We start from the raw sequence: 57,671 nt of genomic DNA, 5'->3' as shown, positions 1-57,671 counted from the left end.
TCATGATGCACACTCCCTAAAAGATAAGAGAGCTGTTTTGCAACGAACTTTAACGAGGGTACGACAAAAATTCAATCTTTCTGCAGCAGAAACTGGGCATCAAGATGTCTGGCAGTTGTCAAACATCTCCCTAGTGACTGTCTCTAATTCACATCAATCTGCTGAGCGTGAATTAGAGCGTGCAATAAAATTTCTAGACACCTTTCCTGAGTGGGAAAGAGTAAAAACGGAATATGAATGGCTATAACTGGGTGAAACCAGAAAAACAGGCCAAACAAACTGATAAGGCTCGCTTTTCACTTCTTGGCAAAAGGCAGCCGGCACGGTTGTTTTTAGCTTTTATGAGTATGTTAGTATAAGCGAGGTGTTAAAAATGAATGTTCGTGCCAATCGAGTTGGAGAACAAATGAAAAAAGAACTCGGCGAGATCATTGGTAGAAAACTTAAAGACCCTCGGGTGGGATTTGTTACTGTAACAGATGTACAGGTAACAGGTGATTTACAGCAAGCTACCATCTTTATTTCTGTTTTAGGAGATGAAGATCAAATGGAGGCTACCCTTAAAGGCCTTTCAAAAGCAAAAGGATTTATAAGGTCTGAAATAGGGAAGCGAATACGCTTGCGTAAAACTCCGGAAATTACATTTGAATTTGATGAATCCATTGGCTATGGAAACAAAATTGAATCCATTCTTAAAGAATTGAAAGATGAATAGCAGCTTTTGCTAATGGCTGTCTCGTGAAATGTAAGACTCTTCTAGAAATTGCTATGGCAATAGAACAGTCTACTTTCATTTTGAGACAGTCTATTTTTATGTAAAATAGTGTGCAAAAAGTAAGATAAAAAGGACCAAGTGGTTAAAGGCACTGATGTCCTGTCAGCGAAAGTTCGAAGCGGACTCTTTACAGGATGTACTGACTTCTACGTTGTCCACAAGACGTGGCGGTTTTAGCGGAAGCTCCTTGTGCCCTGTTACATGAGTACAAGGGTCTTCCCACTTAGGAAAAGTGGTACTCTTTAGATACTAGCCAACGAGCTTGCGCATGTGTAGTGGTTTCGACGTTTGATACAGGCCGCGTCGGTACTTAGTTGAAGATCATTTTCTCACAGTGTCATTTTTACCGGACTTTTTGAACAACCTCTAAAAGGGAGTGAAGAGATTGGACGGAATCATCCCATTATGGAAACCAAAAGGGTTGACATCTCATGATTGTGTTTTTAAAATAAGGAAATTATTAAAAATGAAGAAAGTTGGTCATACAGGGACATTAGATCCGGAGGTAGAGGGCGTTCTGCCTATTTGTTTAGGAAAAGGCACTAAAATTGCTGAATACATAACGAATGCTGGTAAAGTGTATGAAGGTGAAGTGACTATTGGAAGATCTACTACAACGGAAGATGCTGAGGGAGAAACCGTAGAAGAGAAAAAAGTAGAGAGTTCAATTACAATTCAGCAAATTAACCATGTACTTCAAGAGTTAACAGGTACCATTGAACAAATCCCTCCCATGTATTCAGCGGTTAAAGTAAATGGAAAGAAATTATATGAATATGCTAGGGCTGGTATTCCTGTTGAAAGGCCAAAAAGGAAGATACATATTTACGATTTATGTCTGTTGGATGATGAAATAAAATGGAAAGAAGGCGAAGTGAGCTTTTCCTTCCGAGTTCATTGTAGCAAAGGAACATATATCCGAACACTTGCTGTTATGATAGGAGAGAAGTTAGGATACCCTGCATATATGTCAGCTTTAACAAGAACAGCTTCCGCTTCCTTTACACGTAATGAATGTATACCTTTAGAGGAACTTGAGAAGTTGGTAAAAGAGAATCGTTCTATTGATGCTTTTCTTTTTCCTTTAGAAAAAGCCCTCTCTCATTTACCGATGATTGAGATGGATGAATTATTGCTTGAGCGTGTGCTTAATGGGGCTGTGCTTCCCATCCTAGAAAATTGGTCTCAAAGCCCAGCAGTAATGAGCTATCAGCATTTAGCTTATGCCATTTATGATCGTCATCCCAATAAGCCTAATCTAATTAAGCCGGTTAAAGTCATTCGTAACGTTAAACTTTGAAATAGAAAGAAGGAAAAATCTTGAAAGTAATACAGCTTGATCATCCACATTCTTATACTAATAGCGACTTTCCTCCATTGGTCATGGCCTTAGGCTTTTTTGATGGCGTTCATTTAGGTCATCAAAGAGTAATCCATCAAGCAAATGAGATCGCTTCTCTTCATAATCAACAGTCTGCAGTCATGACATTTGACCCACATCCATCTGTTGTGCTTGGGAAAGGCCAAGAGGCGGTTCAATACATCACGCCTGTGGAAGATAAGATTAAATTAATGGAAGATTTAAATGTCGACTATTTATTTATTGTCCATTTTACAAAGGAATTTTCTCAGTTATTACCAGAGGAATTTGTTGAAAATTATTTGGTCCAATTAAATGTAAAACATGCTGTTGCTGGCTTTGATTTTACATATGGAAAATTCGGGAAAGGCAATATGGAGACTTTGCCTGTTCATTCAAAAGGCAGTTTTGACGTTACCATTGTCCCTAAGCTAGAAATAAATAATCAAAAAATTAGTTCTACCTCTATTCGACAGTCGATTCAGAATGGAGAAATAGTTAAAGCTAATCAATTACTTGGTCGTTATTTTACAATTAAAGGTACTGTTATTCATGGGAAAAAACGGGGAAGGACGATTGGTTTTCCGACTGCGAATATAAGTACGGATCGCGAATATTTCCTACCTCAAATAGGCATATATATTGTCAAGGTATTCGTGGATGGTAATTGGAAACAGGGAGTATGTAGTGTAGGATATAATCCGACATTTCATAATCCAGAAGGGAAACAATTATCACTAGAAGTTTATATACTCGATTTTAACCAGGAAATTTACGGTGAGACCGTTACAATAGAATGGCACAAAAAAATTAGAGATGAACAAAAATTTGCTGGAACTGAGCAGCTGATTGCACAGATAAAAAAAGATACAGATGTAACAAGAGAATATTTTTCTTCCTCCAAATAAAGAAACTTGATTTTTTGTTGATAAAGTTGTATTCTAGTACAGTATCAAGAACCTTTGCTTGGCAACTCGACTCACCAACGATTGCTCGGTAATAGGGGATTTGCAAAAATTAGGAGGTGAATCCATTGGCGATTTCTCAAGAACGTAAAAATGAAATCATTAATGATTTTAAAATTCATGATACTGATACTGGTTCTCCAGAAGTTCAAATTGCTGTTTTAACAGAAGACATTAACAAATTGAACGATCATCTTCGCGTGCACAAAAAAGATCATCATTCAAGACGCGGATTGATGAAAATGGTTGGCCGTCGCCGCAATCTTTTGACTTATCTTCGTAATAAAGATGTGCAGCGCTATCGTGAACTAATTAACAGACTTGGATTGCGTAGATAATAAAGAGAGAAAAAAGCGGGAGATTTCCCGCTTTTTTGTTAGGTAATGATGGAAAATTCTGTGATATGCTTCTGAGGCAATTTATAGAAGGACTGTCATGCAGAGCATGGCAGAACTGAACATTGGACATGAATATGAAGTTAAGGTGGTTTTAAGTGGGGTCAAAAAGAAAAAGCCGAACTCTATGGTGCATATACCCCGCTTCTGTAATGTATTGATCATCTTTGGGGGCTTAGCATTTTAGTTATGCCACAGCCTCTTTCAACCTTTTCATATTTATGTCTAATGTTCAGTGGTTCAGCTAGCTATCCAGATTCCAACAAGTTACATTCACTTATTTACTACAGTTGTCCAAAATAATAACAGGCGACTAAATTGCAAACTGAAAGAGAGGAAATTATTGCATGGAACAGAAGAAAGAAATTTTTAGTATGGACTGGGCTGGCCGAACTCTAACTGTCGAAATAGGACAATTAGCTAAACAGGCAAGCGGCTCTGCATTCATTCGCTACGGCGATACGGCCGTTTTAAGTACGGCGACTGCATCAAAGGAAGCAAAAGCCGTCGATTTTTTCCCTTTAACTGTAAATTATGAAGAAAGACTGTATGCAGTGGGGAAAATTCCTGGTGGGTTCCCTAAGCGTGAAGGTAGACCAAGTGAAAAGGCCATACTTGCAAGTCGATTGATTGACCGACCGATTCGTCCACTTTTTGCGAACGGTTTTCGCAATGAAGTACAAGTTATTAATTTAGTTATGAGTGTGGATCAAGATTGTTCATCAGAAATGGCAGCGATGTTCGGATCATCACTTGCCCTTAGTATTTCCGATATTCCGTTCGAAGGACCAATTGCTGGAGTAGTGGTTGGTAGAGTTGACGGGCAGTTTATTGTGAATCCTACTGTGGAACAAATGGAAAAAAGCGATATTAATTTAAGTGTGGCTGGTACGAAAGATGCTATCAATATGGTGGAAGCGGGTGCTTTAGAAGTCCCTGAAGAAACGATGCTTGAAGCGATTATGTTTGGGCATGAAGAAATTAAAAAATTAATTCAATTTCAGGAAGAAATTGTAAGAAAAATTGGGAAAGAAAAAAGAGAAATTTCTTTGTATGAAGTAGATTCTGAATTGAATACCGAGGTTCGCGGAATGTGTGAAAAATCCCTTATTGAAGCGATTCAGGTTGAGGAGAAACATGCACGTGAAACGGCCATTCAGAAGGTAAAAGACCAGGTTATTTCTCATTATGAAGAAAAAGAAGCCAATGAAGAAACAATTAAACAGGTGAAACGCGTTTTAGATGATCTTGTGAAAGAAGAAGTCCGCCGTTTAATTACCGTTGAGAAAGTTCGGCCTGATGGTCGGAAACCTCATGAAATTCGTCCTTTGGCGTCAGAAATTGATATCCTGCCACGAACTCATGGTTCCGGTTTGTTTACTCGTGGACAAACCCAAGCTTTAAGTATTTGTACCTTGGGTTCACTGGGAGAAGCCCAAATTTTAGACGGGTTAGGAATTGAAGAATCAAAACGGTTTATGCATCATTATAATTTTCCACATTTCAGTGTAGGGGAAACTGGACCTATTCGCGCACCTGGTCGACGAGAAATTGGTCATGGGGCCTTAGGTGAACGAGCTCTAGAACCTGTTATTCCAAACGAAACAGATTTTCCATACACTATTCGACTTGTTTCAGAGGTGCTTGAATCAAATGGCTCTACTTCGCAGGCTAGCATTTGTGCAAGTACATTAGCGATGATGGCTGCTGGTGTTCCGATTAAAGCGCCAGTTGCAGGGATTGCTATGGGGCTTGTGAAGTCTGGAGAGCATTACACGATCTTAACAGATATTCAGGGAATGGAAGACCATCTTGGAGATATGGACTTTAAAGTGGCTGGTACAGACAAGGGTGTTACAGCTCTTCAAATGGATATTAAGATAGATGGACTTTCTAGAGAAATCCTTGAAGAAGCATTACAACAAGCAAAAGAAGGCCGTATGCATATTCTTAATTCGATGCTATCTACGATTTCTACACCGAATGAACAATTATCAACATATGCGCCTAAGATTTTAACAATGGATATTAATCCTGATAAAATTAGGGATGTTATTGGACCTAGCGGTAAGCAAATTAACAAAATTATTGAAGAAACCGGTGTGAAAATTGATATAGAGCAAGATGGTAAAGTATTTATCTCTTCTGCTGATCAAGCAATGAACGCAAAAGCCAAGAAAATCATTGAAGATCTTGTCCGAGAAGTTGAAGCAGGACAAATGTATTTGGGAAAAGTAAAACGAATTGAAAAATTTGGTGCGTTTGTTGAACTGTTCCCTGGGAAAGATGCACTTGTTCATATTTCCCAATTAGATGAGCAAAGAGTTAATAAAGTGGAGGATGTTGTTTCCATTGGAGATGAAATCCTTGTAAAAGTGATTGAAATTGATAATCATGGACGAGCAAATGCATCCAGGAAAGTGGTTTTAAAAGACCAAAAAGAAAATCAGAAAACGGATGAATAAAAACGGGGAGATTCCCCGTTTTTTTTTATGAGTATTTTTACAACAATGTTTGTAGCTTTCTTATGTCTAGCAACTGGTCAAAAGCCTGGCGTTTTTCTTAGCGCCTACCCCGAGAGGCTCACAGAACGCGAGTCCATCGGCGAAGACATGCGGAAGTGGCGTCCTTAGCCGATGTTTCACTAAATATTCCTGAACCTAGGAAGGGAAAAAGCCCCTTCCTAGGTTCAGGAATATTCGCTTGTCGGAGGCCAACAGGATGTTGGTCAGAAAGGCGTTGCGACGTACAGGATGTACTGGTGCAGACGAAGGGATGGGACGTCGCGTTTGAGTCTGCAGCCAGGACGTCGCGAACTTAGCCTCTCTTCCTAGTTCAAGGCGCTTGCGCTTTTGTTCTCGTTTAGGAAATTATAAAATTGTCGCTTGTGGATAAGTGCTTATATTGCGGTTGGTGTCTAGCTCCAGGCGCCATCGGCTCGAGGTCAAATAACCTGAGCCAATGAAAGGCAAAGAACGCCTTTCTTTGTCTCAGAACATTTGCTTGTCGCCAATAGGCGGGCGCCTTGCGCTTTTCTTATTGTTAAGGAAATTATAAAATTGTCGCTTGTGGATAAGTGTTTGCGTTGCGGTTTGACATCCAGCTCCAGCGCCTAGCCCCTCGAGGTCAAATAACCCTGAACCTATGAAGGGAAAAAGCCCCTTCCTAGGTTCAGGAACATTTGCTTGTCGGGGCTGATCAAGGCGCTTGCGCTTTTGTTCTTTAGTTCTAACTTGTCCGTCTTTTTCATATTTTATGATGAAGGAGGTAGAACTGATTGAGTGCAAAAAACTTGATAGCCTTTACACTGATTGCTATTCTATCAATATCTGCCATTTTTAATCCATATACAAAACAGTATTTAGGACAATTGAAAAATGGGTATGTACCAACAAGCAAAGGGCAAGATGAACTATATAACCAAATTATAGAAGCAGCGCAAAATTATCAGGCGGATTCCCAAGATGCGAAAATCGATCGAGTATGGAAAGCCATGCCTGGGTATAATGGCATTCGGGTTGATGAAAAAGCTTCTTATCAAAAAATGAAAAAGAATAAAGTGTTTGATGAACGTAAATTGGTCTTTATTCAAGTTAAGCCAAAAGTTCATTTAACGGATTTATCGCCTGCCCCTATTTATCGAGGGCATCCAGATAAGCCTATGGTAAGTTTTTTGATCAATGTTGCTTGGGGAAATGAGTATATCCCTTCCATTCTTGAAACTTTAAAAGAACATAAGACTTATGCTACATTTTTTTTAGAGGGCCGTTGGGTAAAAGAAAACCCCGAATTAGCAAAGATGATTGCGGACAGTGGTCATGAAATAGGAAATCATTCTTATAGCCATCCGAATATGGCACGTATTAGTGCAGCACAAATGAAACAAGAGCTATCACAGACAAATGAGATTATTGAAGCAACTACTAAGATTACCCCAACATGGTTTGGACCACCAAGTGGAGCCTATCGTGATGAAACAGTGAAAATCGCCGATGCACAAGGGTTGAAAACGATAATGTGGACGGTTGACACGATTGATTGGAGAAAACCCTCTCCTCAGGTCTTAGTTCAAAGAGTCATGTCAAATGTTCATCCTGGCGCCATGATTCTTATGCATCCAACTGACGCTACTGCCAAATCGTTAGATACATTAATTTCGGAAATACATGCTCAAGATTTAAAAATTGGCACCGTTACAAAATTAATGGATGAAGAGAGAATCATTAAACTGGATAAGCAAGATTTAAAGCAGGAGGAAACTCAAGACCAATAATTCGTTTTAACTTGCTACGTTTTTGCACCTAGAATAGGAGGAATTGTAAATGATGAAGAAACATACATGCCAAAATGGAGTAAGAGTTGTACTTGAATCAATTCCTACAGTGCGTTCTGTTACAATTGGTATTTGGATTGGTGTAGGTTCCCGTGATGAAAATGAAAAAAATAATGGAATTTCTCACTTTTTAGAACATATGTTTTTTAAAGGGACAAAAACAAGAACTGCAAGGGAAATAGCGGAAGCCTTTGACTCCATTGGAGGTCAGGTAAATGCCTTTACAGCAAAAGAATATACTTGTATTTATGCGAAAGTATTAGATAACCACGCAACATATGCGTTGGATGTGCTTGCTGATATGTTTTTTCATTCGACTTTTGATGAAGGAGAATTAAAGAAAGAAAAAAATGTTGTGTTAGAAGAAATTAAAATGTATGAAGATACTCCGGATGATATTGTCCATGATATGTTAAGTAAAGCCGCTTATCATCAACATCCACTAGGTTTTCCGATTTTAGGAACAGAGGAAACATTAAATACATTTACAGGTGATATGCTACGTCAATATATTTACGATATGTATAGACCAGAAAACATTGTTATTTCGGTAGCGGGGAATACGGATGAGAATTTTATTTACCAGATTGAAAAACTTTTTGGAGCATTTGAAAGAGGAAGAAATAAGTTTTTAAATGACAAACCAGCGTTTTATGCAGAACAAGTGATAAAACAGAAAGAGACTGAACAAGCGCATCTTTGTCTAGGATATGAAGGGTTGCCGATTGGTTCAGAAAGAATTTATGATCTAATTGTCATGAATATTATTTTTGGTGGTGGAATGTCCTCACGTCTGTTTCAGGAGGTTCGTGAAGAAAGAGGGTTAGCCTATTCAGTCTTCTCCTATCACTCTTCCTATAAAGATACAGGGATGTTGGTGATCTACGGAGGGACCGCTGCGAACCAATTAGATGAACTTCAAGATACAATATTCTCTACTCTGGCTGATTTTAAAAATAATGGTATTTCACAAAAAGAATTACAAAATAGTAAAGAGCAGTTAAAAGGAAACTTAATGCTTAGTTTAGAAAGTACCAATAGTCGAATGGGCAGAATTGGGAAAAACGAATTGTTATTAAAAAAGCATCGCTCGTTAGATGATATTATCAGGGATATAGATCGAGTGACAGTGGATTCTGTCTACCAGCTAACAAGTGAAATTTTTACGGATCATTTCACTTCTGCTCTCATCAGCCCTCATCAACCAAGTTCAAAGTTATCCCGCATTAACGGGTAGTAATACTAATACCCCTAGAGAGTGCGGAGCAGCGTAGGTGGGGACACTACCAAATTTAAGCTTTTGTGCTTGCGTAAGTCAACATCGCCTCATGCTTCGCTGTATTGTCGGCAGGATGCGAGTCCATCGATGTTTCGACAGGACGCCGAACCTTGAACCGATGCTGCAAAATGATCTTGAACCGAAGAAGGGGAAATTCACCCTTCTTCGGTTCAGGGTTATTTGCTTGTCCCTCCTAATCAGCCGTCTTTCACTCTTTATCTCAGGCCTACTGGATAAAGTCCCATTGATTGAAGTTTCACTTTATGTAAGAAGCAAAATTCCTTTATCAGTCGATAAGGGAATTTTGCTTCTAAAATGAATGAATGCGCACTATATATGATATAAGGATGCAAAAAAGGGGAGAAACTGGATGCGACTTAGTGAACTTGGTGGGAAAGAAATTGTTGATTATCGAAAAGCGAAAAGATTAGGAGTTCTTGGACAAACAGACCTAGAAATTGATCCAAGGACAGGTGAAATTAATGGCTTAATTATTCCGACAAGTAAATGGATGGGAAAAAAAACAGGTAATGAAATAAAAGTGCCTTGGCACTATATCCGAACTATTGGTACAGATATGATTATTTTGGAAGTACCAGAAAGTAAATCATAACAATGATGAAAAATGGAATACATGATCAAAAGAAGAGGATCCCCCTCTTCTTTTTTATTTATTGGTAATCAAGCACAGCAAGAGGGCGCATACATACAATAATCTTGCAGTGCTATTTATGATGCGTAAAGAAGGTGAACACCATTGATGTTGACAGAAATGCAAATCGCTGTTTTAGGTGGTGATGCGAGGCAACTAGAAATTGTTAAAAAATTAACAGAACTAGATGCTAAATTATATTTAATTGGATTTGAACAATTGGCGCAGGCCTTTTCTGGAGCAGTAAAAGAAAAAATCAATGATGTTGATTTTTCCAAAATTGATGCCCTCATTTTGCCAGTGCCAGGTACAAATTTAGCAGGTGAAGTAGATACAATATTCTCCAATGAAAAAATTACTTTAACAGAAAAAATACTTCGTGCAACACCATCCCATTGTAAAATTTACTCCGGTATTAGCAATGCATATCTCGATAAAATCACGAATAATGCGAATCGAGAACTTATTCAATTATTTAAACGTGATGATGTGGCCATTTATAATTCGATTCCAACAGTTGAGGGAACGATTATGATGGCGATTCAAAATACTGATATAACGATACATCAATCTTCCGTGACAGTATTAGGGTTTGGGAGAGTTGGAATGAGTGTAGCTCGGACGTTTTCGCTATTAGGAGCAAGAGTAAAAGTTGGCGCTAGAGATCGGGCTCATTTAGCCAGAATCACTGAAATGGGGATGAAGCCATTTCATTTAGATGCTTTGAAAGTTGAGGTAAAGGATTTAGATATTTGTATTAATACCATCCCTCATCCAGTTTTAACAGCTGGAATTATTGCAGGTATGCCAACTAACACATTGATCATTGATCTAGCTTCAAAACCTGGTGGAACAGATTTTCGTTATGCGGAAAAACGTGGAGTAAAAGCTCTGTTAGCTCCAAGTTTGCCAGGAATTGTTGCACCTAAAACAGCTGGACAAATTTTGGCCAATATTCTTGCCCAATTATTATCAGAGGATTTTCAGATTAGAGAGGAGAATGTATAATGGATTTGCAAAATAGACGAATTGGCTTCGGGATCACAGGATCTCATTGTACGTATGATCAAGTTGTTCCCCAAATAGAAAAGTTGGTGGATTTTGGTGCTGAAGTCGTTCCAGTCGTTACCTTTACTGTTCAAAACACGAATACAAAATTCGGGAATGGAGCCGATTGGGTAGCAAAAGTAGAAGAAATTACAGGAAAGAAAGTCATTGACTCGATGGTAGCGGCAGAGCCATTAGGACCAAAAGAGCCACTGGATTGCATGGTTATTTCTCCATTGACAGGAAATTCAATGAGCAAATTTGCAAATGCCTTGACTGATTCTCCAGTTTTAATGGCAGCAAAAGCGACTTTAAGAAATCGCCACCCAGTTGTATTAGGGATATCGACGAACGATGCTTTAGGGCTAAATGGAGTCAACTTAATGCGCCTAATCTCCGCTAAAAATATCTATTTTGTCCCTTTTGGTCAAGATGATCCCATCAACAAACCCACTTCCATGGTATCAAAAATGGAATTGCTTCCCGAAACAATTATGGCCGCATTAGAGGGAAACCAACTACAACCTGTTGTTCAAGAATATCGGTAATGTGAAATTTGTCAACCTCCATATAATGGTGGTTGGCAAATTGTTGGAAAATAATCTTGTCTTGTTCAAAGAATTAATTTGAGTGAAAAGTTGATCGTAAAAGGAAAAATAAAATAAGCCTAGTTTATGATAGCGGAGCCTTTATTCCCACGTATGTCCTACTTGGCCATCGATATTCGACAGCTTTTTATCAAAAAATTATCGTTCACTGCTTTAAATATGATAATATATTAATATTAATGAATATAAAACAACGATATTTATAGTGTGAGTTCAAAAAGGAGGATAAAAGGACCAAGAAGTTCGAGGCGGCGCCGTTTCGAGTAGCGGACTTGTACAGGATGTACTGACTTCCGTGTTACCTACAGGACGTGGGTGGTTTTAACGGAAGATCCTTTTCCTGATACAATGAGCACAAGGAAAGCATCCCTGAATCCGCATCGCACGAAGGAAAAGTGGTTTTCTTTTCCAAGGAGTGTAGAAACAAGCCAACGAGCTTCCACATGATGTGGTGACTTCGACGTTCGACACAGGACGTGTCAGTACTTAGTCGAAGATCCTCCATCCTGAAGTGTCATTTTTACCGGAGGCCTGCAGAAAGCAGGTTACAAAGGCGTTGCGACAGGACGTCGCGAATTAGCCTTTGATCTTTTTGAACATCCTCTTATAGTTTGTTGGAGTGGAAGGGGAATTTAGATGGTAAAGAAACAAGGCTTTCATATTGCTGTAATGGGGGCTACCGGGGCAGTTGGCAAGCAGATTATTCAAACATTAGAAAAAAGAAATTTTCCTATATCTCAATTAACCTTATTGTCTTCAGCTCGTTCAGCTGGTACAAAATTGAAATTTAAAGAAGAGACGATTACTGTTCAAGAGGCCGTTCCAGAGTCTTTTGAAGGTGTTGATATTGCTTTATTTAGTGCTGGTGGCAGTATATCTCAGAAATTTGCTTCAGAAGCTGTACAACGTGGTGCAATTGTAGTGGATAATACAAGCGCCTTTCGTATGGATCCTGAGGTTCCGCTTGTGGTTCCAGAGGTGAACGAAGATAAGCTTCGAGATCATAAAGGAATTATTGCGAACCCAAATTGTTCTACGATTCAGATGGTAGCTGCTTTAGAGCCAATTCAAAAGGCATTTGGACTAAAGAAAGTAATTGTTTCAACTTATCAAGCTGTTTCAGGTGCAGGAGCTGAAGCGATTCAAGAATTAAATGAAGAGACGGATGCGATTCTAAAAAATCAAGAATATCAGCCTTCCGTTTTACCAGTGGCTAGTGGAGAAAAGCATTACCAAATTGCTTTTAATGCTATCCCGCAAATCGATGTATTTACAGATAATGGTTTCACATTTGAAGAAATGAAAATGATCAATGAAACGAAGAAAATTATGGAAATGCCAGAGCTGAAAGTAGCAGCCACTTGTGTGCGCCTGCCAATTGAAACAAGTCATTCTGAATCTGTATATGTTGAATTAGATAGGGAAGATCTTAAGGTAGAGGATTTATGGGAAGTTCTTGCAAAAGCACCTGGCATTACACTCCAGGATCAACCAGAAGAGCAAATTTACCCAATGCCTGCAGCGGCTGTTGGGAAAGATGATGTCTTCGTAGGAAGAATCAGACAAGATCTTGATGAAAAATCTGGTTTTCATATGTGGATTGTCTCAGATAATTTGTTAAAGGGTGCAGCTTTAAATACAATCCAAATTGCAGAAAGTCTAATTAAATTAGGGCTAGTAACGAAGTAGGAATTGTTCAATATAGAGGACTTCATATAGAGGTGTCATCATGAAAATAATCATCCAAAAATTTGGCGGAACTTCTGTTCAAAATAATGAGACAAGACAATATGCTCATAAACATGTTCAGAATGCCATTAAACAAGGCTATAAGGTAGTCGTCGTCGTTTCCGCCATGGGGAGAAGCGGAGCGCCATATGCGACCGATACATTATTATCACTTGTAGGTGGTTCTACAACCTTTTTGAACCAAAGGGAGCAAGATCTATTGCTTTCATGCGGTGAAACAATCTCAAGTGTTGTGTTTACGAATGAATTACTAGAGAAAGGTTTGAAAGCCACAGCTTTGACTGGGGCTCAAGCAGGTTTCATCACAACAAATGATCATACAAACGCAAAAATTAATAAAATGGATTGTAAAAGGCTTTTAAACCATTTAGAGACAATGGATGTAGTTGTTGTTGCTGGTTTCCAAGGAGCAACGAAAGAAGGAGACGTGACAACGATTGGAAGGGGAGGCAGCGATACATCTGCAGCAGCTTTAGGCGCGGCCTTAAACTCTGAATGGATTGACATTTATACAGATGTCGATGGAATGATGACAGCTGATCCTAGATTAGTTAAAAAAGCACGTTCCCTCTCATCTGTTACGTATAATGAAGTATCCAATATGGCCTATGAGGGAGCAAAGGTGATTCACCCTAGGGCTGTAGAAATTGCTATGCACGCGAAAATTCCGATTAGAATCAAGTCAACCTACACAGATACACCTGGAACACTTGTAACATCTTTAAGTGCTCAGGCTCAACAATACGATGTGAAAGAACGACTTGTAACGGGAATTGCCTATGTCCCAAATGTTTCTCAGATAAAGGTGAGAGCAAATGACGGTGAATATAATCTTCAATCTGAGGTGTTTAAAGCAATGGCGAATGAAGGGATCAGTATAGATTTTATTAATATTTCTCCTAATAATGTCATCTATACCGTCCCTTCTACTGTATTACAAAAGGCTGTGGCTGCATTAGAAAAAATCGGATATATCCCTACTGTTGAAGACAATTGTGCGAAGGTATCGGTTGTTGGGGCAGGAATTACAGGTGTTCCTGGCGTAACAGCGAAGATCGTTGCTGCATTATCGGAAGAGGAAATCGGAATTCTGCAATCAGCAGATAGTCATACCACAATTTGGGTGCTCGTAAATGGGAATGATTTAGTTAATGCAGTAAATGCTTTACACGATGCATTTGAACTGCAAAATGAAGAAGTGAAATACGAACAATAAGGATAGAGGTGTTTTTATGGTTCATTTCGGCCGAGTGTCAACAGCGATGGTCACCCCCTTTGACAGCAAAGGGAACATCGACTTTCCAAAAACGTCGATGTTAATTGAACATTTGCTTAACCATGGTAGTGATTCTCTTTTAGTTGCTGGTACTACTGGCGAATCGCCGACACTAACAACAGAGGAAAAATTGGCCTTATTCGAATATATAGTAAAAACGGTTGATGGGAGAGTTCCTGTCATTGCTGGAACAGGTAGTAATAATACGTATGCTTCTATAGAGTTAACAAAAAAGGCAGAAGAAATCGGCGTTGACGCGATTATGCTAGTGGCTCCATATTATAATAAAACCAATCAAAGAGGGCTATATGAGCATTTTTCAGCAATTGCCCAGTCAACTCATTTGCCTATCATGATCTACAATATTCCAGGGCGATCTGTTGTGAATATTGAGCCTGATACAATTATTGAATTAGCAAAAATCGATAATGTTATTGCTGCGAAAGAAGCGAGTGGTAATCTTGAGGCGATGGCTCAGATTATTGCTAAAACAAAAGAAGATTTTCTTTTATATAGCGGAGATGATAGTTTAACCTTACCAGTTATGTCCATTGGCGGCTGTGGAGTCGTCTCGGTTGCCAGTCATGTCATTGGTTCAGAGATGCAACAGATGATTCAATCGTATGAACGAGGAGAAGTTGCCGAGGCAGCTCAGCTTCATAGAGACCTCTTACCAATCATGCGAGGATTATTTGCAGCCCCAAGTCCTGTTCCGGTTAAAACCGCTCTACAATTACTAGGATTTGATGTCGGGTCAGTTCGCCTTCCACTTGTTCCCTTAACAGGTGATGAGCGCGTTACATTAAATGAATTATTACTAACCATTAAATAATCAATAAAAGCGTAAGACGCCCTATCGGCAACAAACAATGACATTATATACTACTTATTTACAAGCTAGAATGTTATAAATTACAACATAGTAATACAAAGGACTGTTTCCATAATAGAATTTAGCCCTTCTTATATGTAGGATAGAGAATTGTCTCTAATCTATAGAGTGTTCTTCAGCAAAGGGCTAAACTCTTGGAGACAGTCCTTTTCTATGATGAAAAGGATTAAATAACATACTATAGTCGAAGATAGAATAAAAAACATTACCAATGTAAATCCGACTTTATTCATACGAATTCCCATACTTACGATCTTAAAAAAATGGACAAGTGTTTGCGATATCCTATTTCAAAAAATCAATAAGGTTGTACAGGCTATGGACATTCAAGTATAATGAAGCTACTGATGAAGATCGGAAATAAATGGTAGGAGGAAAAGATTTTGGTAAAAACAAAAAATGAAGTCATCAAAGTCATACCATTGGGGGGAGTAGGAGAGGTCGGCAAAAATATGTATGCCATCGAAATAGATGCAGACATCTTTATTATTGATGCCGGTCTTATGTTCCCGGAAAATGAAATGTTAGGGATCGATATTGTCATACCTGACATTACATGGCTTGTTGAACAGAAGGAACGGATTGAGGCGATATTTTTAACACATGGTCATGAAGATGCGATCGGAGCATTACCATATATTTTTCAGAAATTAAAAGTTCCCGTTTATGGAGCAAAATTAACGATTGCGCTAGCAAAAGAAAAAATGAAAGAACAAAATGTGAAAACAGAAGGCTATTTTCATACGATCAAATCAAGCTCTCGCTTAAGATTTGATTGTGTGAACGTTACTTTCTTCCATACAACTCACAGTATTCCGGACTCTCTAGGAGTTTGCATCCATACCTCTGAAGGAAAAATCGTCCATACAGGGGATTTTAAATTTGATCAAGCTGCCACTGAATTATATCGTTCGGAAATGGGGAAAATGGCAAATATTGGAGAATCAGGTGTCTTATGTCTATTATCGGATAGTACAGAAGCTGAGCGACCTGGATTTGCTATTTCAGAATCGGTTACAGGTAGAGAAATTTCCGATGCTTTCCATGGAGCTAAAGGAAGAGTGATAGTAGCTTGCTTTGCATCAAATTTTATTAGAATTCAGCAAGCCCTTGACGCGGCATTTGAAAACAATCGTAAAGTCGTAGTAGTTGGGAAAAGTATCGAAAAAAGCTTTGAACTCGCATTAAAAATGGGGTATATTTCGGTGAAAGACCCTGAAAATATTATCCCTATTCAAGATATAGAGAAATTCAAAGATCATGAAGTGGCAATTATTTTTACTGGTGTTATGGGTGAACCTATTGAAGCACTACAAAAAATGGCACGACAAAACCATAAGAAAATTAATGTAAAAAAGGGTGACACAGTGCTCATTACAGCTACTCCATCACCGGCACTTGAGACTAGTATGTTTAAAACAATTGATATGTTAAGTCGGGCAGGAGCAACGGTAGGCTCATCGAATCGAAAGAGCTATGTTTCTGGGCATGGAAGTCAAGAAGACTTAAAGCTGATGTTGAATTTAATGAAGCCGAAATATTTTATTCCTATTCAGGGTGAATATCGAATGCTATATTCCCATGCCAAATTGGCTGAAGAGGTCGCTATACCGAAAGATCACATTTTCATCCCTGGAAAAGGGGATGTAATTGAATATAAAAACGGGAAAATGTCCGCAGGTAAACGCGTTCAATCAGGAAATGTTTTAATTGATGGAATTGGTGTAGGGGATGTCGGGAACATTGTATTGCGGGATCGAAAACTATTGTCTCAGGATGGTATTTTTATCATTGTCGTTACCGTTAATAAGAAAAGTAAGAAAATAGCATCAGGCCCAGAAATTATTTCAAGAGGCTTTGTTTATGTACGTGAATCTGAAAAATTGCTTGACGAAGCTTCAAAAATCGTCCGAGGAATTGCGGAAGAGGCCATTGCAGAAAATACATTTGACTGGGCGAGTTTCAAGCAAGATATTAGAGACCGCTTAAATCATTTTCTCTACGAACACACGAAACGTAGACCAATGATCCTCCCAATTATTATGGAGGTATAGAACAAAAGCGCAAGCGCCTTGATCAGCCCCGACAAGCAAATGTTCCTGAACCTAGGAAGGGGCTTTTTCCCTTCATAGGTTCAGGGTTATTTGACCTCGAGGGGCTAGGCGCTGGAGCTGGATGTCAAACCGCAACGCAAACAGTTATCCACAAGCGACAATTTTATAATTTCCTTAACAAGAACAAAAGCGCAAGCGCCCGTTTAGCGACGTATAAGGTTGAAAGCTACTCCTAAAAAATGGGGTGGCTTTTTTTTATGGCAATTGTTTTTCTTCACTTTTCTCTCTGAATGAAAAAGTCTTCTCCGCTCATACTATAGATATTAATTGTTCGAGTAAGGGAGGATATTATGAGCCAATCCTATAGAGCCAATGCACAATCTGAACAAGAACCAAATCGTCAAAATGAGGAAAAGGAAGAAGGAGTTATTGAGAAGATTCAGCAACTAGGTCAAACAAAAGTCCCTGAACTATCTCAAGACAGTAATATTCATTGTTTAACGATTATTGGTCAAATTGAGGGGCACATGCAGTTGCCACCGCAAAATAAAACGACAAAATATGAACACATCATTCCTCAATTAGTCGCAATTGAACAAAATCCAAAAATCGAAGGGCTGCTTGTTGTTTTAAATACAGTCGGTGGCGATGTAGAGGCAGGACTTGCGATCTCAGAAATGATTGCGACGATTTCGAAACCAACTGTTTCAATTGTATTAGGCGGGGGACATTCAATCGGAGTACCTATTGCTGTTTCATGTGACTATTCGTATATAGCAGAAAGTGCAACAATGACCATTCATCCCATTCGCTTAACCGGACTTGTCATTGGTGTGCCCCAGTCATTTGAATACATGGATAAAATGCAAGAACGCGTCGTTAAATTCGTCACGAAGCATTCCGATATTTCAGAAGAAGTGTTCAAAGATTTAATGTTTGCCAAAGGGAATCTTACAAGAGATATTGGAACAAATGTGATCGGGGAAGATGCTGTGCAAACAGGTTTAATTGATGATGTTGGAGGGATTGGGAATGCTATTCAAAAGCTTCGCCAACTTATAACATCTAAACAAAATACCGTACCTGATGGAGATTTGATCCAATGATTATTCATACAATTGTCCCACTGGAACTTATTTTTCAAGGATCAGAGCAAGAGTTCGCAGGTCAACAAATGATAACAAGAAATGGCATTCCATTGCTCGTAGAGCAGGATGATAAGATGTACAAAGTAGTGCGAATAATGAGTAGTAATCCCGATGATTATTTGAGAAGCGATTTGTACCCTGGTGCCCTCATTTCACTTTATGATAACTGATTGTCATAGGAGCTGTCCAAAGCGGTTGTTTGGAAGCTCCTCTTTTTTCATCCCTTTAAAAATAGGGGAGATTATCCAAATATGGTATAATATACACATTGAAAATGGAGTCACTCATTCTGCATTGAAATGATCAACAGACTATTTTTATTATATTGGGCAAGGTGATGGTATGGCAAAAAATAAACGTAAAAACCGGAAACGCTCGAAAAAAAAGATGCAAGAAATTTTAAAGTTTGAAATTACAGGAATTATATTGCTCGCATTAAGTTTGATTATTATCGTAACAGGTGACAAGCTTTTTCCTATGAATTATCCTTTTTATTTTCTATTTGGAGAATGGCATATTGTGGGGCCGCTAGGAATTATTGGGATTGCAGGTTATATGATTATTAAAAGAGAAAGACCTCCCCTTATTAACTATCGTCTCTTTGGCATGTATATTATCATTGCCTGCTTTTTACTTTTATCGCATATTAAATTCTTTGATTTAAAAATTGAGAGTGGAAAAATTCAAGGAGTTAGTGTGATTGCCAATACATTTCATGACTTTTTTCAGATCGTAAAAGGAAATACTTCAACTAAGGAATTTGGCGGGGGAATGCTTGGAGCTATAGTAACTTCTGTTACATACTTTGTGTTTGGATCTTTAGGAACAAAAATTTTAAGCTTCTTTCTTATGATTATCGGTCTTATGTTAATTACTGGGAAATCAATCGGAGAAGTCGTTGCCAAGATCGGACAAAAATTAGTAGAGTTTACCAAAAAACAGTGGGAACAATTTAAATTAGATGTGAAAGAATGGAGGGAAGAGCAGAGAAAGAAGAAAGAAGAAAAACAAATGGAGGATTTGAATAAGAACGAAGAGAATATTACAGAGGTAGATCAAAAAGAAAGTGTAATGGTCCAAGCACATGATGAACTTGATGGTAATCCAGAACCAATTATCTCAAGTTTTACGGAACGGGCATATCAGGAAATAGATCCGTTAGAGGAAGAGCAGAATGAAGAAGAAATCGAAGGGACAGCAGATGAAGAAGTAGTCCCGCCAATGGCTTTTACAGAGCTTGAAAATATGGATTATCAACTTCCATCTATTCAGCTGTTAAGAAGACCAAAAGCAACGGATCAAACCAATGAATATCAATTAATTCATACGAATGCATCAAAGCTCGAAAAAACGTTTCAAAGCTTCGGGGTAAAAGCAAGAGTAGCACAAGTTCATCTTGGTCCAGCTGTAACGAAATATGAAGTTCATCCTGAGGCCGGTGTAAAAGTAAGCCGAATTGTTAGTCTTAGTGATGATATTGCTCTAGCTTTAGCTGCTAAGGATATTCGGATGGAAGCCCCTATTCCTGGAAAATCAGCAATTGGGATTGAAGTTCCCAACTCAGAAGTTGCAATGGTATCTCTCCGTGAAGTATTGGAATCCAAAGAGAATGAGCGACCAGAAGCGAAACTGCAAATTGGTTTAGGACGAGATATTACAGGACAAGCGGTAGTGGCCGAATTAAATAAAATGCCTCATATGCTTGTTGCTGGTGCTACTGGAAGCGGGAAGAGTGTTTGTATTAATGGCATTATTACAAGTATTTTAATGAGGGCGAAACCTCATGAAGTGAAGATGATGATGATTGACCCGAAAATGGTTGAGTTAAATGTTTATAATGGTGTCCCTCATTTACTTGCTCCTGTGGTAACGGATCCTAAAAAAGCGGCTCAGGCACTTATGAAAGTGGTAAATGAGATGGAAAGAAGGTATGAGCTATTTTCACACACAGGGACGAGAAATATCGGTGGTTATAATGACTATATCATCAAAGCAAATGCGGAAAATGATGAAAAGCAACCATTATTACCTTATATCGTCGTTATTGTCGATGAATTAGCAGATTTAATGATGGTAGCATCGAATGATGTAGAAGATGCCATCACTAGACTTGCGCAAATGGCTAGGGCTGCTGGAATCCATCTTATTATTGCGACTCAAAGACCATCTGTTGATGTCATTACAGGTGTGATAAAAGCTAATATTCCGTCTAGAATTGCGTTTGCAGTATCATCGGCAACAGATTCCCGGACCATTCTAGATTCAGGAGGAGCGGAAAAATTATTAGGACGAGGAGATATGCTGTTCTTACCAGTAGGAGCTAGCAAACCAGTGAGAATTCAAGGAGCTTTTTTGTCAGATCAAGAAGTTGAAGAAGTGGTTGAATATGTGATCGGTCAACAAAAGGCTCAATATCAAGAAGAAATGATCCCAGATGACACCCCTGAAATTGTGGAAGATGTAGCAGATGATCTTTATGAGGAAGCGGTGCAATTAATAGCGGACATGCAAACAGCCTCTGTATCTATGCTTCAACGTCGATTTAGAATTGGTTATACGAGAGCGGCAAGATTAATCGATGAAATGGAGATGCGAGGAATTGTAGGTCCTTATGAGGGTAGTAAACCACGGACAGTGCTAATTCCTAAAGGCAATATGGAAGAGCATTCCTCTTAGAAAAGCGGAAGCGTCTGTTCAGCGACGTACAAATTTAAAGGCTTCTGACGAGATAAAGGAAACACAGCGAAGGATGAGCCGATGTTGACTTATCGTTGGAAGAAGTCGTAAATTTGCTAGTCGCTAGGTGCTGTAGCTGGACAAAGAAAAGTGAAAGACGATGTCGTCTAGATACGACAAGGCTATTTAGTAGTCCATCGGTTGTTGCGACGCTCTGTCACAACAACGATGGACTCGCATTCTACGAGCTTTTTGCTCTGCCGCCTATCGTTAGACAAAAATCATCTGCCGGATTAGCTGCTTATTCGCATATTTCATGTTCAATAACATAAAATAAAGTGCAGCATTCTAGTCTCTTGATGTATTTTACCATAAAAGTATTATGTAAAGTTAATTATCTATAAATGGAGGTTTAGCAATGGAATTTGAAAAAGAACATATTGTAAAAATGAACGGTTTTACTCTACATATGATACAGACAGAGAAATATAAAACAAATACAATTGTTTGGAAAATGAAGGCCCCTCTTCAAAAAGAAACCGCGACATTAAGAGCGTTATTACCATTAGTCATGCAAAGTAGCACAAAGAAATATGCTACTTCTGGTGCGTTACGCTCCTATTTGGATGAACTTTATGGGGCATCATTTTATGCAGATACGAGTAAAAAAGGAGAAGAAAACATCATTAGTTTTACATTAGAGATCGCCAATGAGAAGTATTTGCAAGATAAAACTCCTCTTTTGCATAAGGGCGTTGATTTTTTAACTGAAGTGTTGCTTCATCCTAATGTCGCGAATGACCGATTCGATGAAAAAACAATGAAGAAGGAAAAAAGAGGATTGAAAGAAAGGATTCATTCTCTTTATGATGATAAAATGCGTTATGCAACAGTCCGCTTGGTAGAGGAAATGTGTAAAAATGAGCCTTATGCGATTCAACCAACTGGTGAGCTTGATGAAATCGATGCAATCACCGGGGAAAGCCTTTACGAATACTATCAGCGAGCTTTTAATGAGGATCAAATTGATTTATATATTATTGGCGATATTGAGGTATCAGAAGTCCAGAATCTATTTTCAGTATTGTCCCTTTCTGATCGGGGCATGAAACAAAAAAATAGACCGGCTACAAAGGAAGTCGGTGAACTAACAGTTGTTAAAGAACATCAGGACTTAAATCAAGGTAAATTAAATATAGGCTGTCGCACAAACATTCTACTTGGAGATCAAGAATACTATGCTTTACAGATGTTTAATGGTATTTTTGGAGGATTTGCTCACTCTAAACTATTTATTAATGTGCGGGAAAAAGAAAGCCTTGCTTATTATGCCGCAAGTCGAATTGAAAGTCATAAAGGTTTATTAATGATCATGTCCGGAATTGAAAATCAAAATTATGATAAAGCCGTTTCCATCATTAAGGAGCAGCTGGACTTGATGCGATTAGGAGAATTTACAGAAAAGGAAATTGAGCAAACAAAGGCTGTTATTAGAAATGAACTTTTAGAAACACTTGATTCAGCTAAAGGTTTTATAGAAGTTCTTTATAATAATTATGTTGGAGATGAAAAGATTACGTTAGCAAATTGGCTTGAAAGAATCCAAGCTGTTTCGAAAGAAGAAATCATTGAAGTGGCCGAGAAGATTGAAATGGATACCATTTACTTTTTGGCTGGAACGGAAGGTGAGTAAAAAATGAATAAAGTTGAATTTACTCAAATAAATGAGATATTGTACCGTGAAAAATTGGAGAATGGCTTGGATGTTTATATACTGCCTAAGCCTGGGTTTAATAAAACCTATGTGACATTCACGACAAAATATGGTTCCATTGATGATCATTTCAAACCACTGAATCAAACTGAATTTAAACGTGTTCCCGATGGGATCGCTCATTTTCTCGAGCATAAGATGTTTGAGAAAGAGGATGGAGATACTTTTCAAACATTTAGTAAACAAGGGGCATCAGCCAATGCCTTTACATCCTTTGATCGAACTGCCTACTTATTTTCAAGTACAGATCATGTCAAACTTAATTTAAAGACATTATTAGATATGGTACAAAAACCATATTTCACTGAAAAGACGGTCGAAAAGGAAAAAGGGATTATTGGCCAAGAAATTATGATGTATGATGATAATCCTGATTGGAGAGCTTATTTCGGAACAATTGAGAATATGTACCATCATCATCCTGTGAAAATAGATATTGCTGGGACGGTTGAATCGATTGCGCCGATCACGGCTGAGTTACTCTATGACTGTTATGAGACTTTTTATCATCCGAGTAATATGATGTTATTCATTACGGGCCCACTTGATCCGACAGACATCATGACATTCATCCGTGACGATCAAGCGGCAAAGCAATACCAAGCAGCACCACAGATTGAGCGGATTTTTGAAGAAGAGCCAGAAACAGTCGCGCAAAAAATGCAAGTACTAGAAATGAATGTACAGACACCTAAATGCTTTGTGGGAGTAAAAGCGACAAAAATTGGCCAATCAGGTGAAGAAATGTTAAGGAACGAATTATCCTTATCCCTTTTCATGGATATATTGTTTAGCAAAAGCTCTGATTTGTATGAAGAATTATATACGAGCGAATTAATTGATGATACTTTTCAATATGAATATTCACAAGAACAGAGCTATGGTTTTGCGGTGATTGGAGGAAATACAAAAAAACCTGAAGAGCTCGCAAATAAGATAAATAGCATTTTATTAGAGGCAAAAACAGGGAAATATATTACTGAAGAAGCGTTAGAAAGAACGAAGAAAAAAAGAATTGGCCGATTTCTTCGCTCATTAAATTCACAAGAGTACATTGCGAATCAATTCACAAGATTTATTTTTAATGAAATGAATTTATTCGACGTTGTTCCTGTACTTGAGACATTGACGATTCAAGATGTTTTAGCAGCCGCGAAGGACTTGATTGAGGAAAGCCGGATGACGGTTTGCCAGGTTGTGCCAAAACAATAAGTGTGGATTTTTACATCCAGCTCCAGCGCCTAGCCCCGAGAGGCTCGCAGGATGCGAGTCCATCGGCGTTGCGACGTACAGGATGTACTAGTGCAGACGAAGCGACAGGACGTCGCGTTTGAGTCTGCCGCCAGGACGTGGCGTCCTTAGCCGATGTTCCAAGAAATACCTGAGCCAATAAAAGTCAAAACCAGAATTTTCTTTGTCTCAGAAATTTTGCTTGTCGCCGATAGGCGGGCGCCTTGCGCTTTTGTTATTGCCCGGACGAAATGCTGCCGGGCATTTTTATTTAAAAAATGTGAGGGGAAGTAGAATGAAGAAATATGCTTTAATCACTGGTGCGAGTGGTGGGATTGGTTCAGCGGTAGCAGAGGACCTTGCTAATGAAGGTTGGAACCTTTATTTACATTATCATAAAAATAAGGAAGCTCTATTTCAATTAATTCATCAGTTAAGCCCATATGGAATAGAATGTATCCCGATTTGTGCCGATTTATCAACAAGAGAAGGAGCGAACCATCTTATTGATCATATTTTTCAGATTGATGCTTTGATTTACTCCTCTGGCAGTGCTCCATATGGTCTTTTTTCTGATTTAGCTGAAGTGGAAATGGACAAAATGTTACAGCTTCATATAAAAAGTCCAATGATGCTGGTTCAATCTTTATTATCAAGTTTAAGGCAACGTCCATCTGCTCGAATTGTCCTTATTAGTTCCATATGGGGACAAACAGGAGCAGCTTGTGAAGTCCTGTACTCGACCGTTAAAGGGGCACAAATCGCGTTCGTTAAATCGTTAAGCAAAGAAACAGCGAGCTCTAGTTTACGTATTAATTGTGTAGCTCCCGGAGCGGTCAAAACCAATATGTTAGCACCATTTGATGCACAAGAATTAGAAGAACTCGAATCCGCTATTCCGCTTGGATATATAGCTGAACCGAAGGATATTTCTGGCGCCGTTTCTTTCTTATTATCGGAAAGAGCCTCCTATATAACTGGACAGGTTTTAGCAGTAAATGGCGGATGGTATACATGATCTCCATAGAATAATGTGATTTTCACTTGTACATAATAAATGTGAAGCTGTTCAATTAAAGGAGGATATGCTATGTCAGTTCTTAATAATTGGGATCAATGGAAAAACTTTTTGGGTGACCAGCTTGATGGTGCACAAGAACAAGGAATGTCCGGAAAAGTTATTGATAAAATGGCCCATCATGTCGGAGATTATTTAGCCAATCATGTCGACCCAAAAAATGAGCAACAAAGAGTTTTATCTGATCTTTGGTCTGTTGCTTCAGAGGAAGAACAAGATGCCATTGCGAGTGTAATGGTAAAGCTTGTAGAAAATAATAGCTCTAAATAAAAGGTGAACAACAAATTGACTGTGTTCTAAAGAGGTTTCTTTTACGGAAAAAGGAAATGAAACCTCTTTAGGCTCAGTCTTTTTTTCATTTAATTCACATATGTTTCTCTTTCAAATTACATGATAATCCGCTATTATATATACTAGATATCTTTACGAACTTAGTTTGACTGAGGAGTGGGTCGCAGTGGATCGGAAAGAATGGTACTTTGAATATGAAATTGCAATTGATCGACCTGGTCTATTAGGAGATATCTCTTCTTTATTAGGGATGCTCTCGATTAATATCGTTAGCATTAATGGGGTAGATAGTGGAAGACGCGGCCTTTTAATACGTGCTAGTAATGAAGTGCAAATAAAACGATTAGAATCAATTTTAGATACAGTTGATACAATTAAAGTGACTAAGATGAGAGAACCAAAGCTTCGTGATCGTCTAGCTGTTAGGCATGGTCGTTATATTCAGAGAGATATGGATGATAAAAAGACTTTTCGCTTTGTTCGGGATGAATTGGGACTCCTTGTTGATTTTATGGCTGAATTATTTAAACAAGATGGACATAAACTAATTGGGATTAGAGGAATGCCACGGGTAGGAAAAACGGAATCAGTGGTAGCCTCGAGTGTTTGTGCAAATAAAAAATGGCTTTTTGTTTCATCTACTTTATTAAAACAGACGATACGTAAAGAATTAATCAAGGATGAATACGATGCCGATAATATTTTTATTATCGATGGGATTGTTTCTAGAAAGCGGGCAGATGAAAGACATTTGCAGCTTGTCCGAGAAATTATGTGCCTCCCTGCTGTTAAAGTAATCGAACATCCTGATATTTTTGTACAGCATTCTGAGTATTCGATTGAAGATTTTGATTATATTATTGAGCTTAGAAATACACATGAAGAAAAAATTACATACGAAGTAGTAGCGAAAAACAGTCTTTTTAGTGAACCTGAGTTTGGATTTGATTTCTAGGATAGGCAGGTGTTGGCATTGTCAGATTTAGGTAACAGACTGCGAATGGCGCGAGAGGAAAAAAGTCTCACATTGGATGAACTGCAAGCTATTACAAGAATACAGAAACGGTATTTGTCTGCGATTGAAGAGGGGAATTTTAAAGTGATGCCTGGGAAGTTTTATACCCGAGCATTTATTAAGCAATATGCTGAGGCTGTTGATCTTGAGCCTGAGGTGCTGTTTGATGAATATAAAAATGAGATCCCAGTCGCTTATGATGATAATGTACCTGGAAACTTAACACGCGTACAATCGAGGGATTCCGTCTCACGTAAAACGTCAAAGATTATGGAGTTTTTTCCTAAAATTCTAATGGCCATTTTCTTTATCGCCATTGTGGTTTTAATTTGGTATTTGGTAACTAATTTTCTTATTTCTAATGATAAAGATCCAGTAGATAATCAAAATGCAGGGGTTAATATTACCGAATCAGATGATGTCTCTCCATCTGATTCCAGTGAAGATGATGAGGAAGATCAGTCAGGTTCGGATGAACAAGATGATGCAGTGGATACGGATAAGCAATCGGAGGAAAGTGAAGAAGAGGAAGAACAAAAAATCACAATGGAAGGAGTGTCAGGAAGCACAACAACTTATGAGGTTACCAATGCTGATAAGTATGAAGTGATGGTGAAAGCAACGGATTCTGGAGAAGCGTGGATTAAAGTGACGAATAATGGCGATAAAGAGTTTGCATCTAAAAAAATAGCCAATGGGGAAAGCGAAACATATGATTTCTCAGATGATTCAGAGGCTTACATCCGGACGGGAAGAGCGGCGGAGACTGAAATTTATATAAATGATGAGAAACTAGAATTGGAAAGCGATGCGACTGTCCAAAATATCGTTATAAAATTCAATAAAGAATCATAACTTTTCCCGCCGCTTGTCGGCGGTTATTTTTACCGAGCTTAAAATGAGTTAAGCTTTTGATTGGGAGGAACTTTGTTCATGAATTTACCAAATAAAATTACGATTTCTAGAATCTTTCTGATTCCAATTTTTATGGTTTTTATGCTTGTCCCATTTCATTGGGGGGTTGTACAGCTTCCTGGGACAGAAATTGAAATGGCCCACCTGATCGGTGCATTGATTTTTATTATTGCAGCCGTAACAGATTGGGTGGATGGTTATTTTGCCCGAAAATACGATTTAGTGACAACTTTAGGCAAGTTTTTGGATCCGCTTGCCGATAAACTGCTTGTGTCTGCTGCACTTATTATTTTGGCTGAGATGCAACTTGCTCCTTCTTGGATTGTTATTATTATTATTAGTCGGGAATTTGCGGTTACAGGGCTGCGACTTGTATTGGCTGGTTCAGGTGAGGTAGTTGCAGCGAAAATGTTGGGAAAAATAAAAATGTGGACGCAAATTATTGCTATTTCGGCTTTACTTCTTAATAATATCTTTTTTGAAGCAATCGGATTCCCTTTTGCTTTAATCGCTTTATGGATCGCGATGTTCTTTACAATATGGTCTGGATATGAATATTTTCACAAAAATAGAACAGCTCTTTTACAATCAAAATAATGATTATGATGTAGGAAGGATTTTGCTGAATGAATGCTGAGATTATTGGAGTAGGAACAGAACTTTTATTAGGGCAAATTGTGAATTCGAATGCACAGTTTATCTCACGTGAACTAGCAGAGCTGGGAGTTCATGTCTACTATCATACTGTCGTTGGGGATAATCCGAGGAGATTGGAAAACGCCATTTCGATAGCTGAAGAAAGAGCCGATCTTATTATTTTTACAGGTGGATTAGGACCAACTAAAGACGATTTAACGAAAGAAGTAATCGCCAATCATACTGGAAAGCAGCTTGTTGCAGACCCTATGGCGATGGAAAATATCCTTTCTTATTTTAAAAAAACGGGTAGAGAAATGTCTGAGAATAATAAAAAACAAGCGCTTGTCCTAGAGGGAGCTGCTGTACTGCCTAACGAACATGGAATGGCTCCAGGAATGTTTGTGAAGAAAGCTCAACATCTTTATATGTTATTACCTGGACCACCGCATGAAATGCAACCAATGCTCAGAAAATATGGGGCACCCGCTATTATAGATCAATTGGAATCACGTGAACGAATTGAATCAAGAGTATTGCGTTATTTTGGCATTGGCGAATCACAACTAGAGACAGAGATTGAAGATCTTATTGATGTGCAGACCAATCCAACCATTGCTCCGCTTGCAGGCGATAATGAAGTCACAATTCGTATAACTGCACGTGGTCAATCCGAGGAAAAAGCGCTACAAATGATTGAGCAGATGGAAAAGAAAATTAATGCTAGAGTGGGACAATTCTTTTATGGATATGACCAAACAACGATCATGAAAGAATTACTTACCATTTTGGATAAAAAGGATTTAACGATTGCGGCGGCAGAAAGTTTAACAGGTGGCATGTTTCAATCTGAAATGACTGGTGTGACAGGTGTAAGCACAATGTTAATTGGAGGAGTAGTTTGTTACTCTAACCAATCTAAAATAAAGCTATGCCAGGTAAAAGCTGAAACGATTGAAAAGCATGGAGTCGTAAGTGAACAATGTGCGATTGAACTAGCTGAAAATATTCGTACCATTTTAGGTACCAATATTGGAATAAGCTTTACAGGAGTAGCAGGGCCTGATTCTTTAGAAGGGCATCCAGCAGGAACAGTATGGATCGGGATTTCTTTTGATGATCGCCACACTAAAACCTATCTATTAAATCTTTCTGGTTCAAGAATTGGAAATCAAAAAAGGACAGTTAGATATGGCTGTTATTATCTGTTAAAAGAATTGGAAGAGTCCTTATAAGAAAAGCGCAAGCGCCTGTTTAGCGGCGTACAAATTTAAAGGCTTCTGACGAGATAAAGGAAACACGGTGAGGACGAAGGTACGGACCGAATGTTGACTTATCGAAGAAAGAAGACGTAAATTTGCTAGCCGCTAGGCGCTGGAGCTAGACGATCATAAAAAGCGCGTGGGCGCTTTTTATATTTGTAAAAATATTGTTTTGCGCTAGAAAATAGGGTGAAAAAGGGGTTTTCCCCTATTGAAAAATACTTTTTAAGGCTCTTTTTTTCTTGAAAATCGACGAATAAATGTTCGTTTTTTTACTTGGCAAATCAGATTAAAAGCTTTATACTAGAGTTAGCTTTAAATAATATAGCAAATTTATTTAATAGAATATAAATATAGGGAGGATATTTTATGAGTGATCGCCAAAAAGCATTAGACTTGGCATTAAAACAGATCGAGAAACAATTTGGAAAAGGTTCGGTTATGAAACTAGGAGAACAAACAAACCGAAAAATTTCTACTATATCGAGTGGCTCTCTTGCTCTTGATATTGCGCTAGGAGTTGGGGGGTATCCAAGAGGACGGGTAATAGAAATTTATGGTCCTGAGAGTTCCGGTAAAACGACCGTTGCGCTCCATGCGATTGCTGAAGTACAAGCAAACGGTGGTCAAGCGGCATTTATAGATGCTGAGCATGCCCTTGACCCTGTGTATGCCGAAAAATTGGGTGTAAATATTGATGAATTACTTCTTTCACAACCTGATACAGGCGAACAGGGCTTAGAAATTGCGGAGGCTCTCGTTAGAAGTGGAGCTATTGAAGTGATCGTCATTGATTCAGTAGCTGCATTAGTTCCAAAGGCTGAGATTGAAGGCGAAATGGGAGATGCTCACGTGGGTCTTCAGGCTCGGTTAATGTCTCAGGCACTTAGAAAATTATCAGGTGCGATTAATAAATCAAATACAATTGCTATTTTTATTAACCAAATCCGTGAAAAAGTAGGAGTCATGTTCGGAAATCAACTTCAAACTGCCTAGACTTTCAAAGCTGTTGTGAAACAAATGACCATTGAAAATTGATGGGAGAGAAAAGTTCCGTGGCTGTAAAAATAGGAAATAGACTTTTTAAAAATGTAGATTCGTGGCAAGTAGACTATATTAAGAGACACTCGGAGAAAAAGCTCAAAGAGATTGGTGGGGCTATAAATCTTGATGAAAGACGGGTTGGGGAAATTATCAAATTACTTGGTATTCCAAGAGAAAGACATTGGAAGATTTATTTACCCAAGACGAAAGAAGTGGAAGAAGAATTAAAAAACCCTTATCTTTCTCATGTGGAGATAGCTTATAAGTATAAAGTGTCAGAAGCTTGTGTTGCAAAAAGAAGAAAAGAACTTGGAGTAAATTCAAGAAGGAAAAACTATGATACCCTGATTGAAAAACAAGTTGAAGAATTCTTCTTATCCTTGATCTAGCATTTTTAAAACAAAAGCGTTTTGGAAGATGGTCGGTAGATTTTTACCTTGGGAGAAAATATTGTATAGACGTTCATGGAGAATGGTCACATTCCAAGCGAAAAATTATCGAAAGAGATAAACGCAAAAAAACCTATTTTGAAGCACACTCTATTAATTATTTGGTCATTGAAGAAAAAGAATTACTACAGCCGAAAAAAGTAATAAATAGAATAAAGCAGTTTACTCTGGGTTTCCCATGTTAGTGATAGCATGAAAAAAACCTTGTGAACCCTATTGCCTAGGGGTGTAGTTGCTAAAACTGCTAACGGTGAAGCCCCCCATTATTGGGTAATACCGTGCCAAGCCTTACCAACTTAGTAAGGAAGGTGTAGAGACTACCGAAAAGGACCGATTGGTTAACTGAGTAGGGTACGTCAGAGGATAGGCTACTGTCGGAAGTGCAAGGCTCTCTAACATAGAGATGAAGAGATAGTCCACACTATAGAAATGGTAAATCTATAGATTATGCCAGAAACAACTCCAGGTGGTAGAGCACTTAAATTCTATTCATCCGTTCGTCTGGAAGTTCGCCGTGCAGAACAACTAAAGCAAGGACAAGACATTGTCGGAAATAGAACGAAAGTAAAAGTTGTGAAAAATAAAGTTGCTCCTCCATTCCGAACTGCCGAAGTAGATATCATGTATGGAGAAGGGATTTCTCGTGAAGGTGAAATTATCGATATGGGTTCAGAACTTGATATCGTCCAAAAAAGTGGATCCTGGTATTCTTATAATGATGAGAGACTTGGGCAAGGTCGCGAAAATGCCAAACAATTCCTGAAAGAAAATGCAGAATTGAGAACTGAAATCATGCATAAAGTTCGTGATCATCATCAACTGGATGAGGAAAAAACAGCCCCTCCAGAAGTAGAGGAAGAAGAACAGAATGAGTTTAGTCTTTTAGAAGAATAAGTTTAAAAGGGAGAAAACAAAGTCCACAACATCAGCGACTTTGTTTTTTCTTCTATATAGAACTGAACATCACTTGACATTAAAACGTCACAACTATAAAATTAACATGTATATTTTACATTTTTTTCGCATGCATGAATTTGAGCTTGGCTCAGTATATTGAAACCTATGTAGCAATGTACCAGCCGACATGAAAAAAATTATTTTAATTTAATAGCAAGAGGAGGTGAAAGTATGGATACACCTATTATCATCATCTCCATTTTGCTTGCCCTTATCGTCGGTTTAGTTGTTGGCTATTTCATTTTTAAATTGATTACAGAGGCTAAAATAACAGGTGCTAAAAGTTCTGCTGAGCAGATTTTAGTAGATGCTAAGCGAGATGCGGAAGCATTAAAGAAGGAAGCCTTGTTAGAAGCGAAGGATGAAAATCACCGTCTTCGTACCGAAGCGGAACTTGAACTTCGAGATAGAAGAACCGAATTGCAAAAACAAGAAAAACGATTATTGCAAAAGGAGGAGAACCTCGACCGAAAAGACGAAACTCTTGATAAGCGGGAAAATACGCTTGAAAGGAAAGAGGAGTCTCTTAATGAAAGACAACAACATATTGAAGAGATGGAAAGCAAAGTGGATGAATTGGTCCGTAAACAAGAGGCTGAAATAGAACGGATTTCAGGCTTAACTCGTGAAGAAGCCAAAAACATTATTCTTTCAGATGTAGAAAAAGAATTGGCTCACGAGACGGCTGTTATGATCAAGGAGAGCGAAATGCAAGCAAAAGAAGAGGCTGATAAAAAAGCTAAAAATATTCTTTCACTTGCCATTCAACGTTGTTCAGCTGAACATGTGGCTGAAACAACCGTTTCTGTTGTTAATCTACCAAATGATGAAATGAAAGGGCGAATTATTGGTAGAGAAGGCCGAAATATCAGGACTCTTGAGACATTGACCGGCATTGATTTAATTATCGATGATACACCTGAAGCCGTAATTTTATCAGGGTTTGATCCGATTAGACGAGAAATTGCGCGAATAGCACTTGAAAAACTAGTTCAGGATGGACGAATTCACCCAGCGCGAATTGAAGAAATGGTGGACAAGGCTAGACGTGAAGTAGATGAGCATATTCGTGAAATCGGTGAACAGACAACATTTGAGGTCAGTGTTCACGGATTGCATCCTGATCTAATCAAAATACTTGGGCGTTTGAAATACCGCACTAGTTATGGACAAAATGTTCTTAAGCATTCAATAGAGGTTGCTTTTCTATCAGGATTGCTTGCTGCAGAATTAGGAGAAGACGTAACCCTTGCTCGTCGGGCAGGATTATTGCATGACATTGGAAAAGCAATTGATCATGAGGTGGAAGGTAGCCATGTGGAAATTGGTGTTGAGTTGGCTACAAAGTATAAAGAACATCCAGTTGTGATCAATAGTATTGCATCCCATCATGGGGATACAGAACCAACTTCGACAATTTCTGTATTAGTCGCCGCAGCAGATGCTTTGTCAGCCGCAAGACCAGGGGCTAGAAGTGAGACTCTCGAAAATTATATTCGTCGTTTGGAGAAGTTAGAAGAAATTTCCGAGTCTTATGATGGTGTTGAAAAGTCATATGCCATACAAGCCGGAAGAGAAGTTCGCATTATTGTGAAACCCGAACAAATCAATGATCTAGAGTCACATAAACTAGCACGTGATATCCGGAAGAGAATTGAACATGATCTCGATTATCCAGGGCATATTAAAGTTACTGTCATTCGAGAAACACGAGCAGTCGAATATGCAAAATGAAACAAAGCGGGGTGTGATCACTCCGCTTTTCTTATGCGTATAATTTATACTGTGATAAACTGGAACATGTTATACATGTTTAAAGAAGAAAGGGATTTTTATGGAAATTCTATTTATCGGTGATGTCGTTGGCTCACTTGGAAGAGCGATGATTCAAGAATATTTATCAAAGTTGAAAAGGAAATATCGTCCCCATGTAACCATTATTAATGGCGAAAATGCAGCAGGTGGACGGGGGATTACAGAGCAAATTTATAAACAGTTTCTTGAGGCAGGAGCAAATGCTGTTACTTTAGGGAATCATGCATGGGACAATAAGAATATATTTGAGTTTATTGACAGCGCAAAATATTTAGTGAGACCAGCAAATTTTCCAGATAAGACACCTGGAAAAGGACTGGTGTTTGTTAAAATTAATTCAATTGAAGTAGCCATTATCAATCTTCAAGGAAGAACATTTATGACTCCGCTCGATTGTCCATTTAACAAAGCGGAAGAATTAATTAATATCGCTAAAAAACGCACAAATATCATCTTTGTTGATTTCCATGCTGAGACAACCAGTGAAAAACAAGCAATGGGCTGGTTTCTCGATGGAAAGGTGACGGCTGTAATTGGTACCCATACCCATGTGCAAACCGCTGACCAACGCATCCTGCCTAATGGAACAGCCTATTTAACAGATGTAGGCATGACAGGACCCTATGATGGGATCCTTGGGATGGAAAAAGCGGCAGTTTTACAAAAATTTCGTACTGCTTTACCGGTAAGGTTTGAAGTGCCTAAGAATGGACGAACACAGTTAAGCGCTTGTGTAGTTAGTCTCAATCAAGAGACTGGAAAAGCTTTAAAGCTTCGCCCTATTCTTATTAATGACGATCACCCATTTTTAGATGAATAATTTTCTCCATTCTCTCGTTCTCTCTTTTGGACAATCTGGAATAGTTCGTAAATTCCCTGAATATAGTAACAGTGATAAGGGTTACTGCGACCTTTGATTTGTACAATTGTATGGGGAAATGACAAGGAGGAACAAGAAATGGAAATATTAAAAGTTTCAGCTAAATCCAGTCCTAATTCCGTAGCGGGTGCGCTAGCTGGCGTTCTCAGGGAAAGAGGAGGAGCGGAAATCCAAGCGATTGGAGCCGGGGCAATAAATCAGGCAGTGAAGGCAGTAGCAATTGCAAGAGGTTTTGTCGCCCCTGGAGGTGTCGATTTAATTTGTATACCCGCATTTACGGATATCCTGATTGACGGGGAAGAAAGAACAGCGATTAAGTTAATAGTAGAACCGAGATAATACAACATTCATTTTTTTACAGATAAAGTGAGACTGCCAGCAGTGGGAGGTTCTCATCCCCATTGCTGGGTAGCGGGACTCATCGGAGTGTTAGTGCTCGCTATTCCCATCTAGACATATGGGCGTCTTATCGTCTTGTAGTGAAGGATTTACGGATGTTTGTACGGAATAAAAAGATTCGTTTGCGATCTAGCCTACGGATCTTTTTTATTTTCAAAATTGATTTGAAATAGGCTAATGTTGTATTCGAAAATAAAAGACTATATACTAGTAGGGGATGTTCAAAAAGTTCGGTAAAAATTACACTTCAGGATGAAGGATCTTCGACTAAGTAACGATACGTCCTGTCTCGAACGTCGAAGTCACCCAGCCTGTGGAAGCTCGTTGGCTTGTTTCTGTGCCAGGGAAAGGATCTTCCGTTAAAACCACCCACGTCCTGTGGGTAACACGGAAGTCAGTACATCCTGTACAAGTCCGCTACTCGAAACTACGTCGCCTCGAACTCCTTGGTCCTTTTTGAACACACTATTAGAATGAATGTAAGTTTTATGAGTATTTTTTACATAAAGTTAGAAAGGGGATTTTCATGAACGAGAAACAACGTTTAGAAAGTCAGCAAGTTCAAAGTCCAAAGAGTAGTGAAGAAAAAGATTATAGCAAGTATTTTCAAACAGTCTATATGCCACCCTCTTTAAAAGATGCTCGCAGAAGAGGAAAAGAAGAAATAAAATATCATGATGATTTTGACATAGATGAACGTTTTAAAGGAATGGGAAATGGTCGTAAATTTTATATCCGAACTTACGGTTGTCAAATGAATGAACATGATACAGAAGTCATGGCAGGAATTTTTATGAATCTCGGTTATCAAGTAACCGAGACCGTAGAAGATGCTGATGTGATTTTAATGAATACTTGTGCAATCAGAGAAAATGCTGAAAACAAAGTGTTTGGTGAATTAGGACATTTAAAACATTTAAAAATGGAGAAGCCCGATCTTCTATTAGGTGTATGTGGTTGTATGGCCCAGCAAGAGTCTGTCGTCAATCGAATATTAGAAAAACATCCCTTTGTGGATATGATCTTTGGAACGCATAACATCCACCGTCTTCCTGAAATTTTAAATGAAGCATATATGTCGAAGGAAATGGTTGTTGAAGTTTGGTCTAAAGAAGGAGATGTTATTGAAAATCTTCCTAAAGTTAGGGCAGGTAAAATAAAAGCTTGGGTAAATATTATGTATGGCTGTGATAAATTCTGCACCTACTGTATCGTTCCTTATACAAGGGGAAAAGAGAGAAGTAGGAGACCAGAGGATATTATCCAAGAAGTACGTCAACTAGCGGCACATGGGTATCAAGAAATTACTGTGCTTGGTCAAAACGTAAATGCGTACGGGAAGGATTTTGAAGATATCGATTATCGCTTTGGTGATTTAATGGACGATTTGAGAAAAGTCGATATCCCCCGTGTTCGTTTCACGACAAGTCATCCTCGTGATTTTGATGATCATTTAATTGAAGTGCTAGCCAATCAAGGAAATCTTGTTGAGCATATTCATTTACCTGTTCAATCAGGCTCAAGTGCAATGCTAAAAATTATGGGACGTAAGTACACAAGAGAGCAATTTTTAGAGCTTGTTAGAAAGATCAAGCAAGCCATACCAGATATTTCTCTTTCAACTGATATTATTGTCGGGTTTCCAAATGAAACGGATGAGCAGTTTGAAGAAACAATGTCACTTTATCGTGAAGTAGGCTTTGAAACAGCCTACACATTTATCTATTCAGCAAGAGAAGGTACTCCAGCAGCAAAAATGAAAGACAATGTTTCAATGGAAGTAAAGAAAAAACGACTTCAACGCTTAAATGCTTTAGTAAATGACTTTTCAAGAAAAGCAATGGAAGCTCATAAAGGACAAATTGTTGAAGTATTAGTTGAAGGGGAGAGTAAAAATAACCCGGAGATTCTTTCTGGTTACACAAGGAAAAATAAGTTAGTGAATTTTAAAGGGCCAAAATCAGCAATTGGAAATCTGGTTCAAGTGAAAATTACTGATGCTAAAACATGGTCCTTAAACGGAGAAATGGTTGATGTAAAGGAATCGGTTGAGGTGATTTAAGTGGAAAAATATACAAAAGATGATATTTTAATTCGAGCACATGAATTAGCAACAATGATTGCAAACACAGAAGAGGTTGATTTCTTTAAGCGAGCGGAAGCACAAATAAATGAGAATCAAAAAGTCCGCGAAATGATAGCTGGGATCAAAAGTCTCCAAAAACAGGCTGTTAACTTCCAACATTATGGCAAAGAAAAAGCCCTTCATTTAGTGGAAGAGAAATTGGAGAAATTAGAAGCCGAATTAGATGAAATTCCGATTGTTCAAGAATTTAAGCAATCGCAAACAGATGTAAATGATTTATTGCAGATGGTATCATCTGCAATATCGAATAAAGTAACAGATGAAATCTTACTTTCCACTGAGGGTGATTTACTGACAGGGGAAACTGGGTCTAAAATAAAGAATAGTCCATCAAGCTGTTAATCTGTAAAATAGAGTGGTCTAAAGAGGCTGGGACAAAACTAAAAAATAAGCTCTAAAACCGAACAATGCATTACCTTAGCGGAGAAATATACGTAGACTCCAGCGGGAGGAAAGGCATCGGTGAGATCCCGGAGTGCGATAGCACGAGGAAGCTCACCAGCCGCCCGCGGAAAGCGAAGTATATTTCCGGAGCAGGGATATGCATCATACTAGTTCGGTTTTTTCTTTGGTGAAAACACTTTTGTTCCACCTCTTTACTTTTTGAAGATTTCTCCGCGTTTTCCTCAACATTCTTCCTTCACAACATACAATATCACAGGCACAAAAAGTTGTGGTTCTAGGAAATGAGCACAATCATCTAGGTAAATGCATATGATGAAGGGAAAATGAATGAGGAGGTTCGCTCGAATGGCAGAATACAGAGAAATTATAACAAAAGCAGTTGTTGCGAAAGGGCGTAAATTTACGAAAGCCAATTATACGATTAGCCCACCGCATCATCCTTCGAGCATTTTAGGCTGTTGGATTATCAATCATAAATATGAAGCACGGAAAGTCGGCAAAAAAGAAGTCGAAGTAAGCGGCTCTTTTGATATGAATGTTTGGTATTCCCATCATGATAATACAAAAACATCTGTTGCAACTGAAAGGGTAGAATACAGAGATATACTCAAACTGCATTACAAAGATCCTGATTGCATGGATGACCGACAAGTTTTAGCAAATGTTTTACAACAGCCTAATTGCGTCGAAGCGGTTATTTCTAAAAAAGGCAATAAAATTCTCGTCACAACCGAACGAGAATTTCAAGTCGATGTCATTGGTGAAACAAAAGTTTGTGTTGAAGTCCATTATGACAAATGCTCAGATGATGATGATTATGATTTACATGAAGAATTATCTGATAGTGAATTGGAAGACATCAACACGGATTTTCTCACAGCTGATGAAGGAAAAGAGTAAACCGGGAAAAATTTTTCCGGTTTTTCTTTTTGGGTAAATATTCTTTGATGAATTGAAAATTTCCATTAGTGATTGAATAAACCTTGGTATGTTATACTTGTTTGTACATAGTTTCAAGAAGAAAGGAAATCGGTACATAATGGCTCAATATACTCCGATGATACAACAATATTTAAAAATAAAGGCTGAATATCAAGATGCCTTTTTGTTTTTTCGTTTAGGAGATTTTTATGAAATGTTTTTTGAAGATGCGTTAAAAGCGTCTCAGGTTTTAGAAATCACATTAACAAGCAGGGATGGCGGAGCTGAAGAAAAAATACCGATGTGTGGGGTTCCATATCATGCTGCTACAGGTTATATAGAACAATTAATTGATAAAGGCTATAAAGTAGCCATTTGTGAGCAAACAGAAGATCCGAAGCAAGCAAAAGGTGTTGTACGACGTGAAGTGATTCAATTAATTACCCCTGGTACTGTTATGGATGAAAAAGGGCTAAATGATAAGGAAAATAACTACATTGCGTCGATTCATTGTGATCAGTCTGGAAAATATGCGCTTGCCTATACAGATTTGTCAACAGGAGAAAGCAAAGCCTTATTATTGGAGGATTCCTTAGAACGATTATCGCATGAAATAGCTTCAATTGGGGCGAAAGAAATCGTAGTTGATCCGAATTTTGATCAAAAAGAGATTACCTTCATACAGACACGCTGTCATGTGGTTATTTCTTTTGAAGATCAAGGAACAGAGACTGAAGAATTTCATGAATTAGTGAATCAGCTTCATCATCAACCATTAAAAATGGTTGCGCACCGACTATTACACTATCTAAAAAGATCACAAAAAAGAAGTCTCCACCATTTACAGGCATTTACTGAATATGAATTAAATCAATATATGAAAATTGATTATTTTTCAAAACGGAATCTCGAAATCTCAGAGTCAATCCGTGGAAATAATAATAAAGGCACATTATTATGGCTATTAGATGAAACGGTCACAGCAATGGGCGGTCGTTTATTGCGACAATGGATGGATCGCCCTCTTATTAACGAAATGAAGATTAAACAACGGCTTGATATGGTTGAAACGCTATTGGAACATTATTTTGAAAGAGAAGACCTACGAGATAAATTAACCGGCGTGTATGATTTAGAGCGTCTATCTGGTCGCGTTGCCTTTGGAAATGCAAATGCCCGCGATTTTATTCAGTTGAAAAAGTCCTTAATGCAAATCCCAGCTATCAAACAATTAACGGAACAATTAGAGCAAGAGTGGGCGAAGGATTTAGCAAATCAGTTAGATCCATGTGAAGATTTAGTCACCTTGTTAGAAAATGCGATTATTGATCAACCCCCGTTAACAATTAAAGAGGGAGGACTTATTAAAGATGGTTTCCATCAAGAACTGGACAAGTATCGAGATGCCAGCCGAAATGGAAAACAATGGCTTGCTCAGTTAGAAAAAAAAGAAAGAGAAAAAACGGGAATAAAATCTTTAAAAGTAGGGTTTAACCGAGTATTCGGTTATTATATTGAAGTGACACGAGCGAATACCCATCTCCTTGAAGATTCACGCTATGAACGGAAACAAACATTAGCCAATTCAGAGAGATATATAACGCCTGAATTAAAAGAAAAAGAAGCACTTATTCTCCAAGCAGAGGAAAAAAGTGTCGATTTAGAATACGAATTATTTCTAAACATAAGGGAAACGGTGCAATCTTATATAAAAAGGATTCAACAAACGGCCAAAATCATCAGTATGTTAGATGTTTTTCAATGTTTTGCAACACTTAGTGAAAAGCGCCATTATACACGTCCCCTTTTCAACTCAAATCGAAACATTGCTATAGAAGAAGGACGACATCCAGTTGTTGAGAAGGTGATGGATTCCAATCATTATGTACCAAATGATTGTTATATGAATGAGCAGAATGAGATGTTTTTAATCACAGGGCCAAATATGTCGGGTAAGAGTACATATATGCGACAAATTGCCTTGATTGCTCTAATGGCCCAAATTGGTTGTTTTGTTCCAGCCAAATCCGTTGAGTTACCAATCTTTGATCAGATATTTACGCGGATTGGAGCGGCGGATGACTTAATTTCAGGACAAAGTACCTTTATGGTTGAGATGCTTGAAGCGAAAAATGCACTCATGCATGCGACAAATGATAGTTTAATCCTGTTCGATGAAATAGGACGTGGAACGTCTACCTATGATGGAATGGCTTTGGCACAAGCAATTATTGAATATATCCATGAAAATATCGGAGCTAAAACACTTTTTTCAACCCATTATCATGAATTAACGGTCTTGGAAGAAAAGTTAGCCAAATTAAGCAATGTACATGTTAGTGCCATTGAGCAACAAGGAAAACTTGTTTTTCTTCATAAAGTAAAGAAAGGGGCAGCGGATAAAAGCTATGGTATTCATGTTGCAGAATTAGCGGAACTTCCGGCAAGCCTTATTAAACGAGCGAATGAAGTATTAGCTGAATTGGAAAAATCAGCTAGAGATTCACGGCTTGAAACAGCCGTATCAATGGATGAAGAAAATGACAAAGTTCAAGAACAGCTCACATTGTTTGAACCACCAAAACCAACTCAAACTCGTACTTCAGATCACAAAGTGTTAGAGAAAATCCGCAACATCGATATTTTAGAATTAAACCCGATGCAAGCGATGAATTTACTCTATGAGCTTAAAAAACAAGTTAAATAGGAAGTTCAAAAATAAGGATCAAAGGCTAAATTCGCGACATCAATCGCCACGTCTTTGTGACCTGCGTCCTGCAGGCCTCCGGTTAAATGACACAACGAGAAAGTGACTTCGATTAAGTGCCGACACCTTCTATGACGAACATTAATGATTGCGTAATCGTCGACTTGGTCTTTTTTTGAACATACCCTTAATCATAAAGAATGAAAGGTGGAATCATGATGTCCGAAATTATTGAATTAGATGATTACCTTTCTAATAAAATTGCTGCAGGAGAGGTAGTAGAACGTCCTGCCTCTGTTGTAAAAGAATTGATAGAAAATGCGATTGATGCCTGTAGCACGATCATTGAAATTGATGTGGAAGAAGCTGGCCTGGGGAAAATTCGGGTTTTAGATAACGGGGAGGGCATTGATGAAGAAGATGTCCTAAGAGCATTTAAACGACATGCCACAAGTAAGATTAAAGATGAAAATGATCTGTTTCGAATTCGCACATTAGGATTTAGGGGGGAGGCTCTCCCTAGTATCGCTTCAGTTTCCATGGTTGAACTAACCTCGGCTAAAGCCGGAAAACCGGGTACAAAAGTCTGTTTAGAGGCGGGGAAATTACTTCGTCAAGAAAAGTCATCCGCTCGTGTTGGGACAGAGCTAACGGTTTCTGGATTGTTTTTTAACACACCTGCCCGTTTAAAATATATGAAGTCCATTCATACGGAAATTGGTCATATTTCTGATATTGTCAATCGCTTAGCCCTTGCTCATCCGGAAATTTCCTTCCGACTTCGTCATAATGACAGAGAGTTATTAAGAACAAATGGAAACGGTGATATTCGGCAAGTGTTAGCGGCTATTTATGGAATGAATATCGCCAGAAAAATGATTCCAATTACAGCACAATCGCTTGATTTTACACTGAGTGGTTGGATAGCATTACCAGAAATCACTCGGGCCTCTCGAAATTATATTTCAACGATGGTCAATGGCCGGTTTATCAAGAATTATTCGTTAGTGAATGCGATTATGAATGGATATCATACTTTATTACCAATCAATCGTCATCCTATTGTTTTATTATCTATAGAGATGGATCCGATATTAGTAGACGTCAATGTTCACCCGGCTAAAATGACTGTTCGCCTTAGTAAAGAAACTGAGCTTGAACAGTTAATTTCAACCACCATCAAGCAAGCATTTCAACAACAAGAGTTAATTCCAGAGGGAAATATAGCAAAGAGAAATGAACAGAAATCGGAGCAAACCTATCTGCATCTTGAAGAAAATAAACCAGCTAAATCACTATTTTCAAAAAGTGAGGAATATTCGATAAGCAAGCCGTCTATCCCACATACGGATACATCAGTGCCAGATGAAACAGCAACTGAGTATAAGCCGGAGATTGAAGAACAGCCGACAGGTTTTGTCGCTAAAGAAGCTGTTACAACAATGGATCCGGTCATCGAAAAGAAGAGGGAGGTAGCATCTGATCGAATCCCACCTTTATATGCAATTGGCCAATTGCATGGTACCTATATTTTAGCGCAAAATGATCGAGGTTTTTATATGATCGATCAACACGCAGCCCAAGAACGTATAAAATATGAGTATTTCCGTGAAAAGGTGGGAGAAGTGACCAATGAACTCCAAGAAATGCTCGTTCCTTTAACATTGGAATTTTCGACAGATGAATATATTAAAATAGGAGAATATAAGAATGAACTAGAAACAGTCGGGATTTTTTTGGAAGACTTTGGGACGAATAGTTTTATTGTTCGCTCGCACCCGAACTGGTTTCCGAAGGGCTATGAAAAAGAAACGATTGAGGATCTCATTGAGCAACTTCTTGCTATGAAAAAGATGAATATTAAGACCTTACTAGAAGAAGCAGCGATTATGATGAGTTGTAAAGGATCTATAAAAGCAAATCGTTTTTTAAGACAAGATGAAATTCAAGCTTTACTTCAGGAATTGCGTCAAACCGAAGATCCTTTCACATGCCCACATGGCAGGCCAATTATCGTTCATTTTTCAACGTACGAAATAGAAAAAATGTTTAAAAGAATTATGTAAGATAATTGTCAAATGTCATACGGATTAAAAATATAGAGTACGATACAATAGAAATAACATTTAGGCTAACAGATAGGAGTAATGATAAAAGTGTATACATTCCTGATTATTGCTGTTATTGTTGTATTCATAATTGCTCTTGTTGGTACTTTATTAGTTGGCAAAGAAGTAAGTACCAAGCAAAAACAATACGAAGTAGAAGGCGATTCACTCAAAGAAGAGATTGCTAGATCTCATGAATATGAGACAAAGTCATTAAAAACAAATATAAAATCATTAACATGGATCTATATCGGCTTAACAGTACTTGTAATAGCGACTGCGATTGGCATTATGATTTCGTTTTAAATAAAACCATCTGGATTATACTTCCAGATGGTTTTATTTTATGGTATTACATAATATTATTATGTAAACTTAAAGACGAAAATGACCATAATACTATAAGCCCATTGATAAGATATGGTATTATTTAAAAAAATGGTGTTTTGAGAAAGCAGTGAATGAAATTGCCAAGCAGACAGAAGGAAAAGGTTGTTTCCGTCATTGGACCAACCGCTGTAGGGAAAACAGAATTAAGTCTACAAATTGCTAAAAGATTTAATGGGGAAATTATTAGTGGCGATTCAATGCAAATTTATAGAGGGATGGATATTGGAACAGCAAAAATTAAACCTAGCGAAATGCAAGGAGTGCCTCATCATCTTTTAAGTTTTAAAGATCCACGGGAGTCATTTTCGGTAGCAGAATATCAAAAAGTTGTCAGAGAAAAAATTAAAGAGGTACAGAGTAGAGGGCATTTACCTATTCTTGTTGGAGGAACGGGACTATATATTCAATCCGTCTTATATGACTATCAATTTTCCGATGCACCTGCTGATCCATCCTTTAGGAAGAGGATGGAAGAAAAAGTTCAGTCAGGAGAAGCAATGAATTTATATAATCAGTTAGAAGCCGTTGACCCTGATGCTGCAGACAAAATCCATCCAAATAATCATCGTCGGGTAATAAGAGCGTTAGAAATCTTTCATTGTACAGGAAAAACAATGACTGAATTCCAAAAAAAGCAACAAAATATTCCTTTATATCAAGATGTATTAATTGGATTAACAATGGATAGAGAAATATTATATCAACGAATTGATCACAGAGTTGATATAATGATGGAGGAAGGACTTGTTCAAGAGGTAAGCGATCTGATGAACAATGGCCTTCATCGTGAACACCAATCCATGAAGGCAATCGGCTATAAAGAAATCGCTGATTATCTTGAAAAAAGAACTTCTTATGAAGAAGCACTTACTTTACTTAAAAAGAATTCCCGTCATTACGCTAAGCGTCAATTAACATGGTTTAGAAATAAAATGGAGGCGGAATGGTTTGATTTAACGGATCAAAGGGAAGACTGGAAAAAAATAGCCGGAATTATCGATTTTATAGCAGGAAAGCTTGAATTAAAATCGAATAATTAAATATAGAGATAAATTAGGAGGCCATTTAATGAAATCATCAGTCAATATTCAAGATCAATTTTTGAATCAACTTCGAAAGGAAGCAATCCCAGTTACTTTATTTCTACTAAATGGATTTCAACTTCGCGGAAATGTTAAGGGATTTGATAATTTTACAGTACTGTTTGAATCAGAAGGAAAACAACAATTAGTATTTAAACATGCTATCTCAACTTTTTCACCCCAACGTAATATTCAAATTAAATTAGAAGAATAAACCGTTTGAAGAAAGCTGTTTGCAATAGGTTCCTTATAAAATAAGGATTCTGTTATAAACGGCTTTCTTTGTATCCTGCATTATTGGGCAGGATACTTCCCACTAATTAGGTCAAGTGTACTGAATATCACACACACATAAGAATTCATTCGTACATATTTTAGCATTTCCCGTTTTCCACAGTAATGGCTGCGATTAAGGTTGAATATACTGAAATAATCCTTTTTAAAAAGATAAAAACGTATAATTTTAGCTAATACTGGATCTAGCTCCAGTGCCTAGGCCGGGAAGCTCACAGGATGTCCGTTCATCAGCGTTGCGACGTACAGGATATTACTAGTGCAGACGAAGCGACAGGACGTCGCTGTTTGAGTCTGCCGCCGGGACGTCGCGAACTTAGCCGATGTTCTTACATCAAGGCGCTTGTGCGTTTGTTCTGGTTTGAGAAATTATAAAATTGTAGCTTATGGATAAGTGTTTACCTTGCAATTGTTGTCTAGCTCCAGGCGCCATCGGCTTGAGGCTCGCAGGAGCGAGTCCATCGGCGTTGCCACAGGACGTGGCGACCTTAGCCGATGTTCCACGAAATAACCTGAGCCAATGAAAGGCAAAGAACGCCTTTCTTTGTCTCAGAACATTTGCTTCTCGCCGATAGGTGGGCGCCTTGCGCTTTTCTTGATTGAACTGGGCACAAAATTGCAGCTTTGGGCGTATACTGTTTTTAATGTGAGGTGATGAGGATGAGTGAACCGATTAGAATGAAAAATAATGGACAGATCAGTATTATGCTGAATGTGAATAATAGAGAAAAGAAATCTGATTTGCAAAAGAGCATATCACCAAAACCTTTATCACAAGAACATGCGATCCTGAAAGAGATTGAAAAAGAAATGAATACTCTTGTTGGAATGACACAAATAAAAAAAATGATGAAAGAAGTATATGCCTGGATCTATATAAATAAAAGACGAGAAGAAGCGGGATTAAAACCAGGGCAGCAAGTTTTGCACATGATGTTTAAAGGTAATCCAGGTACAGGGAAAACAACGGTTGCCCGATTAATCGGAAAGCTATTTCAAAAAATGGATATTTTGCCTAAGGGACATCTGATTGAAGCTGAAAGAGCCGATTTAGTGGGAGAATATATTGGTCATACTGCTCAAAAAACACGTGATTTAATCAAGAAAGCAACAGGAGGAGTTTTATTTATTGATGAAGCCTATTCATTAGGACGTGGCGGGGAAAAAGATTTTGGAAAAGAAGCGATTGATACATTAGTGAAGCATATGGAAGATAAGCAAAATGAATTTATTCTTATTTTAGCGGGATACTCCCAAGAAATGGATTATTTTCTTAGTTTGAATCCTGGCCTCCATTCTCGCTTTCCACTCGTTTTTCATTTTCCGGACTATACGGCTAATGAATTAATGGATATCGGACGTCGGATGGTGGGAGAGAAAGAATATATTTTAAGCAAAGAAGCAGAGGCAAAATTGAAAGATCACTTGCTTTATGTGAAAGGCATAAAGGGGGAGCATTTTTCAAATGGGCGTTACGTTCGCAACCAAATCGAAAAAGCAATTCGCTCACAAGCGATGCGACTTTTAAGTGAATCACATTTAGATAAAAATAGATTAGCAACCTTGATGAGCGAAGATTTTAATTTCTCTAAGTAGGGTTGAAAATACTGTCCTTATGGCCAGCACTTGGCTATAAGACAGTTTAGAAATTTGTTATGTACAAGTATACATACACTAATAAGACGTTATTTGGAAAACGCTAAATTCGTCTTTAAAATCGCTTTTTGTTATGATAAAAATATGGCATATGAGGAAAAGAGGGAAACATTTGCAGATACCCGATAAAGAGAAGGTTATTATCGTTGGAAGCCAGACGATTGATTCCAATTTACATTTTCACTACTCCATGTCTGAGCTTGAGTCATTAGTTTCGACTGCGCGAGGGAATACCATTGCTTCATTGACTCAGAAACAGGAAAAAATCCATCCTTCTACTTATATTGGAAAAGGAAAATTGGAAGAACTGCAGCATTTAGAGGAAGAACTTGAACCAGATTTAATCATTTTTAATGATGAGCTTTCTCCAAGTCAGCAACGAAATCTCCAAGAAAAACTTATGGCAAAAGTGTTAGATCGTCCCCAATTAATATTGGATATCTTTGCACAACGAGCCCGTTCGAAAGAAGGGAAATTACAAGTTGAGCTTGCCCAACTTCAATATCTTTTACCAAGATTAGCAGGACAGGGTATTCTTCTCTCACGCTTAGGTGGCGGAATAGGAACAAGGGGACCAGGTGAAACGAAGCTAGAGTCAGACAGACGGCATATTCGTCGTAGAATTGATGAGATAAAAAAGCAATTACAAGTTGTCGTTCATCATCGTGAACGTTATCGTGAGAGAAGACGACGTAATCGAGCCTTTCAAATTGCCCTTGTTGGCTATACAAATGCAGGGAAATCCACGTTATTCAATAGATTATCCACTGCACAGGCATTTGAAGAAAATCAATTATTTGCAACCCTTGATCCCTTAACAAGAAAATTGGTCCTGCCTATTGGCTATAGCGCGATTCTTACGGACACAGTGGGATTTATCCAAGATCTTCCCACAACGTTAATTGCTGCGTTTCGTTCAACCCTAGAGGAAGTGCGAGATGCCGATCTTTTACTTCATGTAGTAGACAGTTCAAACCCTGATTATGAAAATCATGAGCATACTGTCCAGCATTTATTAAAAGAGTTAGAAATGGATCATTTGCCCCAATTAACCGTTTATAATAAATCGGATCAAATTACCCAAGAGTTTGTCCCTCAAACAGGTGAGCATTTAATTATGAGTGCTTTGAATGATAGTGACCGTCAAAAATTAAAACAAATCATTGAAAAAATGGCCACCGAAAATATGGATTATTATCAAGTCATCGTTCCGTCAAATGAAGGAAGACTTTTGTCCGTTTTGAAAAACGACACCATATTACGAGAATTTAAGTTTTTAGAAGAGGAACAATCCTATAAATGTAAAGGATATGTGCTGGAAGATCATCCCGTTAAGGCGGCGTTGGAATTATACGGAGATTAAAGGGAGTTAGAGAGAGAATGAATGTAGTACTGAAGCAGATGATTGAAAATATTGAAGAACAAATTTTACCAATCCATAGAAAAATTGATCAGGTGATTGAGGTAAACCAACAACGAGTGTTGGAAAGCTTTCAGAAACATCGGGTCAGCGAAATACATTTTACTCCTTCTACCGGATACGGGTATGGTGATATGGGGCGAGAAGTGTTAGAAGCTGTGTACGCTGATGTGTTTGGCGGAGAAGCGGCATTGGTTCGTCCGCAGATTATTTCTGGAACACATGCTATTTCTATTTCGCTATTTGCGATGCTCAGACCAGGTGATGAATTATTATATATGACTGGAAAGCCCTATGATACCCTGGAAGAGGTAGTTGGTTTAAGAGGGCATGACAATGGCTCGTTAAAGGAATATAATGTTAGCTATAATTGTGTAGATTTATGTGAAGATGGTTCTGTTGATTATGAGGCGATACGATATGCGATTAAACCAAACACAAAGATGATTGGCATTCAGCGTTCTAAAGGATATGGTGATCGACCTTCATTTACCATATCGGAAATTAAGACGATGATTGAGTTTGTAAAAGAAATAAAATCAGACTTGATTGTATTTGTGGATAATTGCTATGGTGAATTTGTTGAAGAATTTGAACCTTGTCATGTTGGGGCAGATTTAATGGCAGGCTCTTTAATCAAGAACCCCGGAGGCGGCATTGTAAAAACAGGCGGTTATATAGTGGGAAAGACACAATTTGTTGAGATGTGTGCTTATCGAATGACCTCACCGGGCATTGGACGAGAGGCAGGGGCTTCTCTCTATAGTTTACTTGAAATGTATCAGGGTTTCTTTTTGGCTCCTCATATTACAGGTCAAGCGTTAAAAGGAGCTGTTTTTACATCAGCTTTACTGGAAAAGGCTGGCCTACAAACATCACCGAAATGGAATGCCGAGCGAACAGATTTAATCCAATCTGTCCAATTCAATCATAAAGAAATGATGATCGCATTTTGTCAAGAAATCCAGGCGGCCTCTCCTGTCGATTCCTTTGTCACACCTTATCCAAGTCCAATGCCTGGTTATGAGCATGAAGTGATCATGGCTGCTGGGACCTTTATTCAAGGGGCAAGTATCGAGCTATCTGCTGATGGTCCTATTAGGCCCCCTTACATAGCTTATATTCAAGGGGGATTAACATATGCCCATGTAAAAATAGCTGTAACAAAAGCGTTAAATTGTTTACTAGAAAAAGGTTTAATCGATATAAGATAAGTGAATATAAATAGGTAGATAAATTTATCCTTTATTTTTTAGGGGAAATTTTATAAAATCTTAGGTGCATATAAGTAAATAAGAGAATAGGAATATGCAACTTTGAAATTACGGGAGGATATTTAGATTAATATGGGTAGATGTAGGTATACCAAAGAAGACATTGCGCGGTTAGCAAAAGAACAAAATGTTACATTTGTAAGGTTGCAATTTACGGATATTCTCGGCACGGTAAAAAATGTTGAAATTCCAATTACTCAATTGGAGAAGGCGTTGGATAATAAAATGATGTTCGATGGTTCCTCGATCGAAGGGTTTGTCAGAATTGAGGAGTCAGATATGTATTTATATCCCGACTTAGATACTTGGGTTGTATTCCCATGGTCTGCAAGTAAAGGCAAAGTTGCTCGATTAATTTGTGATGTGTACAATTCCAATCTGGAGCCTTTTGCCGGGGATCCACGAAGTAATTTAAAAAGAGTATTAAAAGAAATGGAACAGTATGGATTTACTAATTTCAATTTAGGACCTGAGCCTGAATTTTTCCTATTTAAATTAGATGACAATGGGGAGCCAACACTAGAATTAAATGACCATGGCGGTTATTTTGACTTAGCTCCTACTGATCTTGGGGAGAATTGTCGCCGCGACATCGTATTAGAATTAGAAGAATTAGGGTTTGAAATTGAGGCTTCTCATCATGAAGAAGCTCCAGGGCAACATGAAATTGATTTTAAATATGCTGATGCGATCACGGCTTGTGATCAAATCCAAACTTTTAAACTGGTTGTCAAAACAATGGCAAGAAAGCATGGACTTCACGCGACTTTCATGCCAAAGCCACTTTATGGGGTTGCAGGATCGGGAATGCATTTTAATTTATCATTATTTGATGATGGGGAAAATGTTTTCTATGATAAAAATGGGGAACTACAAATGAGTGAAACAGCCTATCATTTCTTGGCAGGAATTATTAAACATGCACCAGGCTTTACGGCGATTACGAATCCAACGATCAATTCTTATAAACGCTTGGTCCCTGGGTTTGAAGCACCTTGCTATATTGCTTGGTCAGCGCAAAATAGAAGTCCGCTTGTTCGCATCCCTTCCTCTCGTGGTCTTAGCACGCGAATTGAGGTAAGAAGCGTAGACCCAAGTGCGAATCCATATCTAGCCATGGCTGTTCTTCTTAAAGCTGGTTTAAGTGGCATTGAGGCCAAATTAACACCACCTCATGCTGTAGATAAAAACATTTATGTCATGAATAAAAAAGAAAGAAGTGAAGAAGGGGTCGTTGATTTACCAGCTAATTTATCAGAGGCCTTGGATCAACTAAAACAAAGTGAAATCATAAAAGCTGGTTTAGGCAGTCATATTTATGAAAATTTCATCGAAGCAAAAGAGATCGAATGGGATATGTTCCGAACTCAAGTCCATCCATGGGAGAGAGAACAGTATTTGAAGCAGTATTAATAAGAAAAGCGCAAGACGCCTTGCTATAGGAAGAAAGGCTAAGTTCGCGCCGTCCTGGCGGCAGACTCAAACGCGATGTCCTGTCGCTTCGTCTGGCACTAGTACATCCGGTACGTCGCAACGCTGTTCTGACCAACATCCTGTTGCCTTCCGACAAGCAAATGTTCTGAGACAAGAAAAATCCGGTTTTGACTTTTATTGTCTCAGGTTATTTGACCTCGAGGGGCTAGGCGCTGGAGCTGGTAGAAAACCGCTAAGGCCACCTGGCTTTGGCGGTTTCTTTGTGAGATTTTTAACTCCCCGATTACTAATTGAATCAATTTCATAATTCAGCTCTAATAGAGAAACACCTTGTTAGCTTAGCAAGGAGTAATTATAATATATTCTTATTTGCTTACTAAATAATAGCTGTGTTTTGTCGGCAGGATTTCTTAAAGTAAACCCATTTATATTTTTGCCAACAAATCATCAAACTTCTCTCGCCATTCTTTATGAGTAGTCCATTTAATATTTTGATTATCTCCTAATGTTCTAGGAACAACGTGAAAATGAAAATGAAATACATCCTGCTGAGCCTCTGGACCTGAACTATTAATGATTTGAACATTCTTTATTCCGAGTTTATCGTTATACAGCGACACAACCTTCTTTACGACCGAAATGACTCTAAATAATTCTTCTTCCGTTATATCAAAAATGTTCTCATAATGCTTCTTAGGAATGATTAAAGTATGATATTCATTGACAGGGTTAATATCAAGAAATGCATATGCGTATTCATCTTCACAAACCTTCCAAGATTTCGCTTCACCTTTTCCAATTTTACAGAATATACAATTTTCCATACGTAAGTCCCCTTTACTACATAATTAAAACTCACAATATTTCTTCTATTTCACAATGTTCCATGATACAAGGTATTTTCGTTTGAACAGTTACAGGAGCTGACCTTGCTGTATGATCTCGATAAATATTATAATAAATTCTATACATGTGAGAGGTGGGATGCAAAATGAAAAAATATCAATGCAAAAAGGTGATTGAAAAGTAGGTGATTTATTCTTCTTTTCAATCAAACAAAATCGACTAAATATTGAAAAGAGGGTATTATGTATCGTGATAATGAATTAACCATTCGTCAAATTGAGGAACAGGATTTATTAAAACTTTGGGAGCTAATCTACAAAGAGGATGCTCCAGAGTTGAAAAAGTGGGATGCACCATACTTTCCACACAAATCAATGCCATATGAACAATTTATTGAGAAAATGGCTGCAAATTGGATCGGCGAAGATGATTTTTGGGTTATAACCATTGAAATATTCATAACATATAAATACGATCTTAATAGAAACAAAAAACTTTTCAAAGAAAAGACGAAGGAGGAGCATTTTTTATCTCCCTTCGTCTTTTAATATTTTTTCCGAGAACAGTCACCTAAGCGATATTAACGCCAATATTTTGTCGGTTTACAACAGGAATGTTGGTTTGGTGGACAAACGCAGTAATGTTCTTCAGATACCGAATTAACAACAGATTGTGTGTGGGGGTAAGAATGCATATATTTATACGTTGTATGCTGTTGTTGCGTTGTGTGTGATGGGTGGACCATAGGGATATAAACATCTTGGCCTTGATACTCATTGAATTGTTTTGTTGGGCTATACTGTGCAGGCATAGTCTGGGCTGGTAACTGCTGCGCTGGCTTTACCTCAGGATATCCGCAATTGCACTTTCCTTCGCACCCACAAGGTTTGTTCCTATTCATTATAACAGCCTCCTTTTCACTATATATTATGAGAGGTGTCCATCATGTGTATGTTCAAATACCTAGTTTTCGTTTTATAAAGAAAGACTGCCATCAGTGGAGTGCATATGGATGCTTACACAGGGGAGAACAGAAAATTAATATGTGGCTGGTGTATTCGTCAAAATTCCAAAAAATTTGCCAGTTAATTTTAACTATGATAAAATTATATGTACTTTCAGGCGGTACATATTCTATCAATAAAGGACAGTTTATACCCGTTGGGAGGTAAACTGTCTTTGTTTATCTCGCATGAATTTCTTTGCCCATTCAATCTTTCAAATTTAGTTAACAGAATAATATACTTAGCTTAATCTGATCACGCAAATATGTAAGATAATTTTTATTATTTAGGTGATGATTTTTTATAAGCTAGAAGAAGGAGGATTTTATGAACGAGACAATCGATCGAAACGCTTTATTGAGAAGCGATGTAAAAAAACTAGGGAATATTTTAGGAGAAATTCTTGTTCACCATGGTGGTGTTGAATTATTTGATGAAGTAGAAGCTATTAGGGAAATGACGAAAAAGCTAAGGCAAGAATATGATGTCAATATTTATCAGCAACTAAAAGAGAAAATTCAGCAACTGCAACCACCTATGCGACAAAATGTGATAAGAGCCTTTTCGATTTATTTTCATTTAATTAATATCGCTGAACAAAATCACCGAATGCGTAGAAGAAAGCAATATAAAGTAGAGGAACAGAAAGCTCAACCTTTTTCAATTGAAAGAGCTGTATCAAAAGTAAAAGATTATAAGATGCCAAATGAAGCCTTGCAAAATGTTATTCATGATCTGTCCATTGAGCTTATCATTACGGCTCATCCAACGGAGGCAACAAAGCGCACTGTACTAGAGATACAAAAGAGAATCTCTACGATTTTGCAGAATTTAAACCGTCCAGCTATTGAAGAATTAGAGAAAGAAAACTTATTAGGAAATCTTTATAATGAAGTGGCGACTCTATGGCAAACAGACGAATTGCGTCATCGAAAGCCAAGGGTTTTGGATGAAGTTCGTAACGGACTTTACTATTTTGACCAAACGTTATTTGATGTCATTCCAGCTGTACACGAAGAATTAGAATTACAGTTAAAGAATCAAATAGACGATTTTGATTGGAAAGTTCCTAACTTTCTTCATTTTGGCTCTTGGATCGGTGGGGACAGGGATGGCAACCCAAATGTTACGCCGGAAATCACTTGGGAAACATTGCAAATGCAAAGAACTTTAATACTTAAAAAATATGACGATGCCATTAATGCGCTTATGAAGAGATTCAGTCAATCCACTGCTCGAATCAAAGTAAATGAGAATCTATTACAATCGATTGATAAAGAAGAGCCTGTTTATTTAAATGGAGAGGAAAAATGGCCGGTTACATCAGAAGTGTATCGTCGGAAATTTGCCATCATTTTAAAAAGACTTCATGAGGTTGGAAAATCTGATTTAGGTTATAAAGATTCAGAGGAACTGATAGAAGATTTACAGTTAATTTTGGAGAGTGCAGAAAGTCATCAGCCGCAGGGTAAAACCCTTAAATCATTACGTACACTGATTAGGCAAGTAAAATTATTTGGATTTCACTTAGTCACTTTAGATATTCGTAATCATAGCGGGGAACATGAATTTGCAGTAAACGAGATTTTTAAAGCTGTTAATATCACAAAGAATTATTCAGAACTCAACGAAGCGGAAAAAATAAAGATCCTGCAAGAGGCACTAAATAACCCTCGTCCATTACTATTATTCGAAGAGGATTATTCAAAACAAACAAGGGACATTTTAAAGATCTTTCATTTAATTAGAAATGCTCATAAAGAGTTTGGTAAACGTTCTATTCAAGTGTATCTAATCTCTATGACCCAATCTGCAAGTGATTTACTGGAAGTATTATTACTCGCAAAAGAGGCTGGGATTTATCGTCTGTATGCTGATGGTACAGTGGAATCTGACATCAATGTTGCTCCATTATTGGAAACCATCGATGATTTAATTGCGGGTCCAAAAATTATGAAGACTTTATTCGAAATGGATGTCTATTACAATCAGCTAAAGGCACATCAGAATCATCAGGAAATAATGTTAGGCTACTCAGATGGAAGCAAGGATGGCGGAACGTTAACGGCCAATTGGAAGCTCTTTAAAGCTCAGCAAGAGATCCATAATATGGCAAAGGATTTTGATATCCGTCTTAAGTTTTTCCATGGACGTGGTGGTTCATTAGGACGCGGTGGTGGATCATTGAATACCAGTATTCTTTCACAACCAGTGGAAACATTAGGAGATGGAGTTAAGATTACAGAACAAGGAGAGGTTCTCTCTTCAAGGTATTTAATCTCTGACATTGCATACAGAAATTTAGAACAAGCTGCATCAGCATTACTTGAAGCAAGCGTTCGAGCTTCAAGTGAATCACAAGTCGATTCTACCCGTGAGAAGGATTGGGAATTGGCGATGGAAGAAATGTCCAAACATTCATTAAAGAAGTATCAGTCGTTAGTGTTTGGTGATCCAGATTTCCTTACTTACTTTAATCAAGCAACACCACTGAAAGAAATTGGTGCACTCAATATAGGTTCGCGACCAATGAGTAGAAAAAATAGTCAGCAATTTGAGGACCTCAGAGCGATTCCTTGGGTTTTTGCTTGGACTCAATCTCGTCATATGCTGCCAGCATGGTATGCGGCAGGGACTGGGCTCGAAACCTTTATTAACCAAAAGCCACAGCATCTAGAAATATTACAAACAATGTATCGTAAATGGCCATTTTTCCGTTCGACAATTAATAATTTACAAATGGCTCTTATGAAAGCAGATATGGCAACAGCAAAGCAATATCTAACATTGGTTCAGTCACCTGATATAGCGGAGAGAATTTATAGTAATATTTTTGATGAATATCAGCGGACGAAAAAAGCTTTATTGCTCATTTCTGAAAATGAAGAACTTCTCGACCATGTTCCAAATATTAAAGAATCTGTGCATAGAAGAAATCCATATGTAGATCCTTTAAATTTCTTGCAAGTCTATTTAATTCAAAAATTAAGAGAAACCGATGAACCATCAGAGGATTTAGTGACGGAAGTATTGCTTACCATTAATGGGGTAGCTGCTGGTTTAGTCAATACTGGTTGATTCATCGAGCGTATGTCCGTGAGGCGGGTTGCAAATTTTGCAGCCCGCCTTTTTTGGGTTCTTCTTCTCCATTTATACAGACGAAAAAGAGAGCAGAAGGAAAGATTGTAATGAAATTCTTCTGTTCTCGATGTAACTTTTTCAAATTCCACAACCGTTTCTGTTATCACGTTCTTTCCCTCATTCTATCTATTCTTGTAAATTTTCCTCATAGACTACTAATTCTTTTCATAAAGATGAATAAAGACAAATTTTATAAAGGACTGAAGTGAATGTTCCGATTTGTAGCAAAATCTACCCTAACCATCATTGCAATATTTTGTCTTACTTCGGCTATCGCCTTTTCAAGTATTAAAGTAAACTTTCTGTCATTTTTAGGAGATGATTTCTCAAGAACAGAGTCATTCTTATACCTTATGAGTCTTGAAAATCATTCGCTTACATCTGTCCTAGACACTCAGAAGGAAAGCTCCTTAGGCGAAGTGGCATTAGAGTTTATGACGAATATAAATTTAACAGATATGAAAACATTTCTGATTACGGAAATCCCTGGTTTACGAGCTGTCACTCCGCAAATTCTAATCGCGGGAAAAGGAACGGATTTTACAAATCTACCGATTGAATCTCCTCCCCCGAAAGATTTCGACTACTGGGAAAATGAGGAGGATGCTAATCCAGAACAAAAAGAGCAAGAGGATAAAGAGGAACAAGAAAAAACGGAAAAAGATTTGACGGAGGATTACAAAGTATATATTTATCATACACATACGTATGAATCATTTTTCCCAATGCTCCCAAATGCAAAAGAAGCAAATGAAACATTCCATAAAGAAAAAAATATCACTCTGTTTGGAAAACGACTAAGTGAGAAATTGAAGGATAAGGGGATTAATACTTTAGTAGAACAAAAGGATATACAGGCCTTGTTAAATGAACGAAATATGGACTATGGTCAATCTTATGTAGCATCGAGAGAAGTGGCTGCGGAAACATTGAATCAAAATAAGGGCATCGACATTGTCTTTGATATCCACCGCGATGCTGCTAGGAAAGATACGACGACTACTGAGATAAATGGCAAATCTTATGCCAAAGTGATGTTTGTCATTGGGACGGGGCATGATCATTTTGAGAAAAACTTTGCTTTTGCCAATGATCTTCATCAATTGCTGGAGAAAAAGTATCCAACAGTTTCAAGGGGAGCATTCAAGAAACAAAAATCGATGGGAAGTAACGGGGTTTATAATCAGGACCTAGCAGAGAAGTCGATTGTAATGGAGATTGGGGGAATCGATAACACAGAGGAGGAGCTAAATCGTACAGTTGATGCACTAGCAGATGTAATAAGTGAGTATTATTGGGACGACGCGGTTGAAACAACAAAATAAATACAAAAGCGCAAGCGCCTTGATCAGCCCCGACAAGCAAATGTTCCCTTCCTAGGTTCAGGGTTATTTGACCTCGAGGGGCTAGGCGCTGGAGCTGGATGCCGACCGCAACATAAGTTACTTATCCACAAGCGACAATTTTATAGTTTCCAAAGTAACTAAAAAGCCTTAACTCATATGCAGTTAAGGCTTGGAAGATTAATGAATAATATTCCGATAAAGACCGATGACTTTCCCTAAGATTGAAACATCTCTTAAAATAATCGGTTCCATACTTGAGTTTTCTGGCTGGAGTCGGAAATAATCTTTTTCCTTAAAAAAGCGTTTCACTGTTGCTTCGTTATCTTCTGTCATGGCTACAACAATATCATTATTATTGGCTGTTTGCTGTTGTCGAACAATTACATAATCACCATCTAAGATACCAGTCTCGATCATGCTTTCACCCACAATTTCAAGCATGAAAATTTGTTCGTCATCGGGAACTAATTGTTCAGGTAGAGGAAAATATTCTTCGATATTCTCAATGGCTGAAATAGGTAGTCCAGCAGTAACCTTACCAAC

General features: G+C 38.0%; 48 protein-coding genes and 2 pseudogenes (2 of these 50 running past the window's edge). 47 read left to right on the top strand and 3 right to left on the bottom strand.

Annotated features, from left to right (window positions below):
* The 44 genes and pseudogenes from IPU53_RS08670 to glnA form a co-directional block, all read left to right on the top strand.
* Positions 1 to 247 carry the 3' portion of a DUF503 domain-containing protein gene (locus tag IPU53_RS08670; protein WP_207449864.1) on the top strand. 32 nt of this gene lie to the left of the window's left edge, so the window shows 247 of its 279 coding nt (coding positions 33-279); its start codon lies off the left edge, out of view; the stop codon is at positions 245 to 247.
* 126 nt (positions 248 to 373) lie between these two features.
* Complete coding sequence (rbfA, locus tag IPU53_RS08665; protein WP_207449862.1) at positions 374 to 715, top strand: 30S ribosome-binding factor RbfA; 342 nt, start codon at positions 374 to 376, stop codon at positions 713 to 715.
* Between the two features lie 445 nt (positions 716 to 1,160).
* Positions 1,161 to 2,075 carry a tRNA pseudouridine(55) synthase TruB gene (truB, locus tag IPU53_RS08660; protein ID WP_207449860.1) on the top strand — a complete coding sequence of 305 codons (915 nt, stop codon included), beginning with the start codon at positions 1,161 to 1,163 and terminating at the stop codon, positions 2,073 to 2,075.
* A 20-nt stretch (positions 2,076 to 2,095) separates the two neighbouring features.
* Positions 2,096 to 3,043 carry a bifunctional riboflavin kinase/FAD synthetase gene (ribF, locus tag IPU53_RS08655; RefSeq protein ID WP_207449858.1) on the top strand — a complete coding sequence of 316 codons (948 nt, stop codon included), beginning with the start codon at positions 2,096 to 2,098 and terminating at the stop codon, positions 3,041 to 3,043.
* A gap of 125 nt (positions 3,044 to 3,168) precedes the next feature.
* On the top strand, positions 3,169 to 3,438 hold the full coding sequence (gene rpsO / locus IPU53_RS08650) for a 30S ribosomal protein S15 (RefSeq protein ID WP_207449856.1): 270 nt from the start codon (positions 3,169 to 3,171) through the stop codon (positions 3,436 to 3,438).
* Between the two features lie 404 nt (positions 3,439 to 3,842).
* Complete coding sequence (gene pnp / locus IPU53_RS08645; RefSeq protein ID WP_207449854.1) at positions 3,843 to 5,960, top strand: polyribonucleotide nucleotidyltransferase; 2,118 nt, start codon at positions 3,843 to 3,845, stop codon at positions 5,958 to 5,960.
* Positions 5,961 to 6,772: 812 nt separating this feature from the next.
* A complete protein-coding gene (locus IPU53_RS08640; protein ID WP_207449852.1) occupies positions 6,773 to 7,768 on the top strand; it encodes a polysaccharide deacetylase family protein in 996 nt (331 codons plus the stop codon).
* 49 nt (positions 7,769 to 7,817) lie between these two features.
* Positions 7,818 to 9,065, top strand: coding sequence for a M16 family metallopeptidase (locus tag IPU53_RS08635; RefSeq protein WP_207449850.1), 1,248 nt, complete (start codon positions 7,818 to 7,820; stop codon positions 9,063 to 9,065).
* Between the two features lie 412 nt (positions 9,066 to 9,477).
* A complete protein-coding gene (locus IPU53_RS08630; protein ID WP_207449848.1) occupies positions 9,478 to 9,720 on the top strand; it encodes a YlmC/YmxH family sporulation protein in 243 nt (80 codons plus the stop codon).
* Positions 9,721 to 9,867: 147 nt separating this feature from the next.
* Positions 9,868 to 10,767 (top strand): dipicolinic acid synthetase subunit A, encoded by a 900-nt coding sequence (gene dpaA / locus IPU53_RS08625; protein WP_207449924.1) that lies wholly within the window; start codon positions 9,868 to 9,870, stop codon positions 10,765 to 10,767.
* Positions 10,767 to 11,354: a dipicolinate synthase subunit B gene (dpaB, locus tag IPU53_RS08620; RefSeq protein ID WP_207449846.1), complete on the top strand. Its 588-nt coding sequence runs from the start codon at positions 10,767 to 10,769 to the stop codon at positions 11,352 to 11,354. Before dpaA ends, dpaB begins: the two co-directional genes overlap by 1 nt.
* Before the next feature lie 696 nt (positions 11,355 to 12,050).
* Complete coding sequence (asd, locus tag IPU53_RS08615) at positions 12,051 to 13,103, top strand: aspartate-semialdehyde dehydrogenase (RefSeq protein ID WP_207449844.1); 1,053 nt, start codon at positions 12,051 to 12,053, stop codon at positions 13,101 to 13,103.
* Between the two features lie 40 nt (positions 13,104 to 13,143).
* Positions 13,144 to 14,379, top strand: a complete 1,236-nt coding sequence (dapG, locus tag IPU53_RS08610; RefSeq protein WP_207449842.1) for an aspartate kinase — start codon at positions 13,144 to 13,146, stop codon at positions 14,377 to 14,379.
* A gap of 16 nt (positions 14,380 to 14,395) precedes the next feature.
* On the top strand, positions 14,396 to 15,271 hold the full coding sequence (gene dapA / locus IPU53_RS08605) for a 4-hydroxy-tetrahydrodipicolinate synthase (RefSeq protein ID WP_207449840.1): 876 nt from the start codon (positions 14,396 to 14,398) through the stop codon (positions 15,269 to 15,271).
* A gap of 443 nt (positions 15,272 to 15,714) precedes the next feature.
* On the top strand, positions 15,715 to 17,385 hold the full coding sequence (locus IPU53_RS08600; RefSeq protein WP_207449838.1) for a ribonuclease J: 1,671 nt from the start codon (positions 15,715 to 15,717) through the stop codon (positions 17,383 to 17,385).
* 350 nt (positions 17,386 to 17,735) lie between these two features.
* Positions 17,736 to 18,491, top strand: a complete 756-nt coding sequence (locus IPU53_RS08595; protein ID WP_207449836.1) for a ClpP family protease — start codon at positions 17,736 to 17,738, stop codon at positions 18,489 to 18,491.
* Positions 18,488 to 18,703 (top strand): YlzJ-like family protein, encoded by a 216-nt coding sequence (locus IPU53_RS08590; RefSeq protein ID WP_207449834.1) that lies wholly within the window; start codon positions 18,488 to 18,490, stop codon positions 18,701 to 18,703. Before IPU53_RS08595 ends, IPU53_RS08590 begins: the two co-directional genes overlap by 4 nt.
* Positions 18,704 to 18,875: 172 nt before the next feature.
* Complete coding sequence (locus IPU53_RS08585; protein WP_207449832.1) at positions 18,876 to 21,209, top strand: FtsK/SpoIIIE family DNA translocase; 2,334 nt, start codon at positions 18,876 to 18,878, stop codon at positions 21,207 to 21,209.
* Positions 21,210 to 21,627: 418 nt separating this feature from the next.
* Complete coding sequence (gene yfmF / locus IPU53_RS08580; protein WP_207449830.1) at positions 21,628 to 22,902, top strand: EF-P 5-aminopentanol modification-associated protein YfmF; 1,275 nt, start codon at positions 21,628 to 21,630, stop codon at positions 22,900 to 22,902.
* Between the two features lie 3 nt (positions 22,903 to 22,905).
* On the top strand, positions 22,906 to 24,195 hold the full coding sequence (yfmH, locus tag IPU53_RS08575) for an EF-P 5-aminopentanol modification-associated protein YfmH (RefSeq protein WP_207449828.1): 1,290 nt from the start codon (positions 22,906 to 22,908) through the stop codon (positions 24,193 to 24,195).
* Positions 24,196 to 24,508: 313 nt separating this feature from the next.
* Positions 24,509 to 25,231, top strand: coding sequence for an elongation factor P 5-aminopentanone reductase (ymfI, locus tag IPU53_RS08570; RefSeq protein WP_207449826.1), 723 nt, complete (start codon positions 24,509 to 24,511; stop codon positions 25,229 to 25,231).
* Between the two features lie 72 nt (positions 25,232 to 25,303).
* Entirely contained in the window at positions 25,304 to 25,561 is a 258-nt protein-coding gene (locus tag IPU53_RS08565) for a DUF3243 domain-containing protein (RefSeq protein ID WP_207449824.1), read from the top strand.
* Between the two features lie 187 nt (positions 25,562 to 25,748).
* Positions 25,749 to 26,537 (top strand): DUF3388 domain-containing protein, encoded by a 789-nt coding sequence (locus IPU53_RS08560; protein ID WP_207449822.1) that lies wholly within the window; start codon positions 25,749 to 25,751, stop codon positions 26,535 to 26,537.
* Positions 26,538 to 26,555: 18 nt separating this feature from the next.
* On the top strand, positions 26,556 to 27,452 hold the full coding sequence (locus IPU53_RS08555; protein ID WP_207449820.1) for a helix-turn-helix domain-containing protein: 897 nt from the start codon (positions 26,556 to 26,558) through the stop codon (positions 27,450 to 27,452).
* 78 nt (positions 27,453 to 27,530) lie between these two features.
* Positions 27,531 to 28,109 (top strand): CDP-diacylglycerol--glycerol-3-phosphate 3-phosphatidyltransferase, encoded by a 579-nt coding sequence (pgsA, locus tag IPU53_RS08550; RefSeq protein WP_207449818.1) that lies wholly within the window; start codon positions 27,531 to 27,533, stop codon positions 28,107 to 28,109.
* Positions 28,110 to 28,138: 29 nt separating this feature from the next.
* A complete protein-coding gene (locus IPU53_RS08545) occupies positions 28,139 to 29,383 on the top strand; it encodes a competence/damage-inducible protein A (RefSeq protein WP_207449816.1) in 1,245 nt (414 codons plus the stop codon).
* A 396-nt stretch (positions 29,384 to 29,779) separates the two neighbouring features.
* Positions 29,780 to 30,388, top strand: a pseudogene (gene recA / locus IPU53_RS08540) (recombinase RecA); the annotation flags it as partial.
* Between the two features lie 77 nt (positions 30,389 to 30,465).
* A complete protein-coding gene (locus tag IPU53_RS24905; RefSeq protein WP_242698155.1) occupies positions 30,466 to 30,843 on the top strand; it encodes a hypothetical protein in 378 nt (125 codons plus the stop codon).
* A 510-nt stretch (positions 30,844 to 31,353) separates the two neighbouring features.
* Positions 31,354 to 31,797, top strand: a pseudogene (locus IPU53_RS08530) (recombinase RecA); the annotation flags it as partial.
* Positions 31,798 to 32,031: 234 nt separating this feature from the next.
* Positions 32,032 to 33,594, top strand: a complete 1,563-nt coding sequence (gene rny / locus IPU53_RS08525; RefSeq protein WP_207449815.1) for a ribonuclease Y — start codon at positions 32,032 to 32,034, stop codon at positions 33,592 to 33,594.
* Positions 33,595 to 33,694: 100 nt separating this feature from the next.
* Positions 33,695 to 34,495: a TIGR00282 family metallophosphoesterase gene (locus IPU53_RS08520; RefSeq protein ID WP_207449814.1), complete on the top strand. Its 801-nt coding sequence runs from the start codon at positions 33,695 to 33,697 to the stop codon at positions 34,493 to 34,495.
* Between the two features lie 138 nt (positions 34,496 to 34,633).
* Entirely contained in the window at positions 34,634 to 34,894 is a 261-nt protein-coding gene (gene spoVS / locus IPU53_RS08515) for a stage V sporulation protein S (protein ID WP_207449813.1), read from the top strand.
* A gap of 586 nt (positions 34,895 to 35,480) precedes the next feature.
* Positions 35,481 to 37,016, top strand: coding sequence for a tRNA (N6-isopentenyl adenosine(37)-C2)-methylthiotransferase MiaB (miaB, locus tag IPU53_RS08510; RefSeq protein ID WP_207449812.1), 1,536 nt, complete (start codon positions 35,481 to 35,483; stop codon positions 37,014 to 37,016).
* Entirely contained in the window at positions 37,017 to 37,442 is a 426-nt protein-coding gene (locus IPU53_RS08505; protein WP_207449811.1) for a RicAFT regulatory complex protein RicA family protein, read from the top strand.
* A gap of 408 nt (positions 37,443 to 37,850) precedes the next feature.
* A complete protein-coding gene (gene cotE / locus IPU53_RS08500; protein WP_207449810.1) occupies positions 37,851 to 38,405 on the top strand; it encodes an outer spore coat protein CotE in 555 nt (184 codons plus the stop codon).
* Positions 38,406 to 38,544: 139 nt separating this feature from the next.
* Complete coding sequence (mutS, locus tag IPU53_RS08495) at positions 38,545 to 41,133, top strand: DNA mismatch repair protein MutS (RefSeq protein WP_207449808.1); 2,589 nt, start codon at positions 38,545 to 38,547, stop codon at positions 41,131 to 41,133.
* A 218-nt stretch (positions 41,134 to 41,351) separates the two neighbouring features.
* Positions 41,352 to 43,199: a DNA mismatch repair endonuclease MutL gene (mutL, locus tag IPU53_RS08490; RefSeq protein ID WP_207449922.1), complete on the top strand. Its 1,848-nt coding sequence runs from the start codon at positions 41,352 to 41,354 to the stop codon at positions 43,197 to 43,199.
* A gap of 90 nt (positions 43,200 to 43,289) precedes the next feature.
* Complete coding sequence (locus IPU53_RS08485; protein WP_207449806.1) at positions 43,290 to 43,547, top strand: hypothetical protein; 258 nt, start codon at positions 43,290 to 43,292, stop codon at positions 43,545 to 43,547.
* A 155-nt stretch (positions 43,548 to 43,702) separates the two neighbouring features.
* Positions 43,703 to 44,671, top strand: coding sequence for a tRNA (adenosine(37)-N6)-dimethylallyltransferase MiaA (gene miaA, locus IPU53_RS08480; RefSeq protein ID WP_207449804.1), 969 nt, complete (start codon positions 43,703 to 43,705; stop codon positions 44,669 to 44,671).
* A gap of 28 nt (positions 44,672 to 44,699) precedes the next feature.
* Positions 44,700 to 44,927 carry an RNA chaperone Hfq gene (hfq, locus tag IPU53_RS08475; RefSeq protein WP_207449803.1) on the top strand — a complete coding sequence of 76 codons (228 nt, stop codon included), beginning with the start codon at positions 44,700 to 44,702 and terminating at the stop codon, positions 44,925 to 44,927.
* A gap of 740 nt (positions 44,928 to 45,667) precedes the next feature.
* Complete coding sequence (gene spoVK, locus IPU53_RS08470) at positions 45,668 to 46,603, top strand: stage V sporulation protein K (protein WP_207449802.1); 936 nt, start codon at positions 45,668 to 45,670, stop codon at positions 46,601 to 46,603.
* 172 nt (positions 46,604 to 46,775) lie between these two features.
* The gene (hflX, locus tag IPU53_RS08465) at positions 46,776 to 48,026 is read left to right on the top strand and encodes a GTPase HflX (protein WP_242698154.1); all 1,251 of its coding nucleotides are present in this window, start codon (positions 46,776 to 46,778) and stop codon (positions 48,024 to 48,026) included.
* A gap of 38 nt (positions 48,027 to 48,064) precedes the next feature.
* Entirely contained in the window at positions 48,065 to 49,297 is a 1,233-nt protein-coding gene (locus tag IPU53_RS08460; protein WP_396019930.1) for an aminotransferase class I/II-fold pyridoxal phosphate-dependent enzyme, read from the top strand.
* A gap of 132 nt (positions 49,298 to 49,429) precedes the next feature.
* Complete coding sequence (glnA, locus tag IPU53_RS08455; RefSeq protein ID WP_207449799.1) at positions 49,430 to 50,770, top strand: type I glutamate--ammonia ligase; 1,341 nt, start codon at positions 49,430 to 49,432, stop codon at positions 50,768 to 50,770.
* Between the two features lie 446 nt (positions 50,771 to 51,216).
* Here glnA and IPU53_RS08450 read toward each other — a convergent pair whose 3' ends face one another.
* Positions 51,217 to 51,615 (bottom strand): HIT family protein, encoded by a 399-nt coding sequence (locus IPU53_RS08450; RefSeq protein WP_207449797.1) that lies wholly within the window; start codon positions 51,613 to 51,615, stop codon positions 51,217 to 51,219.
* 264 nt (positions 51,616 to 51,879) lie between these two features.
* Here IPU53_RS08450 and IPU53_RS08445 point away from each other — a divergent pair, with 264 nt between their 5' ends.
* Positions 51,880 to 52,185 carry a hypothetical protein gene (locus IPU53_RS08445; RefSeq protein WP_207449795.1) on the top strand — a complete coding sequence of 102 codons (306 nt, stop codon included), beginning with the start codon at positions 51,880 to 51,882 and terminating at the stop codon, positions 52,183 to 52,185.
* A gap of 32 nt (positions 52,186 to 52,217) precedes the next feature.
* Here IPU53_RS08445 and IPU53_RS24900 read toward each other — a convergent pair whose 3' ends face one another.
* Positions 52,218 to 52,448: a CotD family spore coat protein gene (locus IPU53_RS24900; RefSeq protein ID WP_278253257.1), complete on the bottom strand. Its 231-nt coding sequence runs from the start codon at positions 52,446 to 52,448 to the stop codon at positions 52,218 to 52,220.
* Between the two features lie 520 nt (positions 52,449 to 52,968).
* Between IPU53_RS24900 and ppc the strand changes: the two genes are divergently transcribed.
* Positions 52,969 to 55,719, top strand: a complete 2,751-nt coding sequence (gene ppc, locus IPU53_RS08435; RefSeq protein ID WP_207449791.1) for a phosphoenolpyruvate carboxylase — start codon at positions 52,969 to 52,971, stop codon at positions 55,717 to 55,719.
* Positions 55,720 to 55,991: 272 nt separating this feature from the next.
* Complete coding sequence (gene spoIIP, locus IPU53_RS08430) at positions 55,992 to 57,107, top strand: stage II sporulation protein P (protein ID WP_207449789.1); 1,116 nt, start codon at positions 55,992 to 55,994, stop codon at positions 57,105 to 57,107.
* Between the two features lie 198 nt (positions 57,108 to 57,305).
* Here spoIIP and lexA read toward each other — a convergent pair whose 3' ends face one another.
* Positions 57,306 to 57,671 carry the 3' portion of a transcriptional repressor LexA gene (gene lexA / locus IPU53_RS08425; protein WP_207449787.1) on the bottom strand. It continues 258 nt past the right edge of the window, so 366 of the gene's 624 nt are visible here — the last part of the coding sequence; its start codon lies beyond the right edge, outside the window — the gene reads right to left on this strand; its stop codon occupies positions 57,306 to 57,308.

The sequence above is a fragment of the Bacillus sp. SD088 genome, from assembly GCF_017355205.1.
In the GTDB taxonomy this organism is placed as follows: Bacteria; Bacillota; Bacilli; order Bacillales; family Bacillaceae_C; genus Lederbergia.
Note: the sequence above shows the minus strand (reverse complement) of the source record. Positions and strands in the feature narration are given on the sequence as shown.

Excerpts from the sequence above, each read along its gene's own strand:
- rbfA (WP_207449862.1), top strand. The coding sequence starts at position 374 with ATGAATGTTCGTGCCAATCGAGTTGGAGAACAAATGAAAAAAGAACTC.
- pnp (WP_207449854.1), top strand. The coding sequence starts at position 3,843 with ATGGAACAGAAGAAAGAAATTTTTAGTATGGACTGGGCTGGCCGAACT.
- IPU53_RS08635 (WP_207449850.1), top strand. The coding sequence starts at position 7,818 with ATGATGAAGAAACATACATGCCAAAATGGAGTAAGAGTTGTACTTGAA.
- IPU53_RS08630 (WP_207449848.1), top strand. The coding sequence starts at position 9,478 with ATGCGACTTAGTGAACTTGGTGGGAAAGAAATTGTTGATTATCGAAAA.
- dpaA (WP_207449924.1), top strand. The coding sequence starts at position 9,868 with ATGTTGACAGAAATGCAAATCGCTGTTTTAGGTGGTGATGCGAGGCAA.
- dpaB (WP_207449846.1), top strand. The coding sequence starts at position 10,767 with ATGGATTTGCAAAATAGACGAATTGGCTTCGGGATCACAGGATCTCAT.
- asd (WP_207449844.1), top strand. The coding sequence starts at position 12,051 with ATGGTAAAGAAACAAGGCTTTCATATTGCTGTAATGGGGGCTACCGGG.
- dapG (WP_207449842.1), top strand. The coding sequence starts at position 13,144 with ATGAAAATAATCATCCAAAAATTTGGCGGAACTTCTGTTCAAAATAAT.
- dapA (WP_207449840.1), top strand. The coding sequence starts at position 14,396 with ATGGTTCATTTCGGCCGAGTGTCAACAGCGATGGTCACCCCCTTTGAC.
- IPU53_RS08595 (WP_207449836.1), top strand. The coding sequence starts at position 17,736 with ATGAGCCAATCCTATAGAGCCAATGCACAATCTGAACAAGAACCAAAT.
- IPU53_RS08590 (WP_207449834.1), top strand. The coding sequence starts at position 18,488 with ATGATTATTCATACAATTGTCCCACTGGAACTTATTTTTCAAGGATCA.
- IPU53_RS08585 (WP_207449832.1), top strand. The coding sequence starts at position 18,876 with ATGGCAAAAAATAAACGTAAAAACCGGAAACGCTCGAAAAAAAAGATG.
- yfmF (WP_207449830.1), top strand. The coding sequence starts at position 21,628 with ATGGAATTTGAAAAAGAACATATTGTAAAAATGAACGGTTTTACTCTA.
- yfmH (WP_207449828.1), top strand. The coding sequence starts at position 22,906 with ATGAATAAAGTTGAATTTACTCAAATAAATGAGATATTGTACCGTGAA.
- ymfI (WP_207449826.1), top strand. The coding sequence starts at position 24,509 with ATGAAGAAATATGCTTTAATCACTGGTGCGAGTGGTGGGATTGGTTCA.
- IPU53_RS08565 (WP_207449824.1), top strand. The coding sequence starts at position 25,304 with ATGTCAGTTCTTAATAATTGGGATCAATGGAAAAACTTTTTGGGTGAC.
- pgsA (WP_207449818.1), top strand. The coding sequence starts at position 27,531 with ATGAATTTACCAAATAAAATTACGATTTCTAGAATCTTTCTGATTCCA.
- IPU53_RS08545 (WP_207449816.1), top strand. The coding sequence starts at position 28,139 with ATGAATGCTGAGATTATTGGAGTAGGAACAGAACTTTTATTAGGGCAA.
- rny (WP_207449815.1), top strand. The coding sequence starts at position 32,032 with ATGGATACACCTATTATCATCATCTCCATTTTGCTTGCCCTTATCGTC.
- IPU53_RS08520 (WP_207449814.1), top strand. The coding sequence starts at position 33,695 with ATGGAAATTCTATTTATCGGTGATGTCGTTGGCTCACTTGGAAGAGCG.
- spoVS (WP_207449813.1), top strand. The coding sequence starts at position 34,634 with ATGGAAATATTAAAAGTTTCAGCTAAATCCAGTCCTAATTCCGTAGCG.
- miaB (WP_207449812.1), top strand. The coding sequence starts at position 35,481 with ATGAACGAGAAACAACGTTTAGAAAGTCAGCAAGTTCAAAGTCCAAAG.
- cotE (WP_207449810.1), top strand. The coding sequence starts at position 37,851 with ATGGCAGAATACAGAGAAATTATAACAAAAGCAGTTGTTGCGAAAGGG.
- mutS (WP_207449808.1), top strand. The coding sequence starts at position 38,545 with ATGGCTCAATATACTCCGATGATACAACAATATTTAAAAATAAAGGCT.
- mutL (WP_207449922.1), top strand. The coding sequence starts at position 41,352 with ATGTCCGAAATTATTGAATTAGATGATTACCTTTCTAATAAAATTGCT.
- miaA (WP_207449804.1), top strand. The coding sequence starts at position 43,703 with ATGAAATTGCCAAGCAGACAGAAGGAAAAGGTTGTTTCCGTCATTGGA.
- hfq (WP_207449803.1), top strand. The coding sequence starts at position 44,700 with ATGAAATCATCAGTCAATATTCAAGATCAATTTTTGAATCAACTTCGA.
- spoVK (WP_207449802.1), top strand. The coding sequence starts at position 45,668 with ATGAGTGAACCGATTAGAATGAAAAATAATGGACAGATCAGTATTATG.
- IPU53_RS08460 (WP_396019930.1), top strand. The coding sequence starts at position 48,065 with ATGATTGAAAATATTGAAGAACAAATTTTACCAATCCATAGAAAAATT.
- glnA (WP_207449799.1), top strand. The coding sequence starts at position 49,430 with ATGGGTAGATGTAGGTATACCAAAGAAGACATTGCGCGGTTAGCAAAA.
- IPU53_RS08450 (WP_207449797.1), bottom strand. The coding sequence starts at position 51,615 with ATGGAAAATTGTATATTCTGTAAAATTGGAAAAGGTGAAGCGAAATCT.
- IPU53_RS08445 (WP_207449795.1), top strand. The coding sequence starts at position 51,880 with ATGTATCGTGATAATGAATTAACCATTCGTCAAATTGAGGAACAGGAT.
- IPU53_RS24900 (WP_278253257.1), bottom strand. The coding sequence starts at position 52,448 with ATGCCTGCACAGTATAGCCCAACAAAACAATTCAATGAGTATCAAGGC.
- ppc (WP_207449791.1), top strand. The coding sequence starts at position 52,969 with ATGAACGAGACAATCGATCGAAACGCTTTATTGAGAAGCGATGTAAAA.
- spoIIP (WP_207449789.1), top strand. The coding sequence starts at position 55,992 with ATGTTCCGATTTGTAGCAAAATCTACCCTAACCATCATTGCAATATTT.